At 62.7% G+C, this 56,133-nt stretch carries 52 protein-coding genes, 2 tRNA genes, 2 rRNA genes and 2 pseudogenes (1 of these 58 only partly in view); 30 read left to right on the top strand and 28 right to left on the bottom strand.

The window, feature by feature from the left end:
- Window positions 1-239, bottom strand: a pseudogene (locus ACQY4Y_RS20890) (ATP-binding protein) (its annotated part extends 286 nt beyond the left edge of the window); the annotation flags it as partial.
- A gap of 122 nt (window positions 240-361) precedes the next feature.
- On the opposite strand from ACQY4Y_RS20890, the gene ACQY4Y_RS20885 reads away from it, so the two are divergent.
- From ACQY4Y_RS20885 to tnpC, 5 genes are all read left to right on the top strand, one after another.
- Window positions 362-700, top strand: coding sequence for a hypothetical protein (locus ACQY4Y_RS20885; RefSeq protein ID WP_428493730.1), 339 nt, complete (start codon window positions 362-364; stop codon window positions 698-700).
- Window positions 697-1,323, top strand: a complete 627-nt coding sequence (locus ACQY4Y_RS20880; protein WP_428492505.1) for a recombinase family protein — start codon at window positions 697-699, stop codon at window positions 1,321-1,323. Before ACQY4Y_RS20885 ends, ACQY4Y_RS20880 begins: the two co-directional genes overlap by 4 nt.
- Before the next feature lie 73 nt (window positions 1,324-1,396).
- On the top strand, window positions 1,397-1,783 hold the full coding sequence (tnpA, locus tag ACQY4Y_RS20875; RefSeq protein ID WP_428492504.1) for an IS66-like element accessory protein TnpA: 387 nt from the start codon (window positions 1,397-1,399) through the stop codon (window positions 1,781-1,783).
- A complete protein-coding gene (gene tnpB / locus ACQY4Y_RS20870; protein ID WP_428492503.1) occupies window positions 1,780-2,148 on the top strand; it encodes an IS66 family insertion sequence element accessory protein TnpB in 369 nt (122 codons plus the stop codon). The genes tnpA and tnpB overlap by 4 nt, the downstream gene beginning before the upstream one ends.
- Window positions 2,149-2,210: 62 nt before the next feature.
- Window positions 2,211-3,794 (top strand): IS66 family transposase, encoded by a 1,584-nt coding sequence (tnpC, locus tag ACQY4Y_RS20865; protein WP_428492502.1) that lies wholly within the window; start codon window positions 2,211-2,213, stop codon window positions 3,792-3,794.
- Here tnpC and ACQY4Y_RS20860 read toward each other — a convergent pair.
- Window positions 3,776-4,153, bottom strand: coding sequence for a hypothetical protein (locus tag ACQY4Y_RS20860; protein WP_428492501.1), 378 nt, complete (start codon window positions 4,151-4,153; stop codon window positions 3,776-3,778). The two genes, tnpC and ACQY4Y_RS20860, sit on opposite strands and share 19 nt — an antisense overlap.
- 367 nt (window positions 4,154-4,520) lie before the next feature.
- Window positions 4,521-4,844, bottom strand: a pseudogene (locus ACQY4Y_RS20855) (DUF2177 family protein); the annotation flags it as partial.
- A 60-nt stretch (window positions 4,845-4,904) separates the two neighbouring features.
- Here ACQY4Y_RS20855 and ACQY4Y_RS20850 point away from each other — a divergent pair.
- Entirely contained in the window at window positions 4,905-5,966 is a 1,062-nt protein-coding gene (locus ACQY4Y_RS20850; RefSeq protein WP_428493640.1) for an IS630 family transposase, read from the top strand.
- Window positions 5,967-6,403: 437 nt separating this feature from the next.
- On the opposite strand, the gene ACQY4Y_RS20845 is transcribed toward ACQY4Y_RS20850, so the two are convergent.
- Window positions 6,404-7,027 (bottom strand): hypothetical protein, encoded by a 624-nt coding sequence (locus ACQY4Y_RS20845; protein ID WP_428492500.1) that lies wholly within the window; start codon window positions 7,025-7,027, stop codon window positions 6,404-6,406.
- A gap of 999 nt (window positions 7,028-8,026) precedes the next feature.
- On the opposite strand from ACQY4Y_RS20845, the gene ACQY4Y_RS20840 reads away from it, so the two are divergent.
- Entirely contained in the window at window positions 8,027-9,685 is a 1,659-nt protein-coding gene (locus tag ACQY4Y_RS20840) for a DUF927 domain-containing protein (protein ID WP_428492499.1), read from the top strand.
- A 438-nt stretch (window positions 9,686-10,123) separates the two neighbouring features.
- Here the strand turns inward: ACQY4Y_RS20840 and ACQY4Y_RS20835 are convergent.
- Both ACQY4Y_RS20835 and ACQY4Y_RS20830 read right to left on the bottom strand, forming a co-directional pair.
- Window positions 10,124-10,200: transfer RNA gene (locus tag ACQY4Y_RS20835), tRNA-Arg, on the bottom strand.
- Between the two features lie 90 nt (window positions 10,201-10,290).
- A complete protein-coding gene (locus tag ACQY4Y_RS20830; RefSeq protein ID WP_428492498.1) occupies window positions 10,291-10,659 on the bottom strand; it encodes a hypothetical protein in 369 nt (122 codons plus the stop codon).
- A 26-nt stretch (window positions 10,660-10,685) separates the two neighbouring features.
- Between ACQY4Y_RS20830 and ACQY4Y_RS20825 the strand changes: the two genes are divergently transcribed.
- From ACQY4Y_RS20825 to ACQY4Y_RS20810, 4 genes are all read left to right on the top strand, one after another.
- Window positions 10,686-11,459 carry a tetratricopeptide repeat protein gene (locus ACQY4Y_RS20825; protein WP_428492497.1) on the top strand — a complete coding sequence of 258 codons (774 nt, stop codon included), beginning with the start codon at window positions 10,686-10,688 and terminating at the stop codon, window positions 11,457-11,459.
- 42 nt (window positions 11,460-11,501) lie between these two features.
- Window positions 11,502-12,905, top strand: a complete 1,404-nt coding sequence (locus ACQY4Y_RS20820; protein ID WP_428492496.1) for a PQQ-binding-like beta-propeller repeat protein — start codon at window positions 11,502-11,504, stop codon at window positions 12,903-12,905.
- Between the two features lie 4 nt (window positions 12,906-12,909).
- A complete protein-coding gene (gene der / locus ACQY4Y_RS20815) occupies window positions 12,910-14,265 on the top strand; it encodes a ribosome biogenesis GTPase Der (RefSeq protein WP_428492495.1) in 1,356 nt (451 codons plus the stop codon).
- A gap of 63 nt (window positions 14,266-14,328) precedes the next feature.
- Window positions 14,329-14,955: a metallophosphoesterase family protein gene (locus ACQY4Y_RS20810; RefSeq protein WP_428492494.1), complete on the top strand. Its 627-nt coding sequence runs from the start codon at window positions 14,329-14,331 to the stop codon at window positions 14,953-14,955.
- Between the two features lie 122 nt (window positions 14,956-15,077).
- Here the strand turns inward: ACQY4Y_RS20810 and ACQY4Y_RS20805 are convergent, their stop codons facing one another.
- Window positions 15,078-15,443: a hypothetical protein gene (locus ACQY4Y_RS20805; RefSeq protein ID WP_428492493.1), complete on the bottom strand. Its 366-nt coding sequence runs from the start codon at window positions 15,441-15,443 to the stop codon at window positions 15,078-15,080.
- A 513-nt stretch (window positions 15,444-15,956) separates the two neighbouring features.
- On the opposite strand from ACQY4Y_RS20805, the gene ACQY4Y_RS20800 reads away from it, so the two are divergent.
- The 12 genes from ACQY4Y_RS20800 (at window position 15,957) to ACQY4Y_RS20745 (ending at window position 28,697) form a co-directional block, all read left to right on the top strand.
- On the top strand, window positions 15,957-16,097 hold the full coding sequence (locus tag ACQY4Y_RS20800; RefSeq protein ID WP_428492492.1) for a hypothetical protein: 141 nt from the start codon (window positions 15,957-15,959) through the stop codon (window positions 16,095-16,097).
- A 270-nt stretch (window positions 16,098-16,367) separates the two neighbouring features.
- A complete protein-coding gene (locus ACQY4Y_RS20795) occupies window positions 16,368-18,425 on the top strand; it encodes a hydantoinase/oxoprolinase family protein (RefSeq protein WP_428492491.1) in 2,058 nt (685 codons plus the stop codon).
- Window position 18,426: 1 nt separating this feature from the next.
- Window positions 18,427-20,103 (top strand): hydantoinase B/oxoprolinase family protein, encoded by a 1,677-nt coding sequence (locus ACQY4Y_RS20790; RefSeq protein ID WP_428492490.1) that lies wholly within the window; start codon window positions 18,427-18,429, stop codon window positions 20,101-20,103.
- 24 nt (window positions 20,104-20,127) lie between these two features.
- Window positions 20,128-20,688 carry an ABC transporter substrate-binding protein gene (locus tag ACQY4Y_RS20785; protein ID WP_428492489.1) on the top strand — a complete coding sequence of 187 codons (561 nt, stop codon included), beginning with the start codon at window positions 20,128-20,130 and terminating at the stop codon, window positions 20,686-20,688.
- A 184-nt stretch (window positions 20,689-20,872) separates the two neighbouring features.
- The gene (locus ACQY4Y_RS20780) at window positions 20,873-22,273 is read left to right on the top strand and encodes an amidase (protein WP_428492488.1); all 1,401 of its coding nucleotides are present in this window, start codon (window positions 20,873-20,875) and stop codon (window positions 22,271-22,273) included.
- A 54-nt stretch (window positions 22,274-22,327) separates the two neighbouring features.
- Window positions 22,328-23,563: an urea ABC transporter substrate-binding protein gene (locus ACQY4Y_RS20775; RefSeq protein ID WP_428492487.1), complete on the top strand. Its 1,236-nt coding sequence runs from the start codon at window positions 22,328-22,330 to the stop codon at window positions 23,561-23,563.
- 13 nt (window positions 23,564-23,576) lie between these two features.
- A complete protein-coding gene (locus ACQY4Y_RS20770; RefSeq protein ID WP_428492486.1) occupies window positions 23,577-24,443 on the top strand; it encodes an ABC transporter permease subunit in 867 nt (288 codons plus the stop codon).
- Window positions 24,444-24,456: 13 nt separating this feature from the next.
- Window positions 24,457-25,521 (top strand): ABC transporter permease subunit, encoded by a 1,065-nt coding sequence (locus tag ACQY4Y_RS20765; protein ID WP_428492485.1) that lies wholly within the window; start codon window positions 24,457-24,459, stop codon window positions 25,519-25,521.
- Window position 25,522: 1 nt separating this feature from the next.
- Window positions 25,523-26,245, top strand: a complete 723-nt coding sequence (locus ACQY4Y_RS20760; protein ID WP_428492484.1) for an ATP-binding cassette domain-containing protein — start codon at window positions 25,523-25,525, stop codon at window positions 26,243-26,245.
- Window positions 26,235-26,948, top strand: coding sequence for an ABC transporter ATP-binding protein (locus ACQY4Y_RS20755; RefSeq protein WP_428492483.1), 714 nt, complete (start codon window positions 26,235-26,237; stop codon window positions 26,946-26,948). Before ACQY4Y_RS20760 ends, ACQY4Y_RS20755 begins: the two co-directional genes overlap by 11 nt.
- 24 nt (window positions 26,949-26,972) lie before the next feature.
- Entirely contained in the window at window positions 26,973-27,734 is a 762-nt protein-coding gene (locus ACQY4Y_RS20750) for an SDR family NAD(P)-dependent oxidoreductase (protein ID WP_428492482.1), read from the top strand.
- Window positions 27,735-27,758: 24 nt separating this feature from the next.
- Window positions 27,759-28,697 carry an acetamidase/formamidase family protein gene (locus ACQY4Y_RS20745; protein WP_428492481.1) on the top strand — a complete coding sequence of 313 codons (939 nt, stop codon included), beginning with the start codon at window positions 27,759-27,761 and terminating at the stop codon, window positions 28,695-28,697.
- Window positions 28,698-28,764: 67 nt separating this feature from the next.
- On the opposite strand, the gene ACQY4Y_RS20740 is transcribed toward ACQY4Y_RS20745, so the two are convergent.
- The 8 genes from ACQY4Y_RS20740 to ACQY4Y_RS20705 form a co-directional block, all read right to left on the bottom strand.
- A complete protein-coding gene (locus ACQY4Y_RS20740; RefSeq protein WP_428492480.1) occupies window positions 28,765-30,408 on the bottom strand; it encodes a flavin-containing monooxygenase in 1,644 nt (547 codons plus the stop codon).
- Window positions 30,409-30,506: 98 nt separating this feature from the next.
- Complete coding sequence (locus tag ACQY4Y_RS20735) at window positions 30,507-31,328, bottom strand: HpcH/HpaI aldolase family protein (RefSeq protein WP_428492479.1); 822 nt, start codon at window positions 31,326-31,328, stop codon at window positions 30,507-30,509.
- A gap of 40 nt (window positions 31,329-31,368) precedes the next feature.
- Complete coding sequence (locus tag ACQY4Y_RS20730; RefSeq protein WP_428492478.1) at window positions 31,369-32,304, bottom strand: 2-hydroxyacid dehydrogenase; 936 nt, start codon at window positions 32,302-32,304, stop codon at window positions 31,369-31,371.
- Window positions 32,305-32,361: 57 nt separating this feature from the next.
- On the bottom strand, window positions 32,362-33,189 hold the full coding sequence (locus ACQY4Y_RS20725; protein ID WP_428492477.1) for an amidohydrolase family protein: 828 nt from the start codon (window positions 33,187-33,189) through the stop codon (window positions 32,362-32,364).
- Window positions 33,190-33,316: 127 nt separating this feature from the next.
- Window positions 33,317-34,135, bottom strand: coding sequence for an SDR family NAD(P)-dependent oxidoreductase (locus ACQY4Y_RS20720; RefSeq protein WP_428492475.1), 819 nt, complete (start codon window positions 34,133-34,135; stop codon window positions 33,317-33,319).
- A 279-nt stretch (window positions 34,136-34,414) separates the two neighbouring features.
- A complete protein-coding gene (locus tag ACQY4Y_RS20715) occupies window positions 34,415-34,834 on the bottom strand; it encodes a VOC family protein (RefSeq protein WP_428492474.1) in 420 nt (139 codons plus the stop codon).
- 157 nt (window positions 34,835-34,991) lie between these two features.
- On the bottom strand, window positions 34,992-35,300 hold the full coding sequence (locus ACQY4Y_RS20710) for an SDR family NAD(P)-dependent oxidoreductase (protein ID WP_428492473.1): 309 nt from the start codon (window positions 35,298-35,300) through the stop codon (window positions 34,992-34,994).
- A complete protein-coding gene (locus tag ACQY4Y_RS20705; protein ID WP_428492472.1) occupies window positions 35,297-36,064 on the bottom strand; it encodes an SDR family NAD(P)-dependent oxidoreductase in 768 nt (255 codons plus the stop codon). Before ACQY4Y_RS20705 ends, ACQY4Y_RS20710 begins: the two co-directional genes overlap by 4 nt.
- 472 nt (window positions 36,065-36,536) lie before the next feature.
- Between ACQY4Y_RS20705 and ACQY4Y_RS20700 the strand changes: the two genes are divergently transcribed.
- The 3 genes from ACQY4Y_RS20700 to ACQY4Y_RS20690 all read left to right on the top strand — a co-directional run bounded on the left by ACQY4Y_RS20700 (window position 36,537) and on the right by ACQY4Y_RS20690 (window position 40,155).
- Complete coding sequence (locus tag ACQY4Y_RS20700) at window positions 36,537-37,817, top strand: CmcJ/NvfI family oxidoreductase (protein ID WP_428492471.1); 1,281 nt, start codon at window positions 36,537-36,539, stop codon at window positions 37,815-37,817.
- A 35-nt stretch (window positions 37,818-37,852) separates the two neighbouring features.
- Window positions 37,853-39,493, top strand: coding sequence for a flavin-containing monooxygenase (locus ACQY4Y_RS20695; RefSeq protein ID WP_428492470.1), 1,641 nt, complete (start codon window positions 37,853-37,855; stop codon window positions 39,491-39,493).
- Window positions 39,494-39,726: 233 nt separating this feature from the next.
- Entirely contained in the window at window positions 39,727-40,155 is a 429-nt protein-coding gene (locus ACQY4Y_RS20690) for a hypothetical protein (RefSeq protein ID WP_428492469.1), read from the top strand.
- 595 nt (window positions 40,156-40,750) lie between these two features.
- On the opposite strand, the gene ACQY4Y_RS20685 is transcribed toward ACQY4Y_RS20690, so the two are convergent.
- Window positions 40,751-41,656 (bottom strand): LysR substrate-binding domain-containing protein, encoded by a 906-nt coding sequence (locus tag ACQY4Y_RS20685; RefSeq protein WP_428492468.1) that lies wholly within the window; start codon window positions 41,654-41,656, stop codon window positions 40,751-40,753.
- A 158-nt stretch (window positions 41,657-41,814) separates the two neighbouring features.
- On the opposite strand from ACQY4Y_RS20685, the gene ACQY4Y_RS20680 reads away from it, so the two are divergent.
- The gene (locus ACQY4Y_RS20680) at window positions 41,815-42,309 is read left to right on the top strand and encodes a LysR substrate-binding domain-containing protein (RefSeq protein ID WP_428492467.1); all 495 of its coding nucleotides are present in this window, start codon (window positions 41,815-41,817) and stop codon (window positions 42,307-42,309) included.
- Here the strand turns inward: ACQY4Y_RS20680 and ACQY4Y_RS20675 are convergent.
- The 8 genes from ACQY4Y_RS20675 to ACQY4Y_RS20640 form a co-directional block, all read right to left on the bottom strand.
- Window positions 42,221-43,615 (bottom strand): MFS transporter, encoded by a 1,395-nt coding sequence (locus ACQY4Y_RS20675; protein ID WP_428492466.1) that lies wholly within the window; start codon window positions 43,613-43,615, stop codon window positions 42,221-42,223. The genes ACQY4Y_RS20680 and ACQY4Y_RS20675 overlap by 89 nt on opposite strands.
- Window positions 43,616-43,754: 139 nt before the next feature.
- On the bottom strand, window positions 43,755-44,693 hold the full coding sequence (locus ACQY4Y_RS20670; RefSeq protein WP_428492465.1) for an alpha/beta fold hydrolase: 939 nt from the start codon (window positions 44,691-44,693) through the stop codon (window positions 43,755-43,757).
- Window positions 44,690-45,130 (bottom strand): DUF1348 family protein, encoded by a 441-nt coding sequence (locus ACQY4Y_RS20665; RefSeq protein WP_428492464.1) that lies wholly within the window; start codon window positions 45,128-45,130, stop codon window positions 44,690-44,692. The genes ACQY4Y_RS20670 and ACQY4Y_RS20665 overlap by 4 nt, the downstream gene beginning before the upstream one ends.
- 431 nt (window positions 45,131-45,561) lie before the next feature.
- The gene (locus tag ACQY4Y_RS20660; RefSeq protein ID WP_428492463.1) at window positions 45,562-46,530 is read right to left on the bottom strand and encodes an alpha/beta fold hydrolase; all 969 of its coding nucleotides are present in this window, start codon (window positions 46,528-46,530) and stop codon (window positions 45,562-45,564) included.
- A 22-nt stretch (window positions 46,531-46,552) separates the two neighbouring features.
- Window positions 46,553-47,191, bottom strand: coding sequence for an FMN-dependent NADH-azoreductase (locus ACQY4Y_RS20655; protein WP_428492462.1), 639 nt, complete (start codon window positions 47,189-47,191; stop codon window positions 46,553-46,555).
- A 56-nt stretch (window positions 47,192-47,247) separates the two neighbouring features.
- Entirely contained in the window at window positions 47,248-47,712 is a 465-nt protein-coding gene (locus tag ACQY4Y_RS20650; RefSeq protein WP_428492461.1) for a DUF1348 family protein, read from the bottom strand.
- Between the two features lie 75 nt (window positions 47,713-47,787).
- Window positions 47,788-48,177 carry a nuclear transport factor 2 family protein gene (locus tag ACQY4Y_RS20645; protein ID WP_428492460.1) on the bottom strand — a complete coding sequence of 130 codons (390 nt, stop codon included), beginning with the start codon at window positions 48,175-48,177 and terminating at the stop codon, window positions 47,788-47,790.
- 83 nt (window positions 48,178-48,260) lie between these two features.
- Window positions 48,261-49,121 (bottom strand): alpha/beta fold hydrolase, encoded by an 861-nt coding sequence (locus tag ACQY4Y_RS20640; protein ID WP_428492459.1) that lies wholly within the window; start codon window positions 49,119-49,121, stop codon window positions 48,261-48,263.
- Window positions 49,122-49,586: 465 nt separating this feature from the next.
- Between ACQY4Y_RS20640 and ACQY4Y_RS20635 the strand changes: the two genes are divergently transcribed.
- Both ACQY4Y_RS20635 and ACQY4Y_RS20630 read left to right on the top strand, forming a co-directional pair.
- Entirely contained in the window at window positions 49,587-49,937 is a 351-nt protein-coding gene (locus tag ACQY4Y_RS20635; RefSeq protein ID WP_428489847.1) for a transposase, read from the top strand.
- Window positions 49,910-50,734 carry an IS3 family transposase gene (locus tag ACQY4Y_RS20630; RefSeq protein WP_428490752.1) on the top strand — a complete coding sequence of 275 codons (825 nt, stop codon included), beginning with the start codon at window positions 49,910-49,912 and terminating at the stop codon, window positions 50,732-50,734. Before ACQY4Y_RS20635 ends, ACQY4Y_RS20630 begins: the two co-directional genes overlap by 28 nt.
- On the opposite strand, the gene ACQY4Y_RS20625 is transcribed toward ACQY4Y_RS20630, so the two are convergent.
- Window positions 50,660-50,926: a transposase gene (locus ACQY4Y_RS20625; protein ID WP_428493685.1), complete on the bottom strand. Its 267-nt coding sequence runs from the start codon at window positions 50,924-50,926 to the stop codon at window positions 50,660-50,662. The genes ACQY4Y_RS20630 and ACQY4Y_RS20625 overlap by 75 nt on opposite strands.
- A 238-nt stretch (window positions 50,927-51,164) precedes the next feature.
- Here ACQY4Y_RS20625 and ACQY4Y_RS20620 point away from each other — a divergent pair.
- Window positions 51,165-51,922, top strand: a protein-coding gene (locus ACQY4Y_RS20620) for an IS5 family transposase (protein ID WP_428492458.1) whose coding sequence is annotated in 2 segments (ribosomal slippage) — window positions 51,165-51,495 and window positions 51,495-51,922 — 759 coding nt in all. Because the reading frame shifts where the segments join, the coding sequence is not laid out codon by codon here.
- 75 nt (window positions 51,923-51,997) lie between these two features.
- On the opposite strand, the gene ACQY4Y_RS20615 is transcribed toward ACQY4Y_RS20620, so the two are convergent.
- The 3 genes from ACQY4Y_RS20615 to ACQY4Y_RS20605 form a co-directional block, all read right to left on the bottom strand.
- Window positions 51,998-52,074, bottom strand: a tRNA-Met gene (locus tag ACQY4Y_RS20615).
- A gap of 157 nt (window positions 52,075-52,231) precedes the next feature.
- Window positions 52,232-52,346 (bottom strand): 5S ribosomal RNA (gene rrf, locus ACQY4Y_RS20610).
- Between the two features lie 290 nt (window positions 52,347-52,636).
- Window positions 52,637-55,403: ribosomal RNA gene (locus ACQY4Y_RS20605) — 23S ribosomal RNA — on the bottom strand.
- Window positions 55,404-56,133: the final 730 nt, after the last annotated feature.

The following is a 56,133-nucleotide window of genomic DNA, read 5'->3' as shown; positions in this document are numbered from 1 at the left end:
TGAAACAGCAGGTTCGCCTGATCGCGCGATAGCGGAAGGTATCCAATCTCGTCGATAATCAGCAGCCGATACATCGAGACGGCCCGATGCAGCGCCTCGTTTAACCAACCTTGGCGCTGCGCGGTTTCCAGCAACAGCACCAGGTCGGCCGCAGTCATGAACCGCGTCTTGATCCCGGCCTGTGTCGCCAGGTACCCTAGACTGATGGCGATATGGGTTTTGCCGACCCCCGACGAACCAGGGGCATACTGCCTAATATCACGACGTCGATGGACGGATCTTTTATCGATATCACCCTTGTCACGGTCAGAACGTTGAGATCCTGAAGCGGCAGCGTTTCGCCGGAACGGAGGTGTTTGTTGTGCGCCAGCCGGACGGAACGCTGACGCATGTGCCGTGCTGGATGATGCAAGAGGCGGCTTCTCATCACGTTGTTTGTCCCGATCCGCTGCTGGCGTTGCCGCATTTGCGCGACCTGCGCATCGAGATCGACGCACTCCTAGCCTTTCTCCGATCCGAATCGAAGACGGAGAAAGGGCAGGAAGATGCGCACGGTGATCCATCAGCCAAGAGATCTGTTCGAGGCGGAGGAACCGCCGACGGCTCTATAGCCGGTTCAGAAGAGCCAGATGCTGACGTTGCTCCAGGCCATGCTGATCGAGGTTTGCACGGCGGCAAAGGCCGGGGAGGCAGACGATGACGAAGATCACGCCTGAGCACCTGACCCGCGGGGCCTATATCTACATTCGTCAATCGACGGCCGATCAGCTGTTGCATAATCACGAGAGCCGCCGCCGTCAGTATGGTCTGGCGGACCGTGCGCGACAGCTGGGCTGGCAAGACGTCGTTGTGATCGACGACGACCTTGGCCGTTCAGGATCTGGTGTCAGCAGGCCGGGGTTTGAGCGCCTGCTGGCGGCGATTTGCCAAGGTCGGGTTGGATCAGTCTTTGTCATTGAGGTGTCGCGACTGGCGCGTAACGGGCGCGACTGGCACACCCTGATCGAGTTCTGCGGCCTGGTCGGCACGATCATTGTGGATGAGGACGGCGTTTGCGATCCTCGCCACCCCAACGATCGGCTGTTGCTCGGCATGAAGGGCACGATGAGCGAGCTGGAGCTCTCGATTCTTCGGCAGCGCTCGCTGGAAGCTCTCAAACAGAAGGCGCGTCGTGGTGAGCTCTTCCTCACCGTGGCGATCGGCTACATAAAGGTTCGTCACAACCGCATCGACATCGATCCCGATACCAGAGTGCGCGAAGCGATCGGGCTCGTATTCAAGAAGTTCTCGGAACTCCCGAGCATTCGTAAGCGTCCGGTCTGACGCGCCTGTTTCGGAATGACGACTTCTGGCAGGGCAACACCTTAAGGTCAGCTTTAAGGTGGTGTTTCAGGTCATGGCGGACGGGGCTGTTGAGATCATCACGGGGCGTGAGCGTCGGCGTCGGTGGAGCGTCGAGGACAAGTTGAAGATCGTTTCCGAGACGCTTGAGCCGGGCGCGTCGGTCAACCAGGTCGCGGCTCGGCACGATGTCTATCCGGGACTGCTGTTCACCTGGCGACGACAGATGCGCAGCGGCAAACGGGCGCTGCAACGCAAGCCGTTGTTCTTTCCCGTGCAAACACATGACGCCGCTCTTCGAAGTATGTCGGCACAAATGGAACGAGCCAGCAATGCGCCGCGTCAGATCGAGATCGAACTCAAGAATGGCAGCCGGGTGCGTGTCGAGGAAGGCGTCAGCCTGACCTCGCTTCGGCGGGTGCTTGCGGCGCTGCGCGAATGATCACGCCGGCGGCTGGCGTCAGGATCTGGCTGGCAGCGGGCCTGACCGACATGCGTCGCGGCTTCGATGGGCGACTGAGCACGCGAAGGAGGGTTGCCGCCCTGGTGCAGCAGCACCTCGGGCAAGATCCGTTCAGCGGCCATCTGTTCGTGTTCCGCGGCAAGCGCGGTCATTTGCTGAAGATCCTGTTCTGGGACGGCCAGGGGCTGGTGCTCTACGCCAAGCGCCTGGAGCGCGGTCGGTTCGTCTGGCCGCAGGCCAAGGACGGCGTGGTGTCGCTGACGCCGGCGCAACTGTCGATGCTGACCGAAGGCATCGACTGGCGGATGCCTGCTCGCACCTGGCAGCCGGAGGTGGCCGGCTAACATCTTCGTTTGCAGGCCGTTTTTCTTTGCAGCGACGCGAATCGGCGGGCGAACCTCGGCCTATGCCTGACCCCGCATCCGATCTTCCCACCGACGTCGCCAGCTTGCAGGCGATGGTGCTGGCGCAGAAGGCGGAACTGGCGAGCGCGCGCTGCGGCCTGATCGAGCAGCGCTTCGAGATCGAGGCACTCAAGGCCCGCCTGTCGAAGTTGCTGCGGCTGACGTTTGGGCGCTCGTCGGAGAAGCTGCGCGCGCAGGTCGAGCAACTGGAGCTGGCACTGGCCGACATCGATGAGTTGCTCGCCGAGACCGGCGCGGCCGACGTGGCGGCAGCGGGAGAGACCATTGCTCAGGATCGCAAGCCGGCGCGCCGGCCGTTGCCGGAGACACTGCCACGCGATGTCATCGAACATGCCGCGCCCTGTCACGATCAGACCGGCTCCTGCCTGGCCTGTGGCGGCACACTGCGGCCTCTGGGCGAGGACGTGACCGAGATCCTCGACTATGTCCCCGGCAGCTTCCGCGTCATCCGCCATGTGCGCCCGAAACTGTCCTGCCGGAGCTGCGAGACGATCACGCAGGCGCCGGTACCCAGCCTGCCGGTTCGCCGTGGCCGGGCCGGTGCGGGCCTGCTGGCGCATGTCCTGGTGGCAAAGTACTGCGACCATTTGCCGTTGCATCGTCAGGCGGAGATCTATGCGCGCGAGGATATCGAGCTCAGCCGTTCGACGCTGGCCGACATGGTTGGGCAGACCGCGCGGCTGGTCCGTCCGCTGATCGATGCCTTGGCGCGCCATGTGATGAGCGGCGATCGCGTCCACGCCGACGACACCGTGGTGCCGGTGCTGGAACCCGGACTGGGCCGCACCCGGACAGCGCGGCTGTGGACCTATGTGCGCGATGATCGGCCGTTCGCTGGAACCGATCCGCCGGCGGTGCTCTACCGTTACTCGCCGGACCGCAAGGGCGAGCATCCACGCGCCCACCTGCGTGACTTCCGCGGCATCCTGCAAGCCGATGGCTATGCCGGTTACGCCGGGCTCTACGGCAACAGCATCGTCGAGGCCGCCTGCATGGCGCACGCGCGGCGCAAATTCTTCGACGTGCACGAGACGACCAAATCCCCGCTTGCGCGCGAGGCACTGGACCGGATCGCCGCGCTCTATCGGATCGAGGCGGAGATCCGTGGCCGTCCACCCGACCAGCGCCTGCGCGTCAGAAGGCAGCAAACCGCGCCGTTGATGGCGGCGTTGAAGACGTGGCTGGAAACCACCCGCCGGCGGGTCTCTAGACGCAGCACCCTGGCGGCAGCAATACGCTACACGTTGGCACGCTGGGCGGCGTTGACGTTGATCCTGCGTGACGGCCGCGCCTGCATCGACAACTCGGCCGCCGAACGCGCCATGCGCCCGATTGCCCTGGGCCGCCGCAACTGGACCTTCGCCGGATCCGATGCCGGAGGCGAGCGCGCCGCTGCTATTTACAGCCTGATCGAGACCGCAAAGCTGCATGGGCGCGATCCCGAAGCGTATCTGCGCCGCATCATCGCCCAGATCGCCGATCACCCGGTTAATCGCGTTCACGAGCTGCTGCCTTGGAACCTCACCGACCTTCGGCCGCGGCTTGATCAACGCAGCGCTGCCTGACCGAGACAGTCAATCAGTATATCTGCGTCTGAGGCCGGACGCTTACCGATGGCCACGTCCTCGACATGGAGAAAAACCAGTTCGGAGCGGCGCAGGGCGCCGACGAAGCCGAACAGCAGCAGGGCGCGATCGCGCCGGCCGCGCGCGCTTTCATCAGAGGTGAGCAGCAACTGGCGCAGCATCGGCAGGGTCAGCGCGGCGGCTTTCTGCACCGGGCGGCCGTGGGCGCGCAGCGCGCCTTGCCGCGGCCCCTGAATGTCGCGATACGCCGGGTTCCACGGAAAATCGTTGAACCGGTGCATTTTGCCCAGTGCCGACAACCGCCGGCGGATCGTGGTCGGGGCGCGTGTATTGGCCAAGCTGGCCAGGTAGGCGCCGACGGTTGCCGGCGCGGCGGGGACCGGGACAAACCCGTGTGTGGCGCACCACCGGGAAAAATGCGTCCAGTCCGCCTTGTAGGCGCGCAGGGTGGGGGGGCGGTGGCTTGCCGCGCCAGCGCGGCGGCGAGCGCGGCCTGGCCGGCAGGGGTCGGCAGTGTGGCGAGGGCGACGGGGGCGGTTTCCCGCGACTGCGACGTCAGCCCCTCTGCCCTGCCCGGATCGGCTGCTGATTCGTCCATGAAGCCGAGAATCGCCGGTCGGCAGAGCGAAAGCAACCGAGAAAAATCCACTCCACGCGATAAATGCGTTATCACGTGTAGATTTTGAACACCCGCTTTTCAAACGCTTATACGGGAAGCCAGCGAACCGCAGCCCGGCCCGCAAACATGCCGAGCGTCGAGACCACGGCAGTCATCACCATGCCCCATACGATATCCGAGGCTGCCAGCGTCGCTGTCCAGCTCTTCAGCGTCCCATAGTTCGTGAGATCGTAGGTGGCGTAGGTGAACAGGCCGAACAACGCCCCGTACAGCGCCGTCATCTGCCAGGCGCCGTGCCCCGCCGGCAGCACGAACACCATAATCCCTGCGGCATAGAGCAGATAGAACAGGACGGCAGGAACGGCTCTTGCTGTCAGCATATCTTGCCCAAGTGTCGCGCGGAACATCGGAAGCGCGACTAGTACCCACTATCGCTGAAGCGCGAGTCATGATTCGTAGGCGGGATGAAGATCATTCCTGCTGCGACGACGGTCGCGTTGACGCCTGAGGACCGGCAGGTTCTGGAGGCGTTGGCTGCTTCGCGCAAAACCGAGGCCCGGATGCGCGATCGTGCGCGGATTGTGCTGCTGGCAAGCGCCGCTATGGCGTCTCGCGCGATTGCCCGGGAAGTCGGTTGCACGCCCGGCACGGCCTCGAAATGGCGGGTGCGCTACGCTAACCAGGGAATGGCTGGCCTGAGTGAGACTGGCGAGCGCGGCAACGAGCCCAAGTATGGTCCTGAGCACGGGCGGCGCATTCTGGCCCTGTTGGATCAGCCACCCCCGGCTGGGTATGCTAACTGGACCGCCCCGTTGTTGGCACGCGAACTGGTGGATATCCACGAGCAGCATATCTGGCGGTTCCTGCGTGTGCAGAAAATCGACCTGTCCAGGTGCAAATCCTGGTGCCAAAGCACGGACCCGGATTTTGTGCCCAAGGCCGCTGACATCGTTGGGCTTTACCTGGCCCCTCCGAGCCATGCCGTGGTGCTTTCGGTCGATGAAAAGCCATCGATCCAGGCGCTGGAGCGGACACAGGGATACCTGAAGTTACCCAATGGCCGGGCGATGATCGGCCAATCGCATGACTACAAGCGACACGGCACCTCGACGCTGTTCGCCGCGCTCGACGTTGCCACCGGCCAGGTCATCGGCAAGCACTACAAACGCCGTCGCCGATCGGAGTTCCGCGACTTCATGAACCGGGTTGTCAAGCAACATGAGGGCAAGGAGATCCACGTCATCCTTGACAACCTGTCAACCCACAAGCCGAAGCGGGATTTGTGGCTAGCGCGGCACCCAAACGTACATTTCCACTACACGCCGACCCACACGTCATGGCTGAACCAGATCGAAATCTGGTTCTCGATCCTGGCGGGCCAGTCATTGAAAGGCGCCTCATTCGGCAGCGTTGCCGAACTGGTGACCCACATCGAAAGCTTCATCAATAGCTACAACAAAAACGCCCGCCCCTTCGTCTGGACCAAAAGCGCCGTTCACCAAAAACGGCTCAAGCCATGTTTCGCGGTTTAGCGATTCTGGGTACTAGGGCGATCCACGTCCCGTCGATCAGGAGCATCAAAAGTAGCGTCGGGATATAAGTCGCAGCGAACTTCAGCATCTGAAACCTTACGCTGTCGCGGCCGGCTCATATTTGAGCCTTCCCGCTAATTGTAGCGGACAGCGGCAGGAATGCGATCCCCGTGGGCGGGAGCAAGGGCACGGTCTCATGTCATAGCGGGCGTCACCTTGACTTCAAAAAATTCGGGGGTGGGAAGGACCGTAGCGTTAGCGAAGCGTACTTGCCGGTCGTTGGCGCCCGCAGCGAATCGGATTTGACCGACTTCGTTCAAAGCGTGCGAGGGGGACAGGACGATCGCGTCTTACCGACGCCACTATCCGATCCTTGTCTGCGTGCCGGTATCGAGCCGCTTCAGTCGTCCAGCGCGCTACAGCTTCCAATCCAAGCATCAGAGCATAGATGTAGGCGTCCTGCGCGATCTCTGTTGGATCAAAACGTTATGCGTCAGGGACGCATCCATTGAAGTCAAGCCTTTTTTTGTTGCCGTTGCAGGTAAAATCAAAATGTCATCCAAACTATAGGTGCTACGCTTCATATGCTTGAACATATAATCGGCGATTTTTTTTCGCAAGTCTGTTATCGGCCTGACGTCGACTACGCGCACATTGCCCTGATTACCAACATAGATATGTTGGTAATCTTTGATATGCAGATCAAGCGGCATTTGCAGCCGGGACACCAGCGGCATGGCCAGTATGAAGTGATAGTGCACGCCTTCATTTTGAGCTAAATCAGCAAACCGGGTTTGAGGTTTATGCTTGAACACTGGGCTGTCCGGTGCGCCAATTAAAATCGGTAATTTAAGGCCGGGTTTATTTCGAGGATTTCTCACTATATTACTTAGTAAGGTAACGTATACGCGCTGCATTTCCCGCTGCATGACCGCAACCGTGACTTTCTTATTCGAACCAAGATGATTGAACATCAGAGTACCAAACCACAACGACCGGCCCTCAACAGCCCATTGTTTTAGCCAGCTCTGATACGCTTCAAACAAAACATTCTGCTTCATTCTAAATTTTCCTTGTTCCTAAATTTATTCGATCCGATCTCTCAAAATCAATTGAGTAAGGTTGTGATCAAAAACCCGTTGTTTTAGCCTCAAAACACAACAACTTACTGTCTAAATATTCCGCTGAAGCGATGTTTCTAACCTTGCTACTTTACTGACGGCCAAATAGTGATGTATGCCTCCATTCGGGACTATTTTGGCAAGTTTGGTTATCGGCTTAATGCTTTGACACCGGGCTGCCAGGGAAGCGGGGAAATCACAATATACAAAAAATCCCTGAGCTGGCTTCGAGCTCTTAAACAAGTTCATACATACAAGGCATTAAAAGTGTTCCGTTTCTTTTGCATTATGTCGCTGGCGATTGGCTTGCTGCGATTAAGCGGGTTGAAAAGCGAATTCTTAGAATCAAAGCAATCGGCGCTCCGGGTCTACTTGTTCCGTCTCTAGTGAAGTTATAATCGATCTATTCCATTGTATTATTAGCCATTTTGCTTTTTTCTCTCAAAATCTTTGTTTGTTTGTTCTATCTCTTATCCTCCTCAGAATGTATTCCGCTTCATGTAATAGGGAATGTTAAAGATTGACTGCACCTGGTAAATAGCCGCTTGAACATATCGGGCCAAATCAAATAGCCGCTTCACCATATCAGTTCAATTCACCATATCAGGTCAATCAATTCACCATATCAGGTCAACTGTAGACAGCAAAATGCCGGTCTCCAGGGGGTTATTCCGATGTGGCGATCGCATCGCCTACTGGCACTTCCAACTAGGCTCAGGCGGTCGCATACTTAATTAGGCATAATTGAGCTCGCAACGAGCATTACCGCTTTCGGAAATTGGCATAACAAATTGTTTTCATTGATTAAACTACCCGATAGTACTTTTTCTTTTTTCGGGAGGGAAAAACATCCAAGTTTTCCTCGCTTCAAAATGTAATTTAATGCAGCGCAGGTTTTGGGCGTGTCATTCGTATCAGCTTTATTTAAGGTAAAAGGTGATGTTTGATCTTCAGAAAGTAGCGAATATCGATGATGAACTTTCATTTGAGGCATACGAGGTTTTCCAGTTTCTAACTGTCGATCAGGATATTCGGCATATTCGAATCGAACGGGGCCGCTCGCGAAATGTGAATTACGTATATCGTGAGCTGCTCAGGGCAAACGCCGCCCTTCCGTCCAATGACGCTGAAGCCCGGCGCTTTGTTCAGGAAGCGATCGCTGCCGAAACGCCAAAGCGGCTGCATTACGCGACGCATCTGGGTTGGCGACCAAATTTGAATGGGTTTGTTTTATGCGATGAATGTATCGGCACACCGACCGCGGTTGCCGCGGTTTTGCCACCGAAGTGGGTCGAGGAATTTAGCGATAATCACATTTCGACGTTGGGCACTTTGAAAAGCTGGCAGGGGTCAGTGGCAAAACCGGCAGCTAAGTCATCCCGTTTGATTTTGCTCGCCGCCGCCGCATTTGCAGCGCCATTAGTAAGGTTCGCCAAGGGCGTAAATCTGGGATTTAATCTCTTTGGTCTGAACTACCAGGAGACATGTATCGCAGCCGCCTTTGTGGGCTCAATAGTTGGTTGCGCCCCGAATGAGCTGATCTCGGACTGGTGGGTCGCGCCTGGCAGTTTGCTAAAACGCACCAGGTTATTCGGCGACCAACTGTTTCTCGCCGGCAGCCTCGTGGCCTATCCTGAACGAATGGCGACCCCGCGACAGCACGAGCGCCTGCTCGCGCTTCAAACAGGGGAGGACCGACTAGCCAAAGAGCGTCCGACTGCGGGCCGGTGGCGGGGCATTTTTGTTAGCCTGCTGACCTCCGCCAGCACCGTCAGCGGGGCGGCAGATCGTGAGAACGACCGGTTCGTTGGCGTGCCTTGCGTTGATATCCCAGCCGCTTCCAAATTCTCACCGCTACTTGATCTGCCGAGCCTCTCCGCCACCGCAGCTGACCTGAGACCAACAGTGCGGGTCATTCAGCGGATGGCCGAGGCGGCCAATCGAAACCGGGGTGTGCCGATCCGTCGTTATCTCCGCTATCTCGTTAAAAGCCGAAGTCACCTGCCGTCCAAGATCTCAAAGCTCAGTCGACAGTTTGCCCGGCTCGGCAAGAGGGCGGGACCAGGGTCCGCACCACGGTCGCTGCTGGACCGCTTCGGCCTACTGTACGCCGGCGGCTGCCTGGCGATTGAAGCTGGCGTATTGCCGTGGGGACGGCGTCAAGTGTTGACGGCGCTGTGGGCCTGCTTATCCGCAGCTCGAGGGCAACGCCGGGCCGATCGGCTTTCTCCGAAGAAGATCCGCCGTACTCTCCGGGATCGACTCCGAACTCCTAGCGTTGTGGCTCGCCTGCCTGGGGTGCGGTTTGGGCCCGACGATCATGCCGGGTTCTTCGGGATGGTTGATGGTCGTCGGCAACACACGATTCATGCCAAAGCATTTCGCAGCTGGTTTGGGGGGTCCAAGCAGTGCGCGGCCGCATTGGCATGGTTGCACCAGCGAGGGCTACTGGTTTTAGGGGACAAGCCGGCAACGCCATGGTTAGCCTCGGGGGAATGGGCTGAACGAACACCACGTTGGCCCGATGGTCGGGTGCAAAAATCGTTTATGTTCTTGGAACCTCTACCGCAGCGCGGCGCCCCAAGGACGGTCCGATAGTGCACATTAGGGAAAATACACTATGTGCCTTGGCATCAGGCTGAGGCGGGGCAGGGCAAGGGCGCATCAGCCAAACCAACACTTTCGAAAGACGGCTGATGATCGTGCCTCTAAGCGGGGGCGTCGCTTCATCGTTCGTCGACAGCGAGACGTCGCCGCCAGAACCCTCGATGAGTGCCCGGGTCGCTGCTTGTGTCGGGCGAAGGGCAGCCCGTGAAGCAGAAATGCCATTCCCCTCACAGGGGCGATCCACTGGCGATGTTGGATCGCTGGCAAGCGAAGCGACGTTTATGCCACAGGCAGCCCACGGTCGACGCGGAAAAAGGTAGGGCGGTCGGATGAAAGCGGTCGATGGGACGGGATTACCCGCTTGCTTCCGGTATGCTTCCGGCGGTTCAAACCGGCCTTGGGCCGATGATGCTAAGCCATTGAAAGAATTGGCGGACCCGACACGATTCGAACGTGCGACCTTCGCCTTCGGAGGGCGACGCTCTATCCAACTGAGCTACGGGTCCCGCTCACCCCCAACCAGGAGGCGATGACCCCGCTATAGCGACATTCCCGGCAAAGCTCAATCATCCCATGACGCCGCACGGCGCCTACCATCACGGCCAGGTGCGCACCCGGTTCGCCTCCTGCTCCGGCGTCAGCACGGAGGGCCCCTCGGCGACGCCGCGCGGGTGGTCTGGCAAGGTTGCGGGGTCGCGCCAGCAGTTCACCGATCCCAGCGTGCGGGTGCAGAACTCAGGCGGTTCGGGGGGTGGTTCCACCGGGCGGCAATAGGATTTGTTTTCATCGAGCCGGACGATCGAACAATCCTTTCCGGTGATAAACGAATAGACCGCGTCCGCCGGGCTGCGATGAATCGTGGCAATGCTGCCGACGCTGCTGGCCACCGCCACCGTGGCGGCAAGGTTTGTCGACAGGCCGCATCCGGCCAGCGACAGCAAACTCAGCAGCAGAAACATCTTCATCCGCCCATCCTGCGCCGCAAAGGTAAATGAACCCTTGCCGGCGCTGCGGTTTGCAGCCACACCCCGACGCCGCTATGGTCCGCGCCGCCGCCGGCGTTCGGAAGCCGTGGCTGGAGCAGGCAGGCGAGAGAATCCGCGTGGTTGATATTTTCGACGAGGTCGAGGGCGACCTCAGGGCAGAACGCGCCGAAAGGCTGCTGAAGAAGTATGCGTGGCTGCTGATTGTCCTGGTCGCGGCGATCATCGGCGGCGCCATCGGCTGGCAACTTTGGAACCGGCACCAGGCCAGCCAGGATGCCGCGGCCGCTTCCCGCTACGTCGCGGTGCAAAATGCGCTGGACCAGCCCGATGCCGCCAAGGCCGCGCAAATCGCCGCGCTCGACCAGCTCGCGGTCACCGCACCCGAGGGCTACAGAACCCTTGCCCGGCTGCGCGCCGCCGGACTGAAGGCCGATGCCGGCAACGTAACCGGCGCGGTGGCGCTGTGGAACCAAGTCGCCGCTGACGCCGACGCCGACAAGTTGTTGCGCGATCTGGCCAGCTTGCTGGCCACCGAACGAGAGCTCGACCACGGCGATCCGACCCAGCTCGAGGCTCGTCTCAAGCCGCTGGCCGATCCCGACAATCCCTGGTCCACCCTGGCGCAAGAGCAGTTGGCGATGCTGGACCTGCGACAGGGCAAGCTGGACGACGCCCGTGGAACGCTGCGGATGCTGTCGTTCGACATCGAGGCTCCCGCCGGTTTGCGTGCCCGCGCCTCGGCGCTTTTGGTCGGGCTGGGTGCTCAGGCCGCGCAGTGATCAGGCCGCGAAGTGATCAGGCACGGCTGGACCCAGACGAACATGACCGGTGAAGCAATCAACCGACAGGGAAGGCGTGACGTGAAGGCGAAGCTGTCCGCGAAGACCGCGCCGGCGGGACAGGTCGCGATGCTGGCGCGGCGAACCGCGGTGCTGGCGCCGCTGACCCTGGCCGGATGTTCCTATTTCGACACTCTGTTCAGCCAGAAGAAGACGATCCTGCCGGGCAAGCGCGAATCGGTGTTCACCGACCGTCGTGGGCTGGTGGTCGACGAAGGCGCGCCCGAGGTCGTGTTGCCGCCGGCGGTGCGCAACGCAGCGTGGCCGCAGCCCGGCGGCAACCCGGCGCACCTGATGGGACATCTAGCCGCCAGCGACCATCTGACCGAGGCCTGGAAGGTCGGCATCGGCGAGGGCGGCGGCTACCGCCAGATCATCATGGCGCAGCCGGTGGTGCTGAACGGCACTGTGTTCACCATGGACTCCGCCGCCGAGGTGTCCGCCTTCGCGCTGACCAACGGCAAGCGACTCTGGCGCGTCGATACCAAGCCGAAACACGCCAAGAGCACCAATGTGGGTGGCGGTCTGGGGGCCGATGGAACGACGCTTTACGCGGTCAACGGCCTGTTTCAACTTGTCGCGCTGGATTTATCCAGCGGCAAGCAGAAATGGCGGCGTGACCTGGACGTGCCGGCGCGTTCGGCGCCCACGATCGCCGATGGTCGGGTGTTCGTGACCACGATCGACGACCGGTTGCTGGCATTCACCGCCGCCGACGGTCGCCCGTTGTGGTCGCATCAGTCAAGCACGCCGGTCACCGCCATGCTGGGCCAACCCGCCGCAGCCTATTACCAGGGTCTTGTGATTGCCGGCTTCGGTTCCGGCGAACTCGCCTGCCTGAGGGCAGAAAGCGGCAGCGTGGTCTGGACCGATGGTCTTGGCGCATCCCAAAGCCGAGCGACGGTGGCCGACTTCCTCTCGATCAGGGGCCTGCCGGTGATTGCCAACGGGCTGGTCTACGCCGTCAGCATGGGCGGCCTGCTGATCTGCAACGACGTGCCGACCGGACGGCGGGTGTGGGATCGCCAGATCGCCGGCGAGGACACCCCCTATATCGCCGGCGAGTGGATGTTCATCGTCTCGGCCCAACAACAGATCGCCGCGATCGGCATCAATGACGGACACGTCACCTGGATCACCCAATTGCCGCGCTGGGCCGATCCGGCCAAACGCAAGGACACCTTGACTTGGTATGGGCCGCTGTTGGTCAGCGACCGCCTGATCGTCACCGGAACCAGCGAGGATGCGCTCTCGATCAGTCCCTACACCGGCGAGGTCATGGGCCATATCACGCTTTCGGGGGCAGCCGCGCCTGTCGCTCCCGTGGTGGCCGATGGCACCGTGCTGCTGATCACCAACGACGCGCGGCTGATCGCGCTCAGGTAGGACCATGGTGCCGCCCAGGCTGCCAGTCGTCGTTATCGCCGGGCGGCCCAATGTCGGCAAATCGACCTTGTTCAACCGGCTGGCCGGACGCCGCATCGCGCTGGTCGCCGACACGCCCGGCGTGACCCGCGACAGCAAGGACGCCGAGGCCCAGCTTCGCGGCCGCATGGTGCGCCTGATCGACACCGCTGGCCTCGAGGAAGCGGCGCCGGAGACCCTCGCCGGGCGGATGCGCGCCGGGTCCGCCAGCGCGGTCTCGCTGGCGGACCTGGTGTTGTTCGTGTTGGATGCCCGCGCCGGCGTGACTCCGGCGGACGAGCATTTCGGCCAGTGGCTGCGGCGCCAGGGCAAACCGGTGCTGCTGGTAGCGAACAAGGTTGAAGGCCGTGCCGCCGGCGCTTCGATCCTGGACGCCTATTCGCTGGGCCTGGGCGATCCGGTCGGCGTCTCCGCCGAACACGGCGAGGGCGTCGCCAACCTGATGTCGGAAATTGTCGACCGCCTCCCGCGGGAGCCGGTGATCGACGATACGGCTGACGAAGATCGCCCGCTGAAGCTGGCCATCGTGGGCCGCCCCAACGCCGGAAAATCCACGCTGATCAATCGCCTGCTGGGCACGGAGCGGATGATCACCGGGCCGGAACCCGGGCTGACCCGCGACGCCGTCGCGACCACCCTGTCCGATGACCAGGGACGCGCGATCGAACTCGTCGACACCGCCGGCCTGCGCCGCCGCGCTCGGGTCGAGCAGCCGCTGGAGAAGATGTCCGTCAGTTCGGCGATTCAGGCGCTGAAAATGGCCGAGGTCGTGGTGCTGACTTTGGACGCCGCCGGCGGCATCCACGACCAGGATCTGCAGATCGCCCGCCTGATCGAGCGCGAAGGCCGTGCCTGCATCGTGGCGCTGAACAAATGGGACGCGGTGGCGGACCGCAACGCCGCGCGCAAAGCCATTATCGAACGATTGGAGGATAGCCTCGCGCAGATGAAGGGCGTTGCGGTGGTCACTCTGTCGGCGCTGACCGGTGCCGGGATCGACCGCCTGCTGCCCGCCGTGCGTCAGGCGTACGAGGTGTGGAACAAGCGCATCCCGACGGGCGAACTGAATCGCTGGTTCGAGCACGCCCTGCAGGCGCATCAGACCCCGCTGGTCAGCGGTCGCCGGCTGAAGCTGCGCTATGTGACCCAGGCCAAGGCGCGGCCGCCGACCTTTGTCGTATTCGGCACTCGGGCCGAACAAACACCCGAGGACTATTCCCGCTATCTGGTGAACAGTCTGCGCGACACGTTCAAGCTTCCGGGGACCCCCATCCGCCTGCAGTTGCGCGGGACGAAGAACCCATTTGTCAACGACGGGTAGGCACCACGGCGCGGCACCGGCCGGGGCCTGGTCGACCTGTTCCGCCCGGCGGGTAAACTGCTTTTGGGTCATTCACGTCAGCGCGGAGCCGAGGCCTTGAAAATCGGAGTTGTTTCAGACTTGCATTGCAACCTTCAGGGGTTGGAATTGGCCTTGCAGGCGATGGAGGATGTCGATGAGTTGCTCTGCTTGGGCGACAGCATCTTCGAGTATCAATTTTCCAATGACGTCGTGGCACGGTTGCAACAACGGGGCGCCCACGTCATCCAGGGCAATCACGAGGAAGGATTTCTTAGCCCGTCAGGCATCCGCGCTCGGCAGCGCCCAGGCATTGACCCGGCGTTGATGGGGTTTCTGGCCGAACAGCCGTATCGACGATATCTCGAGCTGGCGGGAAAGCGTCTGTTGCTGGTCCATTCGACACCCTGGGAGCCGCGCGGCGAATACATCCACCCACACAGCGCGAAACTGGACCGGTTTGCCGAGGCAGACGCCGACATCGTGCTTTACGGTCACACGCATTGTCAGGTGGTGAAGCGGGTCGGCGGCGTGCTGGTGATCAATCCAGGATCGGCCGGGGATGCGCGGGACAGCCGGAATGGCCGGCAACTAAGCTGCGCCGTGCTCGACACGGTGTCGGAGGAAGTGCGGGTACTCGATTATCCCGATCCGCGATATGGAGAACCCTAGACCAATTTCAGCATGACCGTGCATGCTAAAAATGGTCTAGCTCTTTGTTTTGTCGCATGATTCACGCGCCTTGAACGTCCCGCCCGGTGCGATCATGCTCTAGCTAGCGAGTGCTAAATTCATCAACGTCCCGCGTTGGGGGCATAGGCATCCGGGATCCGCTGCGTTCTCGCCCCGGCGCTGAGCGTGCAGGCACCCTTCTGGGCCAGCGCGTCGCGGGAGCAAACATTGCCATCGGCGTAGCCGCACCGCGATGCGCCGTTCGGCATGATAAGGCAGTATTCGCCAACCCGGCTGGCCGGCAAACGCACCTCGTTCGGATTGACCTGGCAACTGCCGTTCTGGCGATTCGCATCGGCCGCGCAAGAGGCGCCATCGACGTATTGGCACAGCGGTGAACCATTCGGGATGACCAAACAGTAGGGAGCCGCGATCGCTGCGACCGAGAATGTCAGTATCATTGCGGCGGCGGCTGCCAATTTTATCATCGCCAATTTTATCATCGTTGGAGTCCTTTATTCGGCATCCTGACACAATAACACCTAGGCCGCAGCCCAGATCATGGCAAATCACCAATTACGGCCCGGCGAAATCATTGACTGAGGCCCCATCGTCCATCGCCTCAGGCGTGACGGCGCTCTCATCACGCCCGCTGGGGTATGCAGCGTGCGCTCAAGACCTGAAATGCATGATGTTCGACGCGCAAACCCGCCAGCACGGTTCCGCCGACGTCGCGAGTCCGCTGATCAGCGCCGCGGTCGGATCGCTCGAACCTACGGCGGATGTTCGCCGCGGGATAGCTTTGGAACGTATTGCGAACCACGAGCCTGTCAGGAGTCTTGGGTGAAGGGTCGATTGATCAACACGAGGTGGAGCGTGATGAAGCCGCCGAAGGGCTATAACTGGGGCGGCTACAGTGATCCGGTCGCCGATACGATAAGCTGTGCCAGCAGGCCAAGATAACGTGCGATCCGGCGGAGCAGGACAAGGTGCTGGCCGAGTTGCACACCCCTATCGTCGATCAGGCCATTTGGGTGTGGGTGGTGCATGACCTTAGTCCGTGGGCGCTTGGACCGAAGGTGCGGGGTTATGTGGAGCCACGCAGCCGGTTCCAGGACCTGACGCCGGTCTACGTCGCGTGACCGGGCCCGCCCGAGCCATGGCGTTCGGTCACGAAGCCCGGGCCGCCGGACGTTGTCGCCGGTCGCGACAATATCGCGATACCGGGTCAGCCGATCGCACGGTGCGGCGGTCTATCGTCGCCGCGCCCGGCATGGCCCGCACCCGCGTCAGAGCGAAGCGGGCAGCCGACCAGACCCAGCACAATCGGGGGTGAAGTCTGCCTCCACTAGCCAACGTCCCAGGGATCGACAATCCTCATCGCTGAAGAATGCCGTGGAGTATTCACGCGAATGTCGATGCACGCCCAGGCCGTTGACATCGGCGTCGATATCGGCGGGACCTTCACTGATATCGTCTGCCGCCGCCCCGGCCAGCCGATGCATACCCTAAAAATCCCGACCTCTCGAGGTGATCCGAGCCAAGCCGTCCTGGACGCCGTCAGGCATCTGTCGCAAGACCTCAACGTTGCGCCCAGCGAGATACAGCGCTTCCTGCACGGCACGACGATCGCCACGAACGCCGTGCTGGAACGTAAAGGCGCAAAGATTGGCCTGATCACAAGTATTGGCTTCAAGGACACGCTCGAGATCGGCTCCCAACTCCGACAGGAGCTGCACCGCGTGCTGCTCAAGCCGGTCACCCCGGGGTATCTCGCCCCCGGCGCGCAGCGTAAGGAAGTGATCGAGCAGGTCTCCGCACAGGGTGAAGTCGTCACCCCGCTTGACGAGGAATCGGTGCGTCTCGCCGTCGCGGAACTGATCGACGACGGCGTGGAGGCAATAGCCGTGTGCTACGTCTTTTCTTTCCTGCATCCGCGGCATGAGCAACGCACGCGTGAGCTGATCGATGCGCGACACCACGGCATCGCGATCTCGCTTTCTTCCGAGGTCGATCCGACATTCCGCGAGTATGAGCGCACTCTGGTCACCGCATTCGACGCCTATATGAAGCCGATCGTCGGCCGGTATCTTGAGCGGCTGCACGACGGCCTCGCCGCTGCGCAGGTCAGTGCGCCGCTTCAGATCATGCAGTCGCGCGGCGGACTGACCGGAACTTCGGTGGCGCGCAAGCGTCCCGTTCGCTTGTTCCTGTCCGGCCCGGCCGCTGGCGTCATCGGTGGCGCTATCGCTGGGCGTTCGTCAGGTCATACCGACCTGATCACCATCGATGTCGGTGGCACATCGAGCGACATCGCGTTGGTCGAAGGCGGCCAGCCAGTGATCCGCGCTCAGGGCATGATCGCTGGCTTCCCAGTGCGCGTTCCGATGGTGGATGTGAACGCCATCGGCGCCGGCGGTGGTTCGATCGCATGGATCGATGGCGCGGGCGGTCTACGCGTCGGCCCCCATTCAGCCGGCTCAGAACCGGGCCCCGCCTGCTACGGCCGTGGCGGTCAGGAGGCGACCGTCACGGACGCCTCCGTCGTACTCGGCTGGCTCGATCCGGAATACTTCGCGGGCGGGACCGTTCCGCTTGATCCCGCCCTTGCTCGGGCCGGCATCGAGCAGCATGTGGCCCGTCCGCTCGGACTTTCGATCGAGGATGCCGCCCTTGGCATCCACCGCGTGGTGAACGCGCAGATGGTCGAAGGCATCCGCCTGGTTTCGGTCCGCCGCGGTCTCGATCCACGCCGTTTCACGCTGGTTGCGCTCGGGGGTGCCGGTCCCATTCACGCCTCGGCTCTCGCCACCGAACTCAGCATCGGCAAGGTGCTGATCCCTCGCCATCCCGGTGTTCTGTCGGCGGCCGGGCTGCTCGCCGCTCCCATCGAGCACGAAGTCGCCACCGCGTTTCCGCGCGAGCTTGCCACACTGGATATCGCCGAGATACGCCACGCGCTCGATGGGTTGGATCGCCAGTGCTCGGGCCTGATGGCCGAGGAAAGCATCGGCGGCATGCCGATCACGATCCAGTACTCCGCCGATATATGGTACGTTGGTCAGTCCTACCATCTTGAGGTGCCCGTGGCGCTCGATGCCGCCGATCCATTGCGGGCGCTATATCAAGACTTCCTGGCGCTGCATGATCGTATCTACGGTCACGCCATGGAACGGCCCGCCGCCATCGTGAACCTGCGTTCGGTGCACCGCGCCGGCGGCAGCGATCATCTGGACGAGGAAAAATATTGCCCGTCCGCGGCGGATCCGGTCAAGTCGCCGCGAATCATCCGCGTCGCCGGCAACCCGGCGCCGGTGCAAGCCGCGATCTACCTGCGTGCGGCGATGCCGCCGGGAATGATCTTCAGCGGCCCCGCCATCGTGGAACAGGCCGACACCACCACGCTGGTCGAGCCAGGCTGGCATGGCACCGTCCTGGGTAACGGCAACCTGCTGCTGGCACGAGGATAGTATGGACATCGATCCCATCACGCTCGAGGTGTTGCGCAACGAACTCGACGGTATTTCCAACGAGATGCAACTCACGCTGGTGCGCAGCGCGTTCTCCGCCATCGTGAAGGAAGGCCTCGACGCGTCGGCCAGCCTGTTTACCTTGGGCGGCGAGACGCTGGCACAGGCGCTCGCGGTGCCGGTGCATCTCGGCGCCCTGACACCCATGGTCGGGCGCCTGCTACAAACCGTCCCGCTCGAGCAAATGGGCGAAGACGACATCTGGATCCTGAACGACACCTATCTTGGCGGCACGCATCTGCCAGACATCGCCATCATGACCCCGGTTTTCGTGGATGGCCGGGTCATCGCGATCAGCGCGGCGATGACGCACCACCAGGATGTCGGCGGCATGACCCCAGGCTCCACCCCCACCAATGCCACCGAGATCTTCCAGGAAGGGATCCGTATCCCACTGCTGAAGTTTCGCTCCGGCTGGGTCCTGAATGACACCCTGATCGCGATGCTGCGGCAGAATGTCCGCCTACCCGACGTTTTGTTGGGCGACATTAACGCTCAGGTCGCGGCCTGCACGACCGGCGCACGCCGCCTGACTGAACTGGCCGGCGGCTTTGGGCGTGAAGAACTGCTGGCGCTCTTCGACGAACTGCTCAACCGATCGGAGACGATGACCGGCCAGGCCCTGCGCGGTCTCAGTCCCGGGACCTATCGTTACGTCGATTACCTCGACAATGACGGGATCGAGCTGGATCAACTCGTTCGGGTCGAGGTTGCCGTGACGATCGACGGCGATACGATGACCTGTGACTTCACCGGCACCTCGGCGCAGGTGCGCGGCCCGTTCAACTGCATGCCGTCCGGCCCCTATGCCGCCGCGTGTTTCGCGCTGCGGGCGGTGACCGATCCAGAGGGCCGGATACCCAACAACGGCGGCTGCTTCCGCCCGCTGCGATTCAATCTGCCGGTGGGCAGCCTGGTCAACCCGCATGAGCCGGCGCCGACCGGCTGCCGCACCTCGACGATCAAGCGGGTCGCCTGCTGCATTCTTGGCGCACTGCGCCAGGCGGCGCCCGATCGCGTGCCAGCCGATAGCGCCAGCGAAACCGTCATCATGCATTTCGGCGGCCGGTGCTCCGACGGGCGTCGCTATGTAACGTCACAGCTTCTGGTCTCCGGCAGCGGCGCGTCAGCAGCGTTCGATGGTGTCGACGTGATCGAAACGGATGCGAGCAACTGCCTCAATGTTCCCGCCGAAGCATTGATGATGGAAGCCCCAATTCGTGTGCATCGCGCGGCGCTCCATCGTGATTCTGGCGGACCGGGCAAGGCACGCGGCGGCCTTGGCGGCGTCTACGAATACGAACTGCTCGATGGCGAGGCCACGGTGACCTATCGCGGAGAGCGACATCTTTGCCAGGCCGCCGGTTCCGATGGCGGGCTGGCAGGCGGTCGCGCGCGGGCTGTGATCAAGCGCGCGGATGGCGCCGAGGAAGTGGTGAAGTCGAAGATTGTCACGACACTGCGTAAGGGCGATCGTCTGATGATTGCGACCGCGGGTGGCGGAGGCTATGGCCATCCACAGGACCGTGAGCCTCCGCAGGTGTTGGCCGATCTGCGAAACGGCAAGATCAGCTTGGAGTCCGCGCGCGAATTTTACGATTGGCGCGGAAATATCTGATCATCACTTGTAGCCGGCCGAGCGATGGCGGCTTTCGCGTTAAGCAAGCCTGGCACGAAACAGCTCGCGCCTGCCATGCATGGTGACGATTGGGCGCACGGCTACCGCGATGGCGCCGCGGACTATGTTGAAAGCCATGGCGGAAAAATCGTTGCTGCGACGACACTGGAACACGGTGCCACTGACGCGATCGCTCAGGCGCTGCAGATAAAGGCCTCGGGCGCGAAAGCGGTCATGGGCTGGCGTGACTATACGCCCGCCGTCATCCTCATTTCAGGGCACATCGCCGGCTTGTTGTGCAACCCCTGCACGGATGTGTGCAGGAATATATTGCCCGCTCCCGAACCTTTGGCCGCCGCCCACAGGATCGGAATCGCAGAGTTGACACCAATCCTGGATCTGCTGAAAACATATAGACATACGTGTCGACCGGTGCGGTGGGACAACGGTGTCTTAACTGCCGGCACGGCGCATTCCAACGATCGACACTGCTCCGCCGCTGCGCGCTGGCCGTGCGCGACACTGCGACGGCGCCCTCATCGAGAACAGCATGCCCAATTCATATTCCGAGTGCCGAAAAAATAGTTTCGACTGCAGACCGCTACGACCGCTGCTTCAACGACCAGGATGTCTGCCTCTCCGGACGCCAGCCACCGCGGGTCGGGCTGACACTGGTCGGCCGATGCTTCGAGGATGAGACGCCGATCCGGCTCGCACCGGCCCTCGAGGCCAGCGGCAACTGGCGTGGTTTCTAATAGGGGAAACGGACATGGCGAGTGACATCCACTATCTCGGGCTGGTCGAGCTGACGCAACGGATCCATGCGAGGCAGCTCTCCCCCGTCGAGGCGACCGAGGCGATACTGTCGCGCGTGGCCGCGCTCGACGGCACTCTCAAGACCTACGCGCTCGTCATGGCGGACAGGGCCCGCGCCGCGGCGAAGCAGGCGGAGGCCGAGATCGCGCGCGGCGAGATCAAGGGGCCGCTGCACGGCGCGCCCATTGCGGTGAAGGACCTCTGTTGGATCGAGGGTGTACCAACCGCGGCTGGCATGACCATCTACAAGGACTTTCGGCCGAACGACACCGCCACCGTAGTCGAGCGCCTGGAGAGCGCCGGAGCGATCGTGCTCGGCAAGCTACAGCTCACCGAAAGCGCCTATGTCGATCATCATCCCGAGGTCGCGGTGCCGGTGAACCCCTGGGGCGCCGACCGCTGGTCGGGCGCATCGTCGTCCGGCTCCGGCGCCGCGACGGCGGCCGGGCTCTGCTACGGCTCCCTCGGCTCCGATACCGGAGGCTCCATCCGCTTTCCGAGCGCGGCGAACGGGCTGACCGGCCTCAAGCCCACCTGGGGCCGCGTGAGCCGGTACGGCGTCTTCGAGCTGGCGGCGACGCTCGACCACATCGGGCCGATGACGCGCAGCGCCGCCGACGCGGCCGCGATGCTGGCCGCCATCGCCGGGGCAGACCCGAAGGATCCGACGGCGGTGCAAGACCCGGTGCCCGACTACATGGCCCGGCTCGCCGGCGGCATCAAAGGTGTGCGCCTCGGTGTGGACGAGGCATGGATGGCCGCGGCGACCGACGCGCCGACACAGGCGGTGCTGCAAGCGGCGCTGACCACGCTGAAGAAGCTCGGCGTCGAAGTCGTGCCAGTGAAATTCCCCAACACGTCGCAGCTCGTTCAGGACTGGTTTCCGCTCTGTGGCGTCGAGGTCGCGGTCGCGCACAAGGACACCTGGCCGTCGCGCAAGAGCGAGTACGGTTCATCGCTCTCCGCGCTGATCGAACTCGGCCACGGCGTCACCGGCTTGGGCTATCAGGAAATCGTGCTGCGGCGGATCGATTTTCGTGGCCGCGTCGCGGCGATGTTCCAAGGTATCGACCTGCTGCTGGCTCCCGCGCAGGGGATCGCGTCGCTCACCGTCGCCGCCATGAGCACCGCCGGCGACAACCCGGCGTTGATGGCCGCGCTGCTCAACTACACCTGCCCGTTCGACATGACCGGCAGCCCGACCGTCACCCTCCCCGGCGGCTTCACCGACGCGACCACGCCAATCGCGTTCCAGTTGGTTGGGCCGCACTTCTCGGAAGCGGCGCTGCTGCGGGCGGGCCACGCGTTCCAGGGCGCCACCGACTTCCACGCCAAGCATCCCGCCATCGGCTGAACCGACCCCTCACGTCACCGCCAATACGTCACCGCCAATCGAAAGTCGTATCATATGAAACGGAGAAACCTGCTGCTCGGCGCCGCGACCCTGCCGGTGCTGGGCGCCCTGCCCCGCACTGCCCGGGCCGCGAGCGGCGAGCCGATCAAGATCGGTCTCCTCGAGGACGTGTCCGGCGACCTCGCGCTCTTCGGCCTGCCCAAGCTGCACGGCTCGCAGCTCGCGGTGGAGGAGGTGAACGCCGCCGGCGGCATCATGGGGCGCCAGATCGATCTCATCCATCTCGACCCGCAGGGCGACAACGCCCGCTATCAGGAGTTCGCCCGACGGCTGCTGCAACGGGACAAGGTGGACGTGCTGATCGGCGGCATCACCTCCGCCTCGCGCGAGGCGATCCGGCCGATCGTGGACCGCACCAAAACCTTCTACATCTACACGAACCAATACGAGGGCGGCGTGTGCGACGCGCACATGCTGAGCAACGGCGCGGTGCCCGAACAGCAGCTTTCGACCCTGCTGCCTTGGATGGTCGAAAAGTTCGGCAAGAAGGTCTACGTCATCGCCGCCGACTACAACTTCGGCCATCTCTCCGCCGAGTGGGGCCATTCGATCATGAAGCCGCTTGGCGTGGAGTTCGTCGGCGAGGAGTTCATCCCGCTCGGTGTGTCCCAGTTCGCGCAAACGATCCAGAACATCCAGCGCGCCAAGCCCGACTGGCTCTACATGCTGGACGTGGGCGCCGCGCAGTCCTCATTCTACGAGCAGAAGAACGCGGCGGGCCTGCACCTGCCGATGGGCAGCCCGATCAAGATCATGCTCGGCTTCGAGCACAAGCGCTTCCCGCCCGGCGTGATGAAGGACATGTACGCCACCGCCAACTGGTTCGAGGAGCTCGACACGCCGGAAGCCAAGGCGTTCGTGAAGACGTGGCGCGCGAAGTTTCCAAACGAAGTCTACATCAACGACATGGGTTACAACGCCTGGGTCGCGGTGCATCAGTACAAGATGCTGGTCGAGAAGGCGAAGTCCACCAAGCTCCCCGACATCCGCAAGGCGATGGCGGACGGCAAGGCCGCGTTCGCCGCGCCTGAAGGCCAGATCGTCATCGACCCCAAGAGCCAGCACTGCTCGCACCACATGCGGCTGATCTCGGTCGACGGCGAAAACAAGGTGCATGTCGAAAAGGACTTCGGCGAAATCAAACCTTACTGGCTGGGGCAGGTCGGCTGCAATCTGCTCAAGAGCGATCCGCACGAGCAGTACACGCCGGACAACCTGCCGAAGACGTGAGTCGGACCGTGCCATGTTGAGCAACCTGTTCGCCAGCTTCTACCAGTTCGGTGACGTATTCGCCTTCCTGGTACTGTCTGCGGCCGGCCTTGCCGTGATCTTCGGCATGATGGGCGTCATCAACATGGCGCACGGTGAATTCATTATGTGCGGCGTGTACGTCACTGCCGCCACCTACCATGCCGGGCTGCCGCTGCCGCTCGCGCAGGTCTGCGGCACGATCGTCCCGTTTCTGGTCGGCATGCTGCTGGAAGCCACCTTGATCCGCCCGCTCTACACGCGACCCCTGGACTCGCTGCTGGTGACATGGGGGCTGAGCCTCGTCGTCACCCAAGGCATGCTGGTTCTCGTGGGCTCCACCTTCCCGGGCATCGGCACGCCGCTGGGCGGCTTCGACGTCGGCGGCTACAGCTTCTCAACCTACCGGGTCGTGCTGTTCGCGGCCGCCCTCGCCGTGCTCGGCTTCGTCTGGTTCCTGTTCATGCACACCCGGTTCGGCATCCACGCGAGGGCGGTGATGCAGAACCCGGGCATGGCGCAGGCGCTCGGTGTGCGACGGAACCGCATCTACGCACTGAGCTTCGGCGTTGGCGCGGGGCTCGCCGGATTATGCGGCGCGCTCTACGCGCCGACCATGTCGCTGATCCCCACGATGGGCGCAAGCTTCATCGTGGAATCCTTCGTCACCGTCGTGGTCGGCGGATCGAGCGTGCTGCTCGGCACCGCGCCCGCAGCGGTGGCGCTCGCCATCATCCGCACCGGGCTCAACGCCTGGTATGGGCAGATCATCGGCCAGATCGGTTTGCTGGTGGCGGTCATCCTCATTATCCGCGTGCTCCCGAACGGGTTCACCGGCTGGCTCGCGCGGCGCTCGGCGTGAGGAACGGACGCCGATGCTGAAACTGCTCGAAGGGCCGCAGACGATCGGGCGCGGGCCGGGCTTCTGGGGCGCCGCCACCGTCGTCCTGCTCGCCGCACTCGTCTATCCGCTGTTCGCCGATCCATACGACGTCGGCAACTTTGCCTACTTCTTCGTCTGGATCTTCATGGCGCTCGGCCTCTGCCTGATGTGGGGGCTGTGCGGCATGCTCTCCTTCGGGCAGACCTTCTTCTTCGGCCTTGCCGGCTACGTCTACGGCGTGATCGCGACCGATCTCGGCAACGGCCCGTTCGGCACCCTCACCGGCCTGGTCGGCGCGTTGGCATTGGCGGCCCTGGCGGCGGCGCTGCTCGGCTACTTCATGATCTGGGGCCGCATCGGCGGCGTGTTCTTCGGCATCGTGACACTCTCGGTGACGCTCGCCCTCGCCTACTTCCTGGGCCAGACGGCGGGGCCGGAATGGGCGATCGGCAAGGCGCGGTTGAACGGGTTCAACGGCATGCAGGGCATGGACCCGCTCACCATCCCATGGTTCGGCGGGCCGGTGACGCTGGAGGAAAGCCTGCTCTACTACGTCCTCATCGTCGCCCTCATCGTCACTTACCTGCTGCTGCGGATGCTGGCGAACTCGCGCTTCGGCAACGTGCTGGTGGCGATCCGCGAGGACGCGCAGCGAGCGGAACTGCTGGGCTACGACGTGCGCCGCTACCAGCTTGGCGTGTTCGTGCTCGGCAGCACGCTCGCCGGACTCAGTGGCGTGCTCTACACCTCGTGGGGCCAGTTCATCACGCCGTCGAGCATCGGCCTGCCGGCTGCCGCGATGCCGATCATCTGGGTGGCGTTCTCCGGCCGCACCGACCTCACCGCCACGCTCGTCGGCACGTTCCTGCTGCTGTTCGGCTTCCAGACGCTGACGATCTACAGCCAAGAAACCGCGCTCGTGCTGATGGGCGCGCTGCTGATCGCGACGGTGATGTTCGTGCCGCGCGGCTTCGTCGTCGGTCTCGGCGACCTGCTCGCCCGCCTGCCGCTGCTGCGCGGCTCGAAGACCCGGCGCGTGCCGCCGCGGGAGGCCTGAGATGGCGGAGTTGCTGCAATTCAAGTCGGTCAGCCGGCGCTTCGGCGGGTTCATGGCGGTGCGCGACGTGGACTTCGGCGTCGCCGAGGGCGAGGTCCACTGCCTGATCGGCCCGAACGGCGCCGGCAAGAGCACGCTGTTCAAGCTCGCAGTCGGCACCTACGCGCCCACGTCCGGCACGGTTCATTTCCGCGGCCAAAACGTGACGCACGAGGCGTCCTTCGCTCGCGTGCAGCGCGGCATGAGCATCAAGATGCAGGCGCCAAGCGTTTTTCGCGCCTTGCCAGTCCGGCAGAACCTGCACATCGCCATGCAGCACCACGTTCCGCTCCCGGACCTTTCCCGCGAGGAGGAGCGGCTGCTCGCCTTGCTTGGGCTAAGCGCCGATGCGACCCGCCTCGCGGGGGAACTCTCGCACGGCCAGCAGCAATGGCTCGAAATCGGCATGGCGATGGCGCTCAAGCCCACCCTGCTGCTGCTCGATGAGCCGACCGCCGGCCTCTCGCCCGAGGAAACGTTTCGCACCGGCGAACTCGTGCTGCGTCTCGCCGTCGGGGGCGTCACCGTGCTGGCGGTGGAGCACGACATGGCCTTCGTGCGGCAGATCGCAACGCGCGTCACCGTGCTGCATCTCGGCCAGGTATTCGCGCACGGCAGCGTGGCGGAGATCGTCGCGGACCCGCGTGTGGCGGAGATTTATCTGGGCATGCCGCATGTCGCGTGACGGCAGCATGCTCGAAGTCGCCGGCCTGTGCGCCGGCTATGGCGGAACGCCGGTACTGCACGGCGTGCAACTCGGCGTCGAACGCGGCGAAATCGTCGCGCTGATCGGCCGCAACGGCGTCGGCAAGAGCACCACCATGCGCTGTCTGATCGGCCTGCTGCGCGCCACCGCCGGCACCATCCGTTACGCCGGCGAGGAAGTGACGCAGCTTCCGGCCGACGGCCGCGCCCGCCGCGGCATCGGCTACATCCCGCAGGGGCGCGAGGTGTTCCCGCGCATGACGGTGGAGGAAAACCTCGCGGTCGGCGAGCTGATCGGCGCCGGGCGGCATCAGCGCCACGCGGACCGCGTCTATCAGTATTTCCCCGTGCTGAAGGAGCGTCGGCGGCAGCTTGCCGGCACGCTGTCGGGCGGCCAGCAGCAGCAGCTCGCCATCGGCCGCGCGCTGATCGGCGGTCCGGAACTGCTGCTGCTCGACGAGCCATCGGAGGGCGTGCAGCCCAACCTGGTGCAATCGATCGTCCGCGTGCTGCGCAGCATCCGCGACGAACTCGGCACCACCATCGTTTTCGTCGAGCAGAACCTCGAAACCATCCTCACCCTGGCGGACCGCTGCTGCGTGATGGAGAAGGGCCGCGTGGTCGCAGCCATCCCGCAAGGCGAGGTGACGTCGGAGCGCGTCCGCCAGCACCTCCTTCTCTGATCCCTCAAACCACGGAGACTGGGCATGGATCTTGGACTGACCGGCCGCAAGGTGTTGGTGAGCGGCGGCACCAAAGGTATCGGCCGCGCCATCGCCGAGGCGTTCGTGGCCGAAGGCGCGCAGGTCGCGATCTGCGCCCGCAACGCGGATGAGGTGGAGGCCGCGGTGGCGGCGCTGAGCCGCGACGGCCGTCCCGCGTTCGGCCAGGCGCTGGACGTCAGCGACGGGCCGGCCCTGCACAGATGGGTGGACGCCGCCGCCGCCGAATTCGACGGCATCGACGTCAGCGTGGCGAATGTCAGCGCCCTCCAGGTGGGCGGCGACGAGGCGGCGTGGCAGGCCGGCTTCGCGACCGACCTGATGGGAACCGTTCGCATGGTCGATGCCGCAATGCCTTACCTGGAGAAGTCCAACGCCGCGAGCATCGTGGTGATCAGCAGCGTGTCGGGCCGCGAGATCGACTTCGCCGCCGGTCCGTACGGGGCGTTCAAGGCGGCGCTGGTGCACTACACCCAGGGCCTCGCCTTCCGCCTTGCGCCGCGCAACATCCGGGCGAACATCGTTTCGCCCGGCAACGTCTACTTCCCGGGCGGCGTGTGGGAGAACATCGAGCGCGGCAACCCCGAACTGTTCGCCAGCGCGCTGGCCCTCAACCCGACCGGACGCATGGGCAAACCGGAGGAGATCGCACGCGCCACGGTGTTCCTGGCGAGCCCGGCAGCCAGCTTCGTCATGGGCACCAATCTCGTCGTGGACGGCGCGCTGACCCGCGGCGTCCAGCTCTGACCCCTCACGCGCGGAGACATTGACATGGCACACCACCACGACATTCCGGCGACGCCCGAGAACATGGTGCTCGGCTATCTCGACGCGACGACGCCGCCGGTGCTGACGATCGATTCCGGCGATACCGTCTCGCTCGCGTCGTTCCCAGCCGGAGGCAAAGACTCTCTCCCGGCCGACGCCACACGCGTACCGGCCAATTATCGCGCCGCGATGGAGGCGCTGCCGCCCGGCCCAGGCCCGCACTTCATCACCGGCCCCGTCTACGTCCGCGGCGCGGAGATCGGCGACACCCTGCAAGTCGACATTCTCGAAGCGAAGCCGACAATGGACTGGGGCTTCGTGTCTATTTTGCCGCTGCTTGGCACGTTGCCTGACGAGTTCACCGACTACGAGACCATCCACCCCGCCGTAGATCTCGCACACAACACGATGAAGCTGCCCTGGGGAACGGAGATCAAGCTCGACCCATTTTTCGGCATCATGGGCGTCGCGCCGCCCCGCGCTTGGGGCCGCTGCGGCTCGCCGGTGCCGCGCGCTTTCGGCGGCAATATGGACAACAAGGAGCTGAAGCCGGGCACCACGCTCTATCTGCCGGTGTTCAACGAGGGGGCGTTGTTCATGGCCGGTGACGGCCACGGCGTACAGGGCGATGGCGAGGTTTGCATCACCGCGCTGGAAACCGGGCTCGCCGGCACCTTTCGCCTCACCGTGCGGAAGGACTTCAAGCTCGAATTCCCCTTCGCCGAGAACGCCACGCACCTCATTTCCATCGGCCTCGACGAGGATCTCGACGACGCCGCCAAGCAGGCCGTACGCCAGATGGTGAAGCACGTCTGCCTACGCACGAACCTTTCGCGCAACCAGGCCTACATGCTGTGCTCGCTCATCGCCGACCTGCGCGTGACGCAGACGGTGGACGGCAACAAGGGGGTTCACATGATGCTGGCCAAGGCACACCTGTAGACGGTGTGCTCCGTCAGACGCGGCCGAACCGTGGATATGCATGCGGCCGCGTCGGAGGACGCCGACCCTAGCGGAACATCAATTCCTTATAGCCGCCTTTGGCGACTTCGTCGGTCGTCCGGCGGAAATGCACGCCGTTGCCGTTATAGCCGAGGACGCGGCGCACGGCCCGGCCCTCGACGTTACGGTTCACGCCGGTTTGCCAGGAATCGACCTTGGAGGAGAGCAACTTTTCCGCCGCCTTGATCACGGTCCGGGTCCAATCGCCCACCTGCTCCGGCCTGGTTTCCACGCGCGTGTAGTTGTGCTGCTGCACGAACCGCAGCATGCCAGCCTGAAATTCCACGCTATGTTCAATGGCTTGCGGGATATTGCCACGCGCGGTGTGCGGACCCAGCACCATCAGCATATTCGGAAAACCTTCCGCGAGCATGCCGAGATAGGTGCGCGGGCTTTCGGCCCAGGCGTCCTTCAGTCGTAGGCCATTCGTACCGCGGATGTCGATGCGATCGAACGCCCCGGTCACGCCGTCAAAACCGGTGGCATAGATCAGGACATCGAATTCGTACTCCTGCTTCGTGGTCCTGATGCCCTTCGGCGTGATGCGCTCGATCGGCTCGTCTTGGAGCGTATCGATCAGCGTCACGTTGTCGCGGTTGTAGGCCTCGAAATAGCCGCTTTCCAGCGGCACGCGGCGGGCCCCGAAGCCGTGGTCCTTGGGGATTAGCTTCTCCGCCACCTTCGGGTCCTTGACGCGCTGGCGGATCTTCCCGGCTATGAACTCGCTGATCGCGGCGTTGGCTTTCTCGTTAACCCCGATATCGCGGAAATTGCCCAACCAGATGCCGAATCCGGGCTCGGCGTATAGCTTCTCCCAGAACGCCTCACGCTCGTCCGGCGGCACTTCCAAGGTGTTGCGGCGGTCCGCTTGATGGATGAACCACATCGGTGTGGTGGCGCAGTGGGCGTAGATCTCCTCATAATGGGACTTGATCTGCTCCATCTCTTCTTTGCTGATCCTGGCATTGTGCAACGGCGCGGCCCAGTTCGGGCGTCGCTGAAAGATGGTGAGCTGCTGCGCCTGCTTGGCGATCTCGGGGATCGCCTGAATGGCGGTGGCCCCGGTGCCGATGATGCCGACGCGTTGGCCGGTGAAGTCGACGGGCGTGTGCGGCCATCGCGCGGGATGGTAAGCCGGGCCGTGGAAGCTGTCGCGGCCGGAAATGGCCGGCAGGGTATGAGCGGATAGGATGCCGATGGCGGTGCATAGGAAGCGCGACTTCGCCTGCTGGCCGCTTTCCAGGGTCACGGTCCACTGGTTCGCCGCGTCATCCCAGTGCGCTGCTGTCACCGTGCTGCGGAACTGCATGTCCCGCCGCAGGTCGAACTTGTCGGCGACATGGTTCAGATATTCCAGCGTATCGGGCTGCGGCGAGAAATGTTCCTTCCAGTCCCATTCCTGCATCAGCTCCTTCGAGAACGAAAAGCCGTAGGTCCAGCTTTCGGAATCGAAGCGGGCGCCGGGATAGCGATTCCAATACCAAGTGCCCCCGACGTTGGTGCCGGCTTCGAAGACTCGCGCGGTCATGCCAAGTTCGCGCAGGCGATAGAGCATGAACATGCCCGAAATGCCGGCGCCGATGACAATCGCGTCATAGGTCGCGACCTGATCCTGAGCTGGCCGTTCCGCCACGACGTGGGTGTCAGGCATGCTGTGTTCCCCGCTTTGGCGCGCGGCCAAAATCCGCGACGCTTCCCGTTGGTCAGGCGATCCTTGTGTCGTGGTCCCTGGCGACCATGACACCGACCTTATTCCGTCTCGGACTTGAGCTCGTCGAGTTGCATCCGCGCGCCGGCGATCATGCACGAGAGATCGGACGTCAGCATCACCATGTCGAAGCCGCGCTTCACCGCGCCCGCCGCGAACGCCGCACCGGCACAGTGCATGACGCACTTGATGCCGTGCTTATGCGCTGTCTGCCGGATCTTGTCGCAGGTGGCGAGATGGAGCGGATCAGGGTTATCGCCGCGCGGGGCCAGACCCAGTGCGAACGACAGGTCGGCTGGCCCAATGTAGACCGCGTCGAGGCCGGGCGTGGCGCAGATGGCATCGAGGTTGGCAAGGCCTTCTTTCGTCTCGATCATGGCCATGACCACGATCTCGTCGTTGGCGTGGGCCACGTAGTCGGCGCCGCCGTAGTGCACGGCGCGGACGGGTCCCGACGAGCGCATGCCGACGGGCGGATAGCGGCACGCGGCCACCGCCATCGCGGCTTCCGCGGCGGTGTTGACCAGCGGCACAATGATGCCATAGGCGCCCAGGTCGAGGGCCTTCATGATGGTTGCCGGCTCGTTCCAAGCAACCCGCACGACCGGGACCGTGTCGGTCTGCGAGATCGCCTGCAGCATCGGCCCGACGTCTTTCATTTCAGCGGTGCCGTGTTGCAGGTCGACGCACAGGGCATCGAAGCCCTGACGCGCCATGATCTCGGCCGTGAACCCGTGCGACACGGAGAGCCAGCCCAGCGTCACGCACTGCCCGTCACGCCACATCTGCTTGATCTTGTTCGGTCGCATGGTCACACCCCTGGCGTTGTTCATTGATTCAACGATCGGATTGGTCTCTTTCAAACTGAAACCACGTAATGAAACACGGGCCGCGCTGACCCAGCTAATATCCCTTCATGATATCGACCTCCTGCAAAAGCCGCCTGCCCGCCTCGACGTTTCGGATATTCGCTGCGATCTCAGTCACCAGCTGAGCAACGGTCGGCCGCCGGGCCACGTGCGGCATGACGGTAACTTTGGGGTGCAGCCAGAGCGGGCTTGTTTGCGGTAGCGGCTCAGGCCACAGCGCGTCCAACGCGGCGTATGACAACTGCCCTGAATCGAGCGCCTTGATCAGATCCTCGTCCACCACATGTTTCCCCCGCCCGACATTCACCAGCATCGCCCCGCGTGGCATCATGTCAAAGGTCCGCGCGCAGAATATGCCCTCGGTTTCCCGAGTAAGCGGTAACAGGCAGACCGCGATGTCGGTCTTCTGAAGAAACGGTCCAAGTTGGCCGGGACCATGATAGATCGGAACGTCACTCTCGTGCCTCGGGTTGCGAACCCAGGCCGAGACGTTGAAACCGAGCGACTTCAACACCAGCGCCGGCGCCTTCGCCATCATGCCGAAGCCGAGGAACCCGACACGCCTTTGTTCGGGGCGGAGAATCGTTGTGCGACGCCACTCCCGATTGGCCTGTGCCGCCTGATAACCGGGCATGTCGCGATGAAAACGAAGAACGTGCATGACGACGTATTCCGTCATCATCGGATCGCCGCCTGGCGGCTCTACCTTGCATAGCGGGGCCTTCGGCAGCTTTGGATGTTGAACGAAGGACTCGACACCGGCGGCGCGGCTGAACATGGCTTTCAAATTCGGAAAAACCGGAAGAGAATCGAAATCCGGATGCATGAAGGCGAGATATTCGATCTCCGCCAGGCTTCCGGCCTCAGGCCAAGTGCGGATTTCCAGATCGGGAAGCTTTTCCCCGAACATGTCGCGCCATGCCTTGGGGTCGCCGATATGTTTGTCGAGATCAATGATGAGCAGCGCCATAACCGCCTCCTGGGTCATTCCGCCAGAATGTGACGTGGCCGGATTGTCGCGGTCGCATCACCATTTGTATACTGTCTGCAACGTTCTACCCATCAGGGCCGCCTTGTCGTCCTCAGACAGGTGTTTGGTGTCGCGGAACGGCGCCACGCCCTGCTGATAGGTCAACATGCCGATTGTCCGCGTCCAGTCGGTGCCCCACATGCAACGATCCAGCCCGAACGCGCCAATGACCCGAAGCACCGGCTCCCAGATGTCGTCGTATGGGAACGGCCGGTGCGACATCGTGCAGGCGCCGCTGATCTTCACCCTTACGTTCCCGTATTGCGCCAAAGCGAGCAGCTTCGGTAGATCAGCCCAGACGTCGGCCGGAACCGGTGGGCGAGCGGGTTGCAGCAGTCCGAGATGATCAATCACGATGACCGTATCGGGATGTCGCCGGATGTGCGGCAGGCCTTTGTCCAGTATGCCCCAGCAAAGCAGATTGACCGGCAAACCATGTCTGGCGGCGGCGGCGAATGCCCGGTTTAGGCCGGGATGGTCGGCGTCCATTGGCAGGCCGTCGCGCAAAATGATGCGGATGCCGCGCGCGCCTTGCGTCGTCGCCCATTTCGCCACCACATCGTCAATCGCCGGGTCGGTCGCATCAACCGGCGTCACCACCCGGAATTTGTCCGGATAGGTGTTGTAAACCTCAAGCGCGTAACTTGGATCGTATTCATAAGCGCTGAACGACGACACCATGATCGCGCCGTCGACGCCGACCTTGTTCATCGCAGCGACCATTTCCTCGCCCGTGGCGGAGTTGAGCCCGTGCGAGGGACCGGCCCACGGCCGGCCGGGATGATTTCGATCGAATGGATGAACCTGGACGTCGATCACTGGCATGGCCGTCCTCCTGCTTGTTCGAGCCAATTATCCGTTATCGCAGCCGGGTTGCCCAGAGTGACGAGCGGGCGTGACGAGCGGGCGCGACGCACCGGCCGCGGTCAACGCGACTGGATGTCAGTACGGCCTAGTAATGTACGGTCCGCCCGGCTCCCCCGGTCGCCGCGACCAACTCGCCCGAGACCGCCCAGGCCTTATCTGATGCCAAGAAGACGGTAACGAAGGCGATCTCCGAGGCGTCCACCATGCGGCAGATGGCATTGCCGCGCGGTGAGTCCGGCGCAAAATCCTGTCGCTCCGCCGCTTCCGGGGATACGCCCAACTGGGTTGCGCGGGCAGCCAGCAGGCTCGGCGTACGTTCGGTTCGGGTCGTGCCGGGATGGATACAATTGACCGTGATGCCATGGCGGCCCATTTGGACCGCCAGCGTCTTGGTCATGTGCACGAGGGAGGCGTTGCGTGCGCCGCCGCTGAGATTGCCGGCGTTTCGGGCGTTGGCACCGCTGATGTTGATGATGCGGCCCCAGCCCTGCTGCTTCATGAACGGAATGACAGCGCGGCAACAGCGCAGCGCGCCCACATACTTCACGTTGAAATCCTGCAGCAAGTCCTCATCGACGACGGTATCGATCGGGCCGATCGCGGTGGCGGAGCCCCCCGGCGAGGACCCGCTGTTGACCAGGATGTGCAGGCCGCCCATTTGCTGTGCCGCCTCGGCGACCATGCGATCCACCTGCTCCTTGCTGGTGACGTCGGCCGCGAGGGGAAGGATGCGCCGGTTGGTCTCGGCTCCCAGCTCGCGCGCCGTCGCCTCGAGAGCCTCCTTGTTGCGCGCCACGATCGCCACATCGACACCTTCGCGCGCCAATTCCCGCGCGATGGCTTTGCCGATGCCCCGACTGCCGCCGGTTACGATCGCTTGCTTGCCTTGCAATCCGAGGTCCATGGCATTTTCTCCCCTTGGCGGCACGACCGCGATTTCATTGCCTCAGTGTTGATTGTTCTCTTCGGGGCATCCGGGTGCAAGGGGTCGCAGAGGAAGGGCGATCTACTGCCACGATCGGTCTGACGTCTGCATTTGAGCGACGCCGAGGCGGTCTGGAAGGGCCGGCTTGGACGTGACGCTGACGCGGCGGGGTCTGCCAAAGAATGTCCAAATCAGGGCTCATGCCTTTCTTCACCCCAGTCGCGCCACGATCCAGTCAGTCCCAGGGAGCTTCCAACTTTACCACGAACCGGTGTTGGCCATGGTGGTCCAGGGTTCGGCAGGCGGCAGCGCGCCACCGGCCTGCAGCAACTCGATGGAGATGCCGTCCGGCGTGCGGATGAAGGCCATGCGGCCGTCACGCGGCGGGCGGTTGATCGTCACGCCGCGGGCGATGAAGGCGCTGCAGGTGTCGTAGATGTTGTCCACGGCGTAGGCGAGATGCCCGAAATTGCGGCCGCCCGTGTAGGGCTCGGGATCCCAGTTGTGGGTGAGTTCCAAGGCAGCCGCCTCGTCGCCGGGGGCCGCGAGGAAGACGTTTGTGTAGCGGCCCTTCTCGTCCGGACGGCGGCGGATCTCGCGTAGGCCAAGCACCTCGAAGAAGGCGATGCTGTCCTCGAGCGAACTGACGCGGATCATGGTGTGCAGATAGTTGGTCATGGCGTGTCCTCCGGTCGGTTGGTCGGCGTGCTCGCTGCGGCGTAGCAGACGGATCAAGGTGCGGTGATGAGGGCGGTTATGATTGCCTGCCGAGACTATCCAAATCGACTGATACTACAATGGGAAACGTCAGATCCGGGCCAGTGGACGGTCGGCCTCAGCGGCGCGGCCGGACCGTGGAACGATAAGCGCTTACTGCGCCGTCATGGCCATCAATCACCAGTTCCGAGCCGGTGACCCAGGATGATTCGTCGGACGCCAGGAACAGCACACCATTGGCGATATCCTCGGCGGTGCGAAGCCGCCCCATCGGCGTGCGATCGAGCAGCACCTGGCGTGCGGCCGGATCGCCGAAACGTTTCTCGGTGAGCGGCGTATCCGCATAGCCCGGATGAACTAAATTGATACGGAGCAGTGCAGCAAACTGGACGCTATGATCTGTGAGCGCCAGCTGAATATTTCTCACATCGCCGTCATACCGCCGTCCACGAACAGTAGAGCGCCGGTGACGTAGGAGGCATCGTCGGAGGCCAAAAACAGGATCGCGGCGGCAACCTCCTCGGCCCTGCCCGGGCGCTTCAGCATGGTGCCTTGCGCAGCCTTGGCGTTATACTGCTCGACGGTCTCGCCGGAAGCTGCGATGCGGCGCTGATGGAACGGCGTAAAGATCGGGCCAGGGCCGACGGCGTTCACACGAATGCCGTCCGGCGAGTGGTCTGCGGCGAGCCCTCGCGTCAAGCCCGCCACCGCCGCCTTGGTGGTGTCGTACTGCAGGTTGCCGCCGCCTGCGACCACGGAACGTACGGAGGCGACGTTGACGATGGCACCGCCCTTGTTGCGGCGCATCAGCGGAACCGCAGCCTTGGCACAGAAGGCGTAGCTCATCAGGTTCACGTTGAGGATCTCGTTCCAGCTCGCCGCGCTCGCCTCGTCGACCTTCTCGTACTTACGGATGCCGGCATTGTTGACGAGGATGTCGAGGTGCCCGAACTTCTGTGCGGCACCGTTGACGAAGGCGAGGCATGCGGCCTCGGTACCAACGTCCGCCTGCGTGAAGGTGACCTTGGTGCCGGCGGTTTCGAGCTCGGCCGCCACGCGCTGGCCGCGCTCGCCGTCCCGATCGCAGAATGCCACGCTCGCGCCCTCGGCGACGAAACGCCTGACCGTCGCCTCGCCGATCCCCGATGCCCCGCCCGTCACCGCTGCGACCTTGCCGTCGAGCCTTCCCATGTTCGCCACCTTTCATTGCGTTGCCAAACGCGCATCCACGATACGTTGTATCCGTCCGGCGGGCACCGTCTTGTTGGCCCGCTCTGGTGTTGCAACTTAACAGGCTGCGGAAAAACTCCGAAATCTCGAGTGTTTCGCGGACTAGGCTGACCTGCGGCGATATGGTTTTGGAGGTCATAGTTTCCGCAGTTCTACCCTGCCAAAACCCTCCTCGGCCGCGATTGCCTCGACGTTGTCCAGCCTCCTCGAGCGGCTCGATCGAGACACATTTTGGCATTGACCCACGGCGCATGCTCGAAGGGGTATCAGACCGAACAAGGACCGATCGCCGCCTCTTGCATATTCCGGTCTCGCAAGGAACACGACGTTCGCACCGAAAGCCCTGCGCACCTTCGCATGACCGAAAAGTCCGTCATCTGGCCAATTCAGGTTCCATGTGCCACTGTCTGTCAAACACAGTCGGAGGAATACCATGGGCCAGCTCGAGGTCGCCGACAGCTATGTCGCGGCGGATACGACGCAAGTGCAACCACCGTACGTGCCGCCGCTTCAGCGCACGGAAGGGCAGCCGCCACCTGTCGCCGCGAACGACGGCCTGTCCTACTTGGCGTTCGACACGAACGGCGACGCCGGAACCGCCAAGGCGATCGAGGACGCACTCGCCGAACTCGCCGACGGCGAAAGCCAGCGAATGATCGACATGATCGACAACGCCCCGCCCGGCCCGATCAAGACCAAATGGGGTCTCGCGTTCCGCGACTACGACGAATGCCTCGCTTATATTCGCAGCTCGAACAGCCTCAAGGCTCCCGAAGGTGGCGTGGCTCTGCCGCTGCCCTATACGGTCCATGAGCGCCCGACCTACTCCATCGTTCCATCCAACGCCCTCTGGCACGATCCGGCGCACGCCGACGTTGCGGCGCTGCTGCGCAAGAACGAGCAGGACAGCCGGCGGCGGAATCTATTTTTCCCGCAGGTGCTACGCGACGCGCGGCGCATCGGCGAGTACCACCCGGGCCTGTCGCCCGACAGCCCGGACTGCATGGACAAACTCGGCGTCTCGCTGGCGCACCTCGAGTCCAAGTGCACGAATATCTATGATTCGGCCGAGGTGGAGCGCGTGTTCTACCCGGAGATCGAGAAGCTCCTGCTCGAATTCTTCCCGAACGCGACGGATGCACTGGTCTACAACCACGACGTCTTCGACAAGGATTACGCGGGCGACCGCACCGAAGACCAGGACGCCAAGAACCCCGGTGTGAACGCGAACTACGCCATGCTTGTGCATAACGACCTGAACGATAACAGCGGTCGCGTGCGTTGCCGCGAGCTGCTCACCAAGAACCTGCGGAACTTCGGGCGCCCGCAGAACTGCACCGAGGAACAGGCTGACGCGAAGATGTCGCGACGGTTCATGTCGATCAATCTCGCCAAACCTATAGAGACCATCGAGCAGTTTCCCTTCGTGCTGTGCGCCTGGCCGTCTTTCGCCGACCAGCCGTACATCAACAACTACCGTGTCTACGACGACCGCGTGGGCGAAACCACCCGCTTTACCTACCGGCCCGACCACGAGTGGTACTGGTTTCCCCAGCAGAAGCCCAACGAAGTCTCGATGCTAAAATGTTATGACTCGGTGACGGATGGTTCCGTTTCGCGCTGGTCGTTCCATACGGCGTGCATCGATCCGACCGCGCCCGCCACCGCCAGGTGCCGCAAGAATGTCGTAGTGCGGTCGTTCGTCTTCTTTTAGGGAGAATGGAACAAGCAGCGGGAGGAGAGGTGCGTATGAACGACAGAGTGCAAACCGCGCGTGAGCCGTCCGCGGAGCTGGCCCCCGATTTCGACGCGATCGTCATCGGCGCCGGGGTTTCCGGCCTCTATCAACTCTATCGCCTCCGCGAACTTGGACTGACGACGCGCGTGTTCGAGGCCGGCTCCGGTGTCGGCGGTACTTGGTACTGGAACCGTTATCCCGGCGCTCGGTTTGATTCCGAAAGCTGGACCTACGGCTACTCCTTTTCGCAGGAACTGCTCGACGAATGGGACTGGGAGGAGCACTTCGCGGGCCAGCCGGAAACCGAACGGTATCTGAACCACGTCGCCGACAAGTTCGACCTCCGGCGCGACATCCAGTTCAAAACCACAGTGACCGCGGCGCATTACCAGGAAGACGGCCGAAGCTGGAAGGTCACGCTCGACAACGGCACGCAATGCACTTCCCGCTTCCTGATCACCGCCATCGGCGTGCTGTCAGCGTCTGTTTTGCCGCGCATGCCCGGCATTGAGAGCTTCAAGGGCCAGTCCTGCCACACGCATAACTGGCCCAAGCAACCGGTCAGCTTTGCGGGCAAGCGCGTCGCGGTCATCGGCACCGGCGCTACCGGTATCCAGGCCATCACGGAAATCGCCAAAACCGCTCGCCACCTGACCGTCTTCCAGCGCACCGCGCAATGGTCGGCGCCGTTGCACAACGCCAAGGTCACACCCGATGAGATGCGCGAAATCCGCAAGAATTACGCCGATATCTTCGCCCGCTGCCAGGAAACACTCGGCTGCTTCATCCACACCGCCGACCCCCGCTCTGTGTTCGAGGTGACGGAAGAGGAACGCGAGGCGTTCTGGGAAAAGCGCTATAGCGAACCGGGCTTCGGAATCTGGATGGGCAATTTTCGCGACGTCCTGCTCGATCGCGAGGCCAACAAGCTGATGTCGGACTATCTGGCGCGAAAGATCCGCCAGCGGGTCAACGATCCGGCGGTCGCGGAAAAGCTGGTCCCCAAGACGCACGGCTTCGGGACGCGGCGGGTGCCGCTGGAAAGCGGCTATTTCGAGGTTTACAACCAGCCGAACGTAAAACTGGTCGATCTGACCGAAACGCCGATCGAGCGCATCACGCCAGACGGTATCCGCACCTCGGGCGCCGATTACGAGTTCGACATGATCATCTACGCGACCGGTTTCGACGCGATCACCGGGGCCTTCGACCGCATCGACATCAGAGGGGTGGGCGGCGCGTCGCTGAAGGACAAATGGGCCGACGGGCCGGTGACGCTGCTGGGCATTCTGGTCGACGGGTTCCCGAATTTCTCGATGGTGATGGGACCGCACGCCGGCCTCGGCAACTTCCCGCGTGCGGTGGAATACACCTCCGACTGGGTCACGGCGCTGATCCGTCATGCGCGCGACAACGGCCTGACCCGCGTGGATGCGACGCAATCGGCGGCGAAAGTTTGGACAGATCACGTCATCGAAACCAACGAAGGATTGCTGTTCACCGAGGTCGACTCCTGGATGACCGGCATCAACCGCAACGTGGAGGGCAAACAGGTCCGCCGGGTTATGCGCTACAGCGGTGGCCATCCGGCATTTCGGAAGCACTGCGACGCGCTGTCGGCGGGGGGCTATCGGGACCTGTCGATGGTGTAGAAGTCGACGTTACCAGCAGCCCGTTTCGGTGGCCACGGTGTGGACGCTGACGGCCTGTGGCTCGAGTGGCCTCTCAACCCCTTCACGGAGGCAGCAATGCATCGACCAAGGCCTCGATCTCGGCTGAGATGCCGTCTTCGGCGAGGGCGGTGCGGATGGCGCGAAATGCTGTCGGTCAGCGGAACCCTGGAAGCCACAGTTTCGCCGCGGCTGGCCGCGGCGCCCAAGTCGCGGTGCAGGACATCGCGCTCGTCGTATTCGGGGATGGGGAGAGTCCAGACCAGGCTGGCGAAGTCACGCCTGGTTCCCGCCTCGCCGATGCCCTGGAGGTCCTTGATCCTGGCAAAGACAGCGCCGCTATTGAGGATCGCGAGCAGGTAGTAGGCCTCAGCCGAGGAACCTGCTTGACGCTGAGCGAAATTGTCGTTCGGACCAACTATAGCGACAAAGTCCACAAATACGACTGGAGTGCCGTCATGGAGATCCACGGGATCTGTTGGACACATGACTGGAAAAAGGAACATTTCCTGGGAGGCAGCGTCAACCTTGAACTGCAGGGTGGCATTGAGTTGCCTGTCAACCTGAGAGCCGATGACGGATCGGTCAGTCCGAATTATAGAATGCTCAAAGCCGCACTAACCGGGAAGGCCTACCAATACTAAGTCAATGCGACCGTTACGCCAACCGCACGCCCGCCGAATCTTCATCCCCTCCTTTGGAATTGGCCGCGCGACAAAGGGTGACGCGCAGAATCGTTCAATCCATCGAATGCCAGCGCGGCAGCTTAGCGTGCAGTTTTGAACAAATCGGCCGGTAACCCCTATATGGCGGTCGTCGTCGTCATGCCCGAAGACATCCACGCCATTCTGTTTCTGTCCAGATCGTCCGTGGCGTTGAAAATCGGTGCTGTTATAGCGGAGTTTAGCAGCGGCGAGCATAATATCCTCAAACTCGTCCCACGACTTCGGAGGAGGAACTACAGAAAAAACAATTGTTGGCATAGAGAACCGCGTTGAAGCTGTAAATCAAAGGGGTATCTACAACCGTAAGGATCGCCGGTCTATGCGCGCCTCGCTATATGGCTCAGAGTTCCTCTGAAAACTCAGGGGTGCGTGGTTCGGCGTAGGAGGTTTCCGCCCATGGCGACCAGGATCATGGCCCGAGAGACGTAGATACGCGCCTGTAGTCGCGCACGAGGTGCTGCCAGCGGGTCATCTACCCAGGCCCGCCCCGCGCGGGCGATCGGCGCGGCCGGAGCTAGATCGCGGCGACCGTCAGCCGGTCCCGAAGACGCGGAACGACGAAATCGACGAAGGCGCGCAGCTTGAGCGGCAGGCGGCCTCGCTTGTCGTAGACAAGGCGCACCGGCCGAGGCGGGGGCTCGAATCCCTCGAGCAGCAGCTGCAGCAGGTTGTCGCGCACATGGTCGGCGACCTGGTAGGAATTGGTCCTGACCACCCCCGCGCCTGCTAGGCCCGCATCGATCGCCGCATCGATGGTGTTGACGCTCAAGCGCGATCTGAGAGGTACGGCGACCTCGTTCCCGTCCGCCCAGTAGCGCCAGGTGGTGGGGGACGACACGCTCTCGAACGAGATCACATCGTGGTCGACGAGATCCTGCGGAACGGCTGGGGCCGCGCGCGGGGCGAGATAGGCCGGGCTTGCGCATGTCACCCGGCGGGTTGCGCCCAGGCGAGTCGCGATCAGGCTGCTGTCGGGCAGGTCGCCGATACGCAGGGCGACGTCGACCTGGTCGTCGAGGAAGTGGGTCACGCGGTCGGTCAGCATCAGCTCGACGGACACTTCAGGGAACGACATGAGGAAGGTGGTGACGACGGGCAGGACGTGCAGCCGGCCGAACATGGTTGGGGCGGTAACGACCAGGTCGCCCTTGGGCTTGGTGTACTCGCCGGCGGCGGCGCGCTCAGCCTCGTTCAGTTGCTCCAGGACGGTCCTGGCCGCCGAGATGTAGGTCCGGCCGGCGGGCGTCAGCTCCAGGCCTTTGGACGAGCGGATCAGGAGGTCCGCCTTCAGGTGGCTCTCGAGCTCGGACACCTTGCGGCTCACGGTGGCGAGCGGCTGGCCGAGTTTGCGGCTCGCCTTGGAGAGGCTACCGCACCCCACCGCCGTGAGCATCACCTGCATCGCGTCCAGACGATCCATGGGCTTACCAGAATGTGGAATGCCGCCTCGCGATCCTAGCGAATGTCCGCGGAAATTGGAAAGGGCCAAGCAAGGGATTTGCAAGGGAAGAGCTCCCCCTCGACGTCGATCTGTAGCTCAGGACGTGTTCCGATGTTTGCGGTCACCCGTCAGCGCACATGCGTGGTGCAGGGCCGAACGATCAGCTACCGCGGGGCCGGCGACGTCTCGGCCCCGGCGGTCCTGCTCTCGCAAGGGCTGCCCTGCAGCAGCTGGGGATACGACAAGCCTATCCCGGCGCTGTGCTTTTCGGCGCCAGGATCCTGCGGCCCATCGTCGACGCCTTTCGGACGGAATTCCCCGCAGTCCAGCTCCGCTACCGTCTTCTCAACCGGCAAGTCAGCCTCATGGAGGAGGCGATCGACGTTGCGCTGCGTCTGGCACAGCTTGCGGATTCTGGATTGATCGCGACCCGTGTCGGGAACGTCCGGTGTGTGATCTCTGCCGCGCCCCGGTATCTTGACGAGCATCGCGCCGGGGTCACCAAGGCGGCGGTCTGGCGCTGGCAGGTCGACCGAATGCCCTTCATCCGAGTTCGGCCGGAGCCGCCATCGAAGCCCGACGCTGCCTTGCGATTCGAGCCGCAAGGGCGGACGCACCGGCCAGCGCGATAGCTGCAGCCACGGAGGCCCAACTCGCTCCTGCCGCGGTGGGCGGTCCTCCGACCAGCGCACCCAGCAATGCGACACCGATGACGCCCCCGGTCTGCCGGGCGCTGTTCAGGATGCCGGACGCCAGACCGCTGCGTTCGCGCTCAACCGAGTCCAGGGCGGAGAGGTTCATTGAAGGTACCGTGACGCCGGCGCCCAAGCCGATGACGCAGAGAGGAATGGCGATCGTGATCAGGCTATGATCAAACCCCATCACGGCCAATGTGATGGCACCCGACGCCGAGGCCGCGTGTCCCCAAATCTGGGGTCCGAACGGATCCGATTTGTGCAGAAATTTCGCCCCCACCCTCGTTCCGGCGACAAGAGTCAGCGTCAGGGGAAGGAATAGCAATCCAGCTCCGACTGGGGTCATCCCGCGCAGCTCCTGAAATGCAAGGCTCAGCGCGAAAATGAGGCCATAGATCCCAACGTTGTGCAAAAGGCCGACAAGCGCCACCGACCCTAGAGCAGGCCGAAAAAGAAGATCGAGTGGCAGCATTGGGTTCGCTTGCCGGGACTCAACCCAGAGGAACGCGGCACCAAGTCCGATGACGCCTGCGCCCGATATGATCATGGAGGCAGAGAACGCATGCGACCGGCCCAAACTAATCATCCAGTACGTCAGGGTCGCGAGAGTAGCGACAGCCAGAAGCTGGCCGATTGGATCGAACTCTCTTTGCGTTTGGCGAGGACCGACGGCGACGTGTCGTCGCGCAAGCCAAAAGCCCACCAGCCCGACCGGGATGTTCACAAGAAAGATGCTCCGCCAGTCGAGATACTGAACGAGCACACCTCCGACTAACGGCCCCAGGGCGACGCCCAAGGCACCTGCACTGGACCACGCCGACACCGCGATCTTCCTGCGTTCCGGATCCTGCACCGTGTGATTCAGGGCGGCGAGCGAGTTCGGCAGCAGTATGGCAGCGCCAATACCCTGTATTGCCCGGGCGCACTGCAAGCTTGCCATGTCGGGTGCCAGCCCACACCCGGCCGAAGCGGCACAGAAAATGACTAAACCGGCTGAGAACATGCGCTTGGCGACATAGCGATCGCCCAGCACTCCTGCGTTCAGCAGCAGGCTGGCAAAAACCAGCGCATATCCGTCGACGAGCCACTGGAGAGCGGTGAGGTCTGCATGAAAAACGTCTTTGATACGAGGGAGAGCCAAATTTACGATCGACGTGTCAAGAACGATCATGAAAAAGGCCGCACCTGTCGCCACTATGGCCGCAGATTCGGAGCGGGGTTTATCTCTCAGTTTACCTGACATCGTGAACCTCCCCCGCCGGATTGAAGCTGCTGGACCGTAGACAAGCCTTTCGGTCCCTGAGCGTGCTGGCAGCATTGCGTTCCCGGTTTCGACGCTGCCGCTGACGCGACACCGTATTCGATGCTCGCGGCTCCGGACCTCATCCGGGATGCTTGGCCATGAACCGGAGGATCAGGTCCGCAATCTCGTCCGTCTTTTCGTTCAGTGCGAAGTGCCCAGCGTCGAGCACGTGGATTTCCGCATTCGGAAGATCCCGCTTGAAGGCTTCGGCACCCGGCGCGACGAAGGAAGGGTCGTGCTCGCCCCAGACCACAAGGGTCGGGGGCTGACGGTCGCGGAGCCATGCCTGCCATTTCGGGTAGGACGCGACGTTGGTCCGGTAGTCGTAGAGCAGGTCCCCTTGGATTTCGCGCTGACCGGGCCGCGACAGATCGGCATACTCGTCGATCCAACTATCCGGATCGTAGTGGTCCGGATGGGATGTGCCGGCGATATGGCGATCCCTGGTTGCATCGAACGAAAGAAATGAGTTGAGCACCTCGGGATGAGCTTTCGGATCGGCCCAGAATCCCGCGATCTTGGTCCATTGGGCTCCGAGGCCTGCTTTATAAATGTTGCCGTTTTGAATGATAAGCGCATGCAGTTGATCGGGGTGTGCTAGAATGATACGGAATCCGATCGGCGCGCCGTAGTCGTGAAGGTACAACGTATAGTTCGTGACCTTCAGCTTCTCGAGAAGGTCACCCATCGTTCGGGCAAGATGATCGAAGGTGTAAGTATATTTCGTCGGCGACGGCGCGTCGCTCAGACCGAAGCCGGGATAGTCCGGAGCGATCAGATGGTATTTTGTCGCGAGCAAGGGAATGAGCGTGTCAAACTCGCGCGAAGACGACGGGAAGCCATGCAAGAGCACAATGGCTGGAGCGTTCTCAGGACCGGCTTCCCGGTAGAAAATCCCGACACCGTCGACCTGCACGCGATGATAGGTCGTTGAGGCATTGGTCGAAGGCAGAGGCGCGGCTTGTGCCGTGCCTATAAAAAGGGCTGTGGCAAGAACGTATTTCGATAGGCGGTTCACTGAGATGTCCCTTTTGAGTTGAGAAGGTCGTACCCAGCTTCAGATGAGACGAACACGTCGGGCATTTCTTGCCGATCATCCAGCAAGGAAAGCTTGGCGCTGGGCCGAAGACGGCCAGAGCTGAGGATTTCCGCATAGATCCCGCAATCACCATGGCCACGGAAGTCGAGGATGCTCCGTGGGACGTTGAGGTCGCGCACGCCTCGCTCGAGATCGACGCTTGTGGCCGGACAGCGCCGGATGTGCCGTACGATCCCGAGCAGAACGTTGCTTGAAAGAAACACCTTGCTCACCCAATTCAGTTCGGACCACGGCGCCTCACCATCGAAGTAGATATTGGCCCGAAAGCAGCACGCGAGGCGCAACGACATGAGCCCTTCAGCATTGAACTGCCGATCCTCTTTGCCGTATGCACGAAACCATTGGCGTTCACGCACGAGAGGGCGATGGGCTCCAGGTCGAACAGGCGACTGACCGTCATTTTTAGCGAGACCGATAGGTGGTTGCGGTTGGATGCGGCCAGATGTCCGCCGGCGGAGTGGTCGCAGAGGCAGACCGGCCGGCCGCCGTACCCGACGCTGTCAGGACTATGCGCGAGGTGGTCGAGCAGAGCTTGGATCCCAGCTGCGATCTGCGGGACCGACGCCTCGGGGGCCAGGGTGAACTCGGCCGTGACGACGTTGAAGCTGCGCGCCAGAGTCGTATTGATTGCCGCGTTCGACCGGGCCCGCCTCGTGCAGCGTCAAGTTTTCCGAGCGGTAGCGGTCCATCAGGGCCGCACGGTCCGGCTCGGCCTTACGATTGTTGTAGGCGGTGTCCAACGCCGCTTGGTCCATGCCTCTCAAGTTCGAGCTCATCGGTCGCGGCCCTATCGCTCGGCCGGTGCGCCCGAGGGCGGGTGCTTGGCCATGAAGGTCAGGATCAGCGCGGCGGTCTCGTCGTTCTTTTCATCGAGGGGGAAATGGCCGGCGTCCAGCAGGTGGATCTCCGCATCCGGCAGGTCGGCTCGGAAGGCCGTCGCGCCCGCCGCGATGAAGGACGGGTCGTTGGCGCCCCATGCCGCCAGGGTTGGCGGCCGATGCTGTCGGAGCCATGCCTGCCAGGCGGGGTAGGCGGCGACATTGGTCTGGTAGTCGTAGAGCAGCGCCGCCTGGATCTCGCGCTGGCCGGGCTTGGACAGATGCATGATCTCGTCCGTCCAAGTGTCGGGATTGTAGCGCTCCGGGTGCGAGGTCCCCAAGGTATGGCGCTGCTCGGTCGCCTCCGGCGACAGGAAGGCGTCGATCACCTCCGGGTGCGCGGCTGGGTCGGCCCAATACTGGGCGATCTTGCTCCACTTCGCGCCCAGGCCGGCTTGGTAGACATTGCCGTTCTGGGTGATCAGCACCTGCAGGCGCTCGGGGTGGGCCAGGATCAGCCGCATTCCGACCGGCGCGCCGTAGTCGTGGATATAGAGACTATACCGCTCGATCTTCAGCGCCTCGAGGAGATGATCCGTGGTCTGCGCCAAGTGGTCGAAGGTGTAGACGTAGGACGACGGCGGCGGCGCATCGCTCCGGCCGAAGCCCGGTAAATCCGGCGCGATCAGGTGATAGCGCGTTGCCAGCAGCGGGATCAGCGTATCGAATGCTCGCGACGAAGACGGGAAGCCGTGCAGCAGCACGATGGTGGGCGCATCCTTGGGGCCCGCCTCCCGATAGAACACCCCGACCCCGTCGACCTGAGTGTGGTGATAGGTGGTTGTGGCAGTGGTCGAAGGGATGGGACTTGCCGCCGCCGCGGAGCCCGCGAGCGCGGCCGTGCCGGGGATCGCGGCTTCAAGCTTTCCAGAGTTCATGGCCTTACTCCTTCTACTGGCCTCAGATGCGCGCGTGCGCCTTGGCGAGGTCAACCGCGGCCTGTTTGGCCTGCTCAAGGGCGCCTTGCGGGTCAGCCGTCAGGAGCGTGGGCTGGAACCGCAGGTCGTCGATGGCGGTGACGCCGGCCTGGTTGAGCCAAGCCTTGAGGTAGGTGGACTGGTGGTCGACCCCGAAGGCCGGCGACGGGAAGCTGTCGGCATAGGCGCCGGCGGTTAGCACCAGTGTGGCGTGCTTGTTCTCCAACAGGCCGAAATAGCCGGTCTCAGGCTTCAGGCCAAACAGAAGACCCGGCTGGTGGACGATGTCGATGTAGTGCTTGAGCCGGTATGGGACCGTGCCGTTCCACATCGGCACCGCGAACAGGTAGCGGTCCGCGCTGATGAAGCGGGAGGCGATCCCCACGACCTGTTCCCAGGCAGTCTTCTGCACGGCGTTCTGTTCTTGGCCGAGTATCACGTTGACCTTGGCGGCGGCCTTGTCGCCGTCGAACGCCGGCAGTTCGGTCTGCCAGAGCGGGAGCACATCGACCTCCAGCGCGGGGTTCGTCGCCTTGAGGGCGTCGAGGTAGGTTTGAGCGACCTGGATCGACTTGGATTGTTCGCCGCGAGGGGAGGCTTGGATGAAGAGCAACTTGGTCATGGCAGGGTACCTTTCGGCTGCGGGTGGTAATCGCCGGTGCACCGGCGGGCTTGGCGTCAGAGGCCGAGGTCGCTGAGGCCCGGGTGGTCGTCGGGGCGGCGACCCAGGGGCCAGCGGAAATGCCGCTCGGCCTCTGCTATGGGGTGTTCGTTGATGCTGGCGAAGCGAGCGGCCATCAGACCGTCGGCGTCGAAGCGCCAGTTCTCGTTGCCGTAGGCGCGGAACCATTGGCCGCTGTCGTCGCGGTATTCGTAGGCGAACCGCACCGCGATGCGGTCCCCGGCGAAGGTCCAGAGTTCCTTGATCAGGCGGTAGTCCAGCTCCCGGGTCCACTTGCGGGTGAGGAAGGCCTGGATTTCCTCGCGGCCATTCGGAAACTCGGCCCGGTTCCGCCAACGGCTGTCGGGAGCGTATGCCAGGACCACCCGCGCCGGATCGCGCGTATTCCAGGCGTCCTCGGCGGCCCGCACCTTCTGGATCGCGGTCTCTTCGGTGAACGGGGGCAGCGGCGGGCGGCTCATGGCGTGGTTCTCAGGCAAGTTGTCGGATGAGGGGCGCCGGCCGGACACCGGCGGAGTGGCCCGGCCGGCGGCAGATCACGGACGCCGAGCTTCCGCGACCGCCAAGGTGTCGATGTACTGCCGGAAGCGGGCGATCTTCCCGTCCTTCACCGTCCAGACATGGGCATAGCGCGCCTGGGAGGTCTTGCCGGTGGCACCGTGGACGCCTTTGAAATCGCCGAGCGACACCACGGTTTCACCTTCGGTGATGAACTCTATGGGCACGAGCGAGAAGCTGGTCCACTCTGCCGTCAAGGGCTTGAACAGGCCCTCGGCGACAGGGCCGGGGCCGCGGCCTTCGACCTTGTAATGCCACATGGTGATCCACTCGATGTCCGGGGCCATCAGGCCCAGGGCGCCGGGGGCGTCGCCGCCGGCGAGCTTGCCGTAGAAGTCGCGGACGATGTCCGTCGGGGTGGCGGTCATGGGCAGTCTCCGTCAGGGGGGTCCGCCTTCGGCGGCCTCGGAGGTCAGGGGAGCCGGGCGCCGCGAGAGGCGCCCGGCGGCGGTCAGCCGAGGTGCTTGGCGAGGAAGTCGCGCATGGCCGCGCCGATTTCGCCGGCGTGGGTCTCCAGGGCGAAGTGACCGCTGTCGACGAAGCGGACCTCCGCGTCCGGGACGTCTCGCTTGAAGGCTTCGGCGCCCGGCGGGATGAAGAAGGGGTCGTTCTTGCCCCAGATGGCGAGCACCGGCGGCCGCTTGTCGCGCAGATAGGCCTGGATGTCGCCGTAGAGGGCGACGTTGGTCTTGTAGTCGCCGAGGAGGTCCAGCTGGATTTCGTCATTGCCGGGGCGCGCCAGGTAGAAGTCGTCGAGGTTGCGGCCGTCGGGCGACACCAGCGCCGGGTCGCTCACGCCGTGGGTGTATTGGAAGAGGGTGGTCTGCGGGGCCAGGAAGTCGCGCAAGGCGTCGCGGTTGGCCTGGGTCGGCTCGTTCCAGTAGGCCTGGACCGGAGCGAAGGCCTCGGACACGCCTTCCAGGTAGGTGTTGCCGTTCTGAGAGACGATCGCGGTGATGCGGTCAGGATGGGCCAGCGCCAGACGGAAGCCGACCGGGGCGCCGTAGTCGAAAACGTAGATGGCGAACCGCTTCAGGCCGAGCACATCGGTGAAGCGGCCGACCACCTTGGTGATGTTCTCGAAGGTGTAGGCGAAGGCGTTGCGGGCGGGCTGCTCGGTCATGCCGAAGCCGGGCAGGTCCGGGGCGAGGACATGGTACTTGCCGGCCAGCTCCGGAATGAGGTCGCGAAACATGTGGCTGGCGCTGGGGAAGCCGTGTAGCAGCAGCACGACCGGAGCGTTCGGGTCGCCGGCGGAACGGTAGAACACCTTCAGGCCATCGACGTCGACAGTGTTGAAGCGGACAGTCATCACTCGATCCCTTGAATTTTGCGGCACCGACCGCCCTCACGACGACATTTCGGTCGTCCCGGGCCGGCCAGGCAGCGGTCAAGTTTGGGAAGCAGCCTCCCATTCAGTGGAAATGGCTAAGGCCCGGTTTCCCAAGGCGAGATGCCCCGCGGGCGTCGAAATCGAGGACGGCAAACCCACCCGCCATCCCCGAGGCCGCGCGTGATCTGGCTCTTCGGTTGAACGGAATGCTGCCTCGGGCGCGGATCACCGAGGTTCTGAGCGATGTCGACGGGGGGACCGGATTCGCCGATCGGTTCGTTCATCTACGCACTGGCAATCCGGCCGCCGACAAACCGTGGCAAAGAACCCGTTCTCGATTGGCTGCGAAGCCTGCCGGTCGATGACTGGAGTGCGCCCCTGCGGGTGGACAGTTTGAGTTCGTAGATTTGACCCCCCTGATCGGGCTTCTGGAGACTAGAAGCCATGACCAAGCATCGTTCCCATAGTGCGGCGTTCAAGCGGCAGGTAGCCGAGGAATTCATCGCCGGGGAGGCGCTGCATGCGCTGTCCAAGCGCCACGACATCTCGCGCCAGCTGATCCGGATCTGGGTTGGCAAGTTTGAAGCCGGGGCGTTGGATGATGATGTCCAGGCGGCTGACCTGCTTCAGGAATACGAAGCCAAGATCGCAGCTCTGGAGCGGATGGTCGGTCGCCAGGCGCTGGAGATCGAGATGCTAAAGGGGGCTCTCAAGCAGGCACCCCGGCCGAAAAGCGCGAATACCTCCGTCGTCACCGGCCCCGTGGCATCACCGCCCGCCGGGGGTGCGAACTGATGGGGCTGGCGCGCTCGACGTTCTACGACGCACCGCCCATCGCGGCGTCTCAGGACGATCTCGTCCAACGGATCAGCAAGATCTGTGACGAATTTGAGTGCTACGGGTACCGACGGGTGAGTGCGGCCCTCCGCCACCAGGGTATGGTGGTGAATAGCAAGAAGATCCGCCGCCTGATGCGCGAGCATGATCTGCAACCGAAGCGCCGCCGACGGCATGTCGTCACCACCGACAGCAACCATGCCAGCCCGATCTTCAAGAACCTGACCAAGGGCCTGGTGGTCGAGCGCTCCAATCAGCTCTGGATCGCGGACCTGACCTATGTGGCGATCCCGGGTGGCTTCGTCTATCTCGCCGCCATCCTGGACGCCTGGTCGCGCAAAGTGATCGGCTACGCCATCAGCCGATCGATGGATGCCCGGATTGCGATCGCCGCCTTCAAGGCCGCCATCCGCCTGCGTCAGCCGCCCAAGGATTGTGTTCACCATTCCGATCGGGGGGCGCAATACGCGTCGGACGCCTATCGCACTTTGATTGCCGAGTACGGCCTAAAAGGTTCGATGAGCCGACGCGGCAATCCCTATGATAATGCCAAAGCCGAGAGCTTCATGAAAACCTTGAAGGTCGAGGCGGTTTACTTGGCAGCCTATGAAACCTTCGAGGATGTTACCGCCGGTCTTCCACGCTTCATCGACGAGGTCTACAACACCAAACGACTGCATTCAGCGCTTGGCTATCTCAGCCCGGCCCAGTTTGAGGATCAACACACCCGCCAGACGGTCAAAATGCTGGCTTGATTCTGTCCACCCGCAGGGGCGCACTCCACGCCAAGTGAACAGCAGGCCCGGATAGACATCGTGCCGAGCCGCAATCTGGTTGACCGACGCGCCGGGCTCCAGGGTCTCGCCAACAATCTTCAGCTTGTCCTCGACGCTCCACCGACGCCGACGCTCACGCCCCGTGATGATCTCAACAGCTCCGTCCGCCATGACCTTGAACACACCTTAAAGCTAATCTTAAGGTGTTGCCCTGCCAGAACTCGTCATTCGCCAACAGGCGCGGCTGACCGGACGCATACGCACTAGGGTCTGCCGTCAATTAAGGACTGGCGTGTTGAGTCCAGCGTGCAACAGCTAAGCGTAAATCGGTTGTCCAGGCAAACTAGGAGATTCCGGCGCGGCGCATTCTTCGATTCGTAGGCGGTCAGCTTGATCGAAAGGCTGACCGATGCGCCGCTATGGCTTGCGTGATGACCAGTGGGACCGGATCAAGACCCTGTTGCCGGGACAGCCGGGGACGGTGGGAGCGAACGCCGCGGACAACCGTTTGTTCATCGAGGCGATGCTCTACCGATACCGCGCCGGGATTCCCTGGCGCGACCTTCCGGAACGCTATGGTGACTGGAAAAACGTCCACCGACGCTTCAGTCGTTGGGCAAAGTCCGGCGTTTTGCTGCGGGTTTTCGAGCCTCTCGCCGGCGATGCCGACAACCAATACGCGATGATCGACAGCACCATCGTGCGGGCTCATCAGCATAGCGCCGGGGCTAAAAAAAAGCCGGCGCGGACCAAGCGATCGGCCGCTCGCGGGGTGGACTGAGCACCAAGATCCACACCCTGGTCGATGCGCTTGGCAATCCAGTTGGCTTCCATTTGACCGGCGGCGAGGTCCACGATTTGGTCGGAGCTGACCATCTGTTGCCGGATATGGCCGCCCATACTCTGATCGCCGATAAGGCATTCGATGCCGATACCCGGGTCATCGAGCCGCTGGCCGAAGCCGGCAAGAGCACGGTGATCCCGCCACGGGCCAACCGACGCGCGACTCGCCCGTTCGACCGCGACCTCTACAAGGCGCGCCATCTGATCGAGAATTTCTTCGCCAAACTCAAACAGTTCCGCGCTATCGCCACGCGCTACGACAAGACCGCCCGCAACTTCCTCGCCGCCGTCTATCTCGCCGCCAGCGCGATTTGGCTCAATTGACGACAGGCCCTACGGTATTTTGAATCAAAAAGCCGTCAGCGGTGAGGCTGACGGCGTTGGTATTGTTGGACAATCTGGTTGCGGGGACAGGATTTGAACCTGTGACCTTCAGGTTATGAGCCTGACGAGCTACCGGGCTGCTCCACCCCGCGGTAGAAGAGGTGTGTTGTCTCGGACGGGCGATACGGGCGTGCCGCCGTCTCTGAGGTTGGCTGGGTCTTAGCTAGCTAGGTCCTGGTGGCCTGGGTCCGATGGCCTTGCTACCTACGCCTGGTGTCTCAAGTGTTGGGTATTGGGCTAGATTGGAAGACCTGGCGGCGACCTACTCTCCCGTGCCTTGAGACACAGTACCATGGGCGCTGGGGACTTTCACGGCCGAGTTCGGGATGGGATCGGGTGTAGGCTCCCCGCCATGGCCACCAGGTCGTCCAGTCCAGCCCTGTTCAGTGGTCAGGGTATCAGGCTGGCGGGACGGATCGGTTCTGGGTGTGTGTCGTGCGGTGTGCTCGCCGCCGCCCGCCGGTTTCGCCCGCCGGGCGGTCTCAGGCGAGGTCTGTCCGGGGATATTTTCCCTGCGGATATTTTCCCTGCGGATAAGTTCCACTGGGATCATTTCCACTGGGATCATTCCCTGGGGATGATTTCCATGCATGGTGTGTCGCGTCGGATCGTCGGCGGCCATTGCTGACCACGGGCGGCTGACCACTGACCGCTGCTATCGAGTCTTTGGGCGATTAGGACCAGTTAGCTGAGGACGTTGCCGCCCGTATACATCTGGCCTATCGACGTGATGGTCTATCACGGCCCTCTCGGGGTTGCCCCCTGGGAGACCTGGTTTTGAGGTAAGTTTCCCGCTTAGATGCTTTCAGCGGTTATCTTGTCCAGACATAGCTACCCGGCGGTGCCACTGGCGTGACAACCGGTGCACCAGAGGTCTGTTCATCCCGGTCCTCTCGTACTAGGGACAAATCCTCTCAAGTCTCCTTCACCCACGGCAGATAGGGACCGAACTGTCTCACGACGTTCTAAACCCAGCTCACGTACCACTTTAATCGGCGAACAGCCGAACCCTTGGGACCTGCTCCAGCCCCAGGATGTGATGAGCCGACATCGAGGTGCCAAACCTCCCCGTCGATGTGGACTCTTGGGGGAGATCAGCCTGTTATCCCTAGAGTACCTTTTATCCGTTGAGCGATGGCCCTTCCACGCGGGACCACCGGATCACTATGGCCGACTTTCGTCTCTGCTCGAGCTGTCACTCTCGCAGTCAGGCGGGCTTGTGCCATTGCACTCAGCAGCCGATGTCCGACCGGCCTGAGCCCACCATCGCGCGCCTCCGTTACATTTTGGGAGGCGACCGCCCCAGTCAAACTGCCCACCATGCAGGGTCCCGGACCGGGCTGACCGGTCGCGGTTAGACATCAGCAGAGCTCAGGGTGGTATTTCAAGGCTGGCTCCACCGAGGCTAGCGCCCCGGCTTCAAAGCCTCCCACCTATCCTACACAGCTCTCTTCTGAGGCCACTGCAAAGCTGCAGTAAAGGTTCATAGGGTCTTTCCGTCTGACCGCGGGTACCCCGCATCTTCACGGGGAATTCAATTTCGCTGAGCCGATGCTGGAGACAGTGGGGAAGTCGTTACGCCATTCGTGCAGGTCGGAACTTACCCGACAAGGAATTTCGCTACCTTAGGACCGTTATAGTTACGGCCGCCGTTTACCGGGGCTTCAATTCGATGCTTGCACATCTCCTCTTAACCTTCCGGCACCGGGCAGGCGTCAGACCCTATACGTCGTCTCTCGACTTCGCAGAGCCCTGTGTTTTTACTAAACAGTCGCTACCCCCTGCTTTGTGCCACCCACCCCTGGTTGCCCAAGTGTGGGTCTCGCTTATCCCGAAGTTACGCGAGCAATTTGCCTAGTTCCTTCAGCATCGTTCTCTCAAGCGCCTTGGTATGCTCTACCAGTCCACCTGTGTCGGTTTCGGGTACGGTCTATACGCTGGAGCTATTTCCCGGAACAATGTGGTTGCACGGACAATCCGATAAGTCCGCACAACGTCGATCATTCGTCACTTCCAGCAGGCCGGGGAGTATTAACCCCGTTCCCATCGACTACGGCTTTCGCCCTCGCCTTAGGGGCCGGCTCACCCTGCGCGGATTAACCTTGCGCAGGAACCCTTGGACTTTCGGCGACAGAGTTTCTCACTCTGTTTGTCGCTACTCATGTCAGCATTCGCACTTCCGATACCTCCATCCCCCCTCACGGGCAGAACTTCGCAGGCTTACGGAACGCTCCGCTACCGCGCATCTTTCGATGCACCCACAGCTTCGGTACGTGGCTTGAGCCCCGTTACATCTTCGGCGCAGGATTTCTTGATTAGACCAGTGAGCTATTACGCTTTCTTTAAAGGATGGCTGCTTCTAAGCCAACCTCCTGGTTGTTTTGGAATTCCCACATCCTTTCCCACTTAGCCACGATTTGGGGACCTTAGCTGGTGGTCTGGGCTGTTTCCCTCTCGACGACGGACCTTAGCACCCGCCGTCTGTCTGCCACGCTATACGTCCGGGTATTCGGAGTTTGGTTAGGTTTGGTAAGACTTTGGGTCCCCCTAGCCCATCCAGTGCTCTACCCCCCGGAGTAAACACATGACGATCTACCTCAATAGATTTCGCGGAGAACCAGCTATTTCCGAGTTTGATTGGCCTTTCACCCCTAGCCACAGCTCATCCCCGACTTTTTCAACAGGCGTGGGTTCGGCCCTCCAGTGCGTGTTACCGCACCTTCAGCCTGGCCATGGCTAGATCACTCGGTTTCGGGTCTTCCGCCCGCGACTGAACGCCCTGTTCAGACTCGCTTTCGCTGCGCCTTCGCCTACCGGCTTAAGCTCGCCGCGAACGGAAACTCGCTGACCCATTATACAAAAGGTACGCCGTCACGACACGCCGCGCTCGCACGCGAGGCCGCTCCGACTGCTTGTAGGCATCCGGTTTCAGGTCTCTTTCACTCCCCTTTCGGGGTGCTTTTCACCTTTCCCTCACGGTACTTGTTCGCTATCGGTCACCAGGGAGTATTTAGGCTTGGAGGGTGGTCCCCCCATGTTCAGACAGGATTTCACGTGTCCCGCCCTACTCAAGGATCTTCGCCACTTTACGCATACGGGGCTATCACCCGCTATGGCCGGACTTTCCAGACCGTTCTGCTTATCTTGCGAAGACCACTGGCCTGTTCCGCGTTCGCTCGCCACTACTAGCGGAATCTCTGTTGATGTCTGTTCCTCCGGGTACTGAGATGTTTCAGTTCCCCGGGTTCGCCTCTTCACACTATGGATTCATGTGAAGATACCCTTTCGGGTGGGTTGCCCCATTCGGACATCCACGGATCAACGCCTGCTCGCGGCTCCCCGTGGCTTTTCGCAGCGTGCCACGTCCTTCATCGCCTCCTGGTGCCAAGGCATCCACCGAATGCCCTTATTATACTCGATATCGCGGACCCGGCGCCGAAGCGCCAAGCCGCACCATGCACAGAAACCATCCCCAGAGGCAGTCTTTGGTGTCAGTCTTTAGGTGACAATCTTCAGGTCGTCGGGTGTCAGGAACAACCGCAACCCTCGACAAAGCCACCCTCGACAGTACCACCCTCGACTGTTCGGGGACAGTCCCGCAAATCTTCACTCCGCACATAACAGGATCTCGTTCGCTCGGCCGTCTACCCATCACTCGCACGCACCAATCACTCGCACGCACCAATCACTCGCACGCACCAATCACTCGCACGCACCAATCACTCGCACGCACCAATCACTCGCACGCACCAATCACTCGCACGCACCAGACAAACCGCCGATCCAACAAGATCGTTCACACGCCTCTGAACTCTCGTCGCCGACCGTTGGGGCGCCGCGTTTACACGCCAGCGATCCCGGTCAGACAAGTCAGTCGAACGACGCATCTGGGTCGGTCTTCCGATGTCAGTCCTCAGTTGTCGGAAATTCCAACACCTGATCACCGACCACCCGGCAACCGTCATGATGACGCGTCCAGAGACGCACCAGAACCTGATTCACAGTAACAAAGAGCACCGCTACCCCAACAAGAGCAGCACAAACGGCATGACCACACGACCCGGAACGCTCTGCCCGAGCCATGGTCAAACCGAATTCGGAACATTCCGCGATACTTGACCGGTGGTCAGCGGTTACTTTGAAAACCCTGA

It is taken from the genome of Rhodopila sp. (assembly GCF_965277165.1).
In the GTDB taxonomy this organism is placed as follows: Bacteria; Pseudomonadota; Alphaproteobacteria; order Acetobacterales; family Acetobacteraceae; genus Rhodopila.
The sequence above is the reverse complement of the archived record's forward strand: the minus strand, read 5'-3'. Positions and strand labels throughout refer to the sequence as shown.

What these genes read in the sequence shown, in the direction of transcription:
- ACQY4Y_RS20830 (WP_428492498.1), bottom strand. Translation starts at nt 10,659, where the DNA reads ATGAAGATGTTTCTGCTGCTGAGTTTGCTGTCGCTGGCCGGATGCGGC.
- ACQY4Y_RS20685 (WP_428492468.1), bottom strand. Translation starts at nt 41,656, where the DNA reads ATGGATCGTCTGGACGCGATGCAGGTGATGCTCACGGCGGTGGGGTGC.
- ACQY4Y_RS20880 (WP_428492505.1), top strand. Translation starts at nt 697, where the DNA reads ATGACGAAGATCACGCCTGAGCACCTGACCCGCGGGGCCTATATCTAC.
- ACQY4Y_RS20765 (WP_428492485.1), top strand. Translation starts at nt 24,457, where the DNA reads ATGCTGAAACTGCTCGAAGGGCCGCAGACGATCGGGCGCGGGCCGGGC.
- ACQY4Y_RS20725 (WP_428492477.1), bottom strand. Translation starts at nt 33,189, where the DNA reads ATGCCAGTGATCGACGTCCAGGTTCATCCATTCGATCGAAATCATCCC.
- ACQY4Y_RS20790 (WP_428492490.1), top strand. Translation starts at nt 18,427, where the DNA reads ATGGACATCGATCCCATCACGCTCGAGGTGTTGCGCAACGAACTCGAC.
- ACQY4Y_RS20650 (WP_428492461.1), bottom strand. Translation starts at nt 47,712, where the DNA reads ATGAGCCGCCCGCCGCTGCCCCCGTTCACCGAAGAGACCGCGATCCAG.
- ACQY4Y_RS20675 (WP_428492466.1), bottom strand. Translation starts at nt 43,615, where the DNA reads ATGTCAGGTAAACTGAGAGATAAACCCCGCTCCGAATCTGCGGCCATA.
- ACQY4Y_RS20755 (WP_428492483.1), top strand. Translation starts at nt 26,235, where the DNA reads ATGTCGCGTGACGGCAGCATGCTCGAAGTCGCCGGCCTGTGCGCCGGC.
- ACQY4Y_RS20640 (WP_428492459.1), bottom strand. Translation starts at nt 49,121, where the DNA reads ATGACTGTCCGCTTCAACACTGTCGACGTCGATGGCCTGAAGGTGTTC.
- ACQY4Y_RS20695 (WP_428492470.1), top strand. Translation starts at nt 37,853, where the DNA reads ATGAACGACAGAGTGCAAACCGCGCGTGAGCCGTCCGCGGAGCTGGCC.
- ACQY4Y_RS20745 (WP_428492481.1), top strand. Translation starts at nt 27,759, where the DNA reads ATGGCACACCACCACGACATTCCGGCGACGCCCGAGAACATGGTGCTC.
- ACQY4Y_RS20820 (WP_428492496.1), top strand. Translation starts at nt 11,502, where the DNA reads ATGACCGGTGAAGCAATCAACCGACAGGGAAGGCGTGACGTGAAGGCG.
- ACQY4Y_RS20750 (WP_428492482.1), top strand. Translation starts at nt 26,973, where the DNA reads ATGGATCTTGGACTGACCGGCCGCAAGGTGTTGGTGAGCGGCGGCACC.
- ACQY4Y_RS20715 (WP_428492474.1), bottom strand. Translation starts at nt 34,834, where the DNA reads ATGACCAACTATCTGCACACCATGATCCGCGTCAGTTCGCTCGAGGAC.
- ACQY4Y_RS20795 (WP_428492491.1), top strand. Translation starts at nt 16,368, where the DNA reads ATGTCGATGCACGCCCAGGCCGTTGACATCGGCGTCGATATCGGCGGG.
- tnpA (WP_428492504.1), top strand. Translation starts at nt 1,397, where the DNA reads ATGGCGGACGGGGCTGTTGAGATCATCACGGGGCGTGAGCGTCGGCGT.
- ACQY4Y_RS20780 (WP_428492488.1), top strand. Translation starts at nt 20,873, where the DNA reads ATGGCGAGTGACATCCACTATCTCGGGCTGGTCGAGCTGACGCAACGG.
- ACQY4Y_RS20805 (WP_428492493.1), bottom strand. Translation starts at nt 15,443, where the DNA reads ATGATAAAATTGGCAGCCGCCGCCGCAATGATACTGACATTCTCGGTC.
- ACQY4Y_RS20730 (WP_428492478.1), bottom strand. Translation starts at nt 32,304, where the DNA reads ATGGCGCTGCTCATCATTGATCTCGACAAACATATCGGCGACCCCAAG.
- ACQY4Y_RS20770 (WP_428492486.1), top strand. Translation starts at nt 23,577, where the DNA reads ATGTTGAGCAACCTGTTCGCCAGCTTCTACCAGTTCGGTGACGTATTC.
- ACQY4Y_RS20700 (WP_428492471.1), top strand. Translation starts at nt 36,537, where the DNA reads ATGGGCCAGCTCGAGGTCGCCGACAGCTATGTCGCGGCGGATACGACG.
- ACQY4Y_RS20760 (WP_428492484.1), top strand. Translation starts at nt 25,523, where the DNA reads ATGGCGGAGTTGCTGCAATTCAAGTCGGTCAGCCGGCGCTTCGGCGGG.
- ACQY4Y_RS20680 (WP_428492467.1), top strand. Translation starts at nt 41,815, where the DNA reads ATGCGTGGTGCAGGGCCGAACGATCAGCTACCGCGGGGCCGGCGACGT.
- ACQY4Y_RS20705 (WP_428492472.1), bottom strand. Translation starts at nt 36,064, where the DNA reads ATGGGAAGGCTCGACGGCAAGGTCGCAGCGGTGACGGGCGGGGCATCG.
- ACQY4Y_RS20740 (WP_428492480.1), bottom strand. Translation starts at nt 30,408, where the DNA reads ATGCCTGACACCCACGTCGTGGCGGAACGGCCAGCTCAGGATCAGGTC.
- ACQY4Y_RS20625 (WP_428493685.1), bottom strand. Translation starts at nt 50,926, where the DNA reads ATGGCGGACGGAGCTGTTGAGATCATCACGGGGCGTGAGCGTCGGCGT.
- tnpC (WP_428492502.1), top strand. Translation starts at nt 2,211, where the DNA reads ATGCCTGACCCCGCATCCGATCTTCCCACCGACGTCGCCAGCTTGCAG.
- ACQY4Y_RS20840 (WP_428492499.1), top strand. Translation starts at nt 8,027, where the DNA reads ATGTTTGATCTTCAGAAAGTAGCGAATATCGATGATGAACTTTCATTT.
- ACQY4Y_RS20775 (WP_428492487.1), top strand. Translation starts at nt 22,328, where the DNA reads ATGAAACGGAGAAACCTGCTGCTCGGCGCCGCGACCCTGCCGGTGCTG.
- tnpB (WP_428492503.1), top strand. Translation starts at nt 1,780, where the DNA reads ATGATCACGCCGGCGGCTGGCGTCAGGATCTGGCTGGCAGCGGGCCTG.
- ACQY4Y_RS20655 (WP_428492462.1), bottom strand. Translation starts at nt 47,191, where the DNA reads ATGACCAAGTTGCTCTTCATCCAAGCCTCCCCTCGCGGCGAACAATCC.
- ACQY4Y_RS20825 (WP_428492497.1), top strand. Translation starts at nt 10,686, where the DNA reads ATGAACCCTTGCCGGCGCTGCGGTTTGCAGCCACACCCCGACGCCGCT.
- ACQY4Y_RS20635 (WP_428489847.1), top strand. Translation starts at nt 49,587, where the DNA reads ATGACCAAGCATCGTTCCCATAGTGCGGCGTTCAAGCGGCAGGTAGCC.
- ACQY4Y_RS20845 (WP_428492500.1), bottom strand. Translation starts at nt 7,027, where the DNA reads ATGAAGCAGAATGTTTTGTTTGAAGCGTATCAGAGCTGGCTAAAACAA.
- ACQY4Y_RS20645 (WP_428492460.1), bottom strand. Translation starts at nt 48,177, where the DNA reads ATGACCGCCACCCCGACGGACATCGTCCGCGACTTCTACGGCAAGCTC.
- ACQY4Y_RS20720 (WP_428492475.1), bottom strand. Translation starts at nt 34,135, where the DNA reads ATGGACCTCGGATTGCAAGGCAAGCAAGCGATCGTAACCGGCGGCAGT.
- ACQY4Y_RS20660 (WP_428492463.1), bottom strand. Translation starts at nt 46,530, where the DNA reads ATGAACTCTGGAAAGCTTGAAGCCGCGATCCCCGGCACGGCCGCGCTC.
- ACQY4Y_RS20785 (WP_428492489.1), top strand. Translation starts at nt 20,128, where the DNA reads ATGGCGGCTTTCGCGTTAAGCAAGCCTGGCACGAAACAGCTCGCGCCT.
- der (WP_428492495.1), top strand. Translation starts at nt 12,910, where the DNA reads ATGGTGCCGCCCAGGCTGCCAGTCGTCGTTATCGCCGGGCGGCCCAAT.